This is a genomic window from Porphyromonas sp. C0041D3, assembly GCF_056590575.1.
In genome coordinates, this window is sequence record NZ_JBWPWJ010000010.1 from 1 (window position 1) to 48,883 (window position 48,883).

Consider the following 48,883-nt stretch of genomic DNA (forward strand, 5'->3'; position numbering starts at 1 on the left):
AGCCCAATAGCGCCGATGGTACTTGTACGCAGGGAGAGTAGGTAGCCGCCGTCTTTTTGAGAGGAGAGATCAGACACACTCGTGTCCGGTCTCTCCTCTCTTTTTTTGCTCTGCGGTAGGCCTCAGTCGCCTAGTCGGATCAGTTTGTAGGTGTAGGATGTATGGCGCTGTTCCGCGTGAGCCCATGCTTAATGAGGGCGGCATAATGTGCCGCGCGCCGAAGCCGACCGTTAGCTCCTGGTGGTATTCTAAGTACTCTTTGGGGGAACTTTTTGTATGAGAGCTGCTGACCGTATAGTACAGCGTAATGCTCTCCAATTTCTCTCTGAGCGCCGACAGCCCCCTCCACACCTCATTTTCAACTCATCTTCAAATCTATGGATTGATTAAAATAAAATTAGAACCGTCTGATAACCAGATTTGTGATCACTCGCCTTAATGAGTGAGCATCTGAAATAGAGCGCAGAAAGTAAACTCTGCAACACGTTTTTCCCTATATTACTTATAATAATTATAAGTAGCCTTATTTATCCAGTCTTGATTAAATATATATGGGCATCGCTGGTATTTTATTCGATTTGTCGAGGAAATAGTTGGTGGAGATAAAATAATTAGTAGATTTGCGATGAGACTGATCGAGCTTTTGATAAGAATCGACAAAGTCCGTCACAAGCAATCACTACATAAGCCGCCAGCTGTTATGAGAATGAAAGAATGTTACGCACGACGCATCTCGCTAATGCTTCTGTTTATGCTACCGCTGTTGGGGCTTATAGGTCCCCTTTCTGCGCAGCAATACAGAGCTTTGACGCTACGTAGTGACGAGGTGTCTCTTTCTTTCAGCTCAGGAGACGGGTATGGTTTTAGTGTTTTGTCTCCTACTACCTCTGCCTCTTCAGAGGTTGATAGGACTCTCCCGTGGAGTCTGCAGTTACCGGATGGTGAGCTCTCTGACAGCCAAGTAGAGTATGTAGGTGGTCGTCAGGTGCGTGACGACCTCGTCGAGCTGACCTGGCGAGTGAGACAGGATGTCGGTACCTCTACTGTTACAGTGGAGATCTCTAACGTGGATGGTGATCCACTCCCCGAGTGGAGCCTTCGTATCACCGGCCCGATCGTCCGACAAGTAGACCAGATTACCTTTCCGAGGTTCAAGGTTCCCCGTGAGGATAGTATGGAGTTGATTATGCCCGTGGGGTATGGCATCTCGAAGACGATCGAGTTGGGGACTGAGGCCTGTCTCCCTTATCCATCCGGAAGTGGGACGATGCAATTTCTTATGGCATCCTCCTCGAGCGGAACCGCTTTTATCTCAACACGTGACACGGAGGGACACTTCAAGCACTTCAGGAGTGTTGCAGATGAGCAGTCAGTATCGATGTACGTTACTGTCCCTGTCTCAGAGGACTGGAGGCGTAATGATGATCTGCGATTACCATGGTCAAGTGTTATTGGCTATCGCAAGTCCGGGTGGGAGAGTACGGTAATTGACTGGTATCGACCCTTTACTTATCAGACAGAGTGGGGGGCAAAGACAGTCACTGAGCGCCAGATCCCGCGCTGGCTGATGGAGAATGACCTTTGGATCCAGAAGCAGAAGGAAGATAGCTATAGTGAATTGCTTCGTGCTATGGCGCTGTATGGTAATAACGTCGGCGTACACTGGTATCACTGGCATCATTACCCATTTGATACGCGATACCCTGACTATTTCCCTCCGAAGCCTCTGATCAAGGAAAAATTTCGTGAGCTATCCCATATGGGCGCTCACGTAGTACCCTATATTAATGGGCGTCTCTGGGATCCACTGTCGGAGGCTTTCCGCACCTATCATGGTGATAAGGCGCTCTGTGTGAAGAAGGACGGGTCCTTCTACGAAGAAGTGTATCGCTCTAAGGTCCCTCATAATGTGGCTTGTCCATCCTCTGAGATCTGGCAGAGAGTTCAGGGTGATGTGATCGATAGCATCAGTAAGAGACTCTCTACATCAGGAGTGTATATAGATCAAGTGGCTTGTGCGGCACCTGATCTCTGCTATAATCCCGACCATAACCACTCTCTCGGTGGTGGCAACTGGTGGGCTAAGGGGTATCGTGATATGTATCAGGCTGCTCGTGCGAGGTCTATAAACGATGGACAGATCCTTGCGACAGAGGAGTGTGCTGAGTGTTACATCGACCTTTTTGACCTGATGCTCATAGTGAATACCGACAGGCGTGGAGATAATAAGCCTATTCCTCTCTTCCCCATAGTCTACTCTGATAGAGCTCTCTACACAGGATTTTGCTATATCGCATCGCCCATTAATAATGGATCCTTCAAGTTTATCACTGCCAAGAGTCTCCTCTGGGGAAGTCAGCTTGGCTGGATACAGCCGGGAAGGATTGTGGCTGCAGATGCACAGCGGGAAGCCCTTTTCCTGAAGCGTATGCAGCAATTCCGTGCCAAGGTCAGGTCGATCCTCGTCGGCGGGCAGCTTCTCTGTGAGTGGTTTCCCGGCGAAGTCCCCCTGATGGATGTCCCCGGTCATGGTCAGTATCCAGCTGTATTGGGTGCTAAGTGGCGCTCCGCCGAGGGGAAGCCTTATCTGCTACTTGTCAATTGGGATGATCAGTCTCACAAGCTGACGCTACCCACCGGGAAGAGGATAACCCTCGCTCCACTCTCCGCCCGGGTAGATGAAGTCCCCTGTCAGGAAAAATGAAATAATCGATCAACTCATACTATATCTACCTTATGAAACCCTTATCTATCCACGTCTATTCTCTGCTGCTCCTGCTTGCGGTGGCGGGATGCAGTAAGTCAGCTGACTCGCAGCCTGAAAATGTAATCATGCCGGAGAATCTCTCCATCACACAGTCGATGGAGACCGGTAGGGTGATACTCTCCTGGAGTGATCCCAATGGCTCGGTTGATGGCTTTGAGGTCAGCTACAAGCCTGTCGGCACGGAGCAGTATGTGGCACTTGCTAAGCTGCCCGCCGATGCTCGCTCTTACGTGGTGGATCAGGAGATAGCTCCTGATGCATCGTACTACTTTGCTGTCGCTGCTCTGCGCGGTGATAGTCGCTCATATCCTGCCACCTCGCTCTACAAGGTGATCAAGGCAGATGCAATCAAGGGCGTCAGGATCTTACGTACCTATGCCTCCCATGCCGGGGTAGGGGTAGAGTATGAGCCTGCCAATCTGTTTGTAGGGGAGCGCAAAAACTTCGGGCTGATAGTCACACGTACTCCTGAGGAGTCAGCTGAGCCTATACTGGATATCCCTGCTCCTGCTGACTTGAGAGGTAAGTCGGGCTGTATGCAGATGATACCCATCACTCGCCTACCTAAGGATGCGACAGAGATTTATGTCAGAGCCTACGCTCTCGGTGATAAGTCTCGGTACGTAAGTGAGCCGTCTAAGGTTGTTCTCCCGGAGCAACCTGCAGCCATCAAGCTGGACTGGAAAGAGATCACCCCTGACGGACTTAAGGGCAAGGTGGAGGTGTATAGCACTACCTCTACTCTCAATGGACGACCCTTCAATGCCTGGTATGCTGTAGGTAATCCGGAGAAGAGCCGCATCAAGCGCAATGACCCCAGTACCAATACCTCGCTGACGGAGCAGGCCAAGCAGCTCTCAAAGGCTCTTGTCCTTGTGAATGGCTCCTACTTCTACATGAATACTACGCTCGGTATTTATGGACACAATGGGCTGAAGGGTGTCAATCATCCCCTTCGCGGTTCCTTGAGGACCAAGCATCCGGAGTACAACGTCATGTACCATGCGATGAGAGGATTCTTTGGCGTGACGAAGGAGGGAGACGCCAGGGTCTACTGGGGAGGATCAGAGGCCGGCGAGCCACACCTCTATGAGCACCCGATGCCTATCCTCCTGGGAGAGGCAAGATACGACTCTTATCTTCCTGAAATTGTAGGCAAGCCTGTAGAGTGGGTCCCCTACTATGGACTGTCCGGTGGACCGGTAGTACTTAAGGATGGGAGAGTGCCTGTAGACTTCACACCATTCCGTGAGGGTGATGAGTACTACTTGGCCAATTTTGAGCTTATGCCCTACGATATTTTCGGATCAGATATTCGTCCGGATAGGACAGCGGTAGGCATACGAGAGGATGGTCGCATTGTCCTCTTCGTCTGCGATGGACGTATTCCTGAGAGCAAGGGAGCTGACTTAGTGGAGCTCGCTCAGATCATGAAGGGACTGGGATGTAAGGATGCCCTCAACCTCGATGGCGGAGGCTCTACCAACATGTGGGTCAGTGGCGAGATCGTTAATCATAAGGACGTAGTAGCTGCAACCGGTGACACCCGTGCGATCAAGTCGATCATCGGATTTTTTGAGAAATAACTCGGCTGCCATTTGTTGTCTCTGATATGAAACAGAAGATCACTTTAGTACTTATCCTCCTTCTCCTTCCTCTTATCCCTGCCTGCGGAAATGGCTCTGAGGAGACGGATGAAGCGATTGCTCCCCTAATCGGGCTGTGTGATCGTCTTTTCCCGGAAAGGAGCGGAGCCTTTCAGTTCGTGCTTGATAGAGACACCACTTCATTGGACTCTCCGTCTCGGTACAGCGTTGTTGCCGAGAGAGGTAAGGTGACTATCAAGGGAAGTGATCCCCTTGCCCTCTCTGTGGGTCTCAATAGGTACCTCAGCGAGTACTGTCATACCTATGTAAGCCCGTACACTTATGATAAGGTGGAGCTGCCCGGTCGTCTCCCCGATACCAAGGGACCCCTTGAGGGATCGGCTGTTGTACCGGAGCGGTTCTTCCTCAACTACTGCACCTTCGGCTACAGCATGCCTTACTGGAAGTGGGCTGACTGGGAGCGCCTAATCGACTGGATGGCTCTTCAGGGTGTCACCATGCCTCTGGCTATTACTGGTCAGGAGAAGGTGTGGCTTGACGTCTGGACGGAGCTCGGTCTCGATCCGGAGTCCGTGAAGAGCTACTTCACCGGTCCGGCCCATCTCCCCTGGCATCGTATGAATAATATCGATCGATGGGAAGGTCCGCTACCTGACTCCTGGCTTGATGAGCAGGTGGAGCTACAGAAGAAGATCCTCGAGCGTGAGCGGTCCTTTGGGATGACACCTGTCTTGCCGGCATTTGCTGGTCATGTCCCCCAGGAGCTTGCCCAGCACTACCCCGATGCAGAGGTGCTCCGGCTTGGTAAGTGGGGCGGATTTGAGGAGAAGTACGGGACTTACTACCTCTCACCGGCTTCGCCACTATTCCGCAAGATCCAGACCCTCTATCTGGAGAGGCAGACTGAGCTCTTCGGCACCGATCATATCTATGGCATAGATGCGTTTAATGAGGTGGACTCTCCCGACTGGTCACCGGAGTTCCTTGCCGAAGTCTCACGGGCAATCCACACCTCACTAACCGATGTCGATAGTGAGGCCAAGTGGCTCATGATGACTTGGCTTTTTTATTACGATAAGGAGCACTGGACTCCTGAGCGGATACGGGCATTCTTAGAGGCAGTCCCCCAGGGGAGCATCTACCTGCTGGACTATTACTGCGATAAGGCTGAGGTCTGGAGGGAGACGGAGGCTTTCTATGGCCAGCCATACTTGTGGTGCTACCTCGGTAACTTTGGCGGCAACAGCTGGCTCTGTGGTAATATGCGTGATGTGCAGGAGAAACTAACTGCTGCGCAGGCCACACCCTCATCAGCACCTATGGGTATAGGCTGTACTCTGGAGGGTCTGGATGCCAATCCGATCATGTATGAGTATGTGCTCTCTCAAGCATGGACGAGCGCACCTACAGCGGATGAGTGGATCAGAATCTGGGCGGATAAGCGCGGTAATAACCCTGCGAATAATTACGTGTACGAGGCTTGGAAGATCCTCGAGAGCTCAGTCTACCGCGACTTCAGCAGAGGAGGTCAGGCGGTGCTGATCCACGCACGTCCCTGTCTGCATGGCTATCAGGGCTGGTGCACAGTGCCCGACTATGAGTATGACAACGATGATCTGCTACGAGCGTGGCAGCTGCTCTTGCAGGGCTACACCTTTGCCGAGACTCACCACAGGGAGCTTACCTATGATCTCGTAAATGTTGGTCGCCAACTCTTGGGGAATCGGTTTATGGAGCTCAGAGATGCCCTTACTAAGGCATACGAGGATAAGGATCTCGACCGAGTATCAGCTGTAGGACAGCAGATGGAGGAGCTTATGGACGACTACGCCGCGCTCCTCACGTATGAGCCCTACTTTACGCTCGGTAAGTGGCTCCGAGATGCGAGAGACTATGGCTCTCACAGTGAGGCAGAGGCTGACTACTACGAGCGAAATGCACGCAGCATCCTCACTGTATGGGGGCAGCCGGGGCGTCAGCTCACAGACTATGCCAATAGAGCCTACGCCGGTCTGGTCACAGACTATTATGCTCCCCGATGGAAGCGATTTATCGAGTCAGTGGAGAGCTCTCTCAGGGAGGGTGTCCCGCTTGACGAGGAGCAGTTTAGGGCAGAGATGATCGCCTTTGAGGATCAGTGGAGACACTCTACGGGGGAGATCGCAGAGGTCAGGCCATCTATGCCCATAGATCGTTATGTGTCACTTCTTATAAGTAAATACTTTCCCTCCGATGAGTCCCGATAGGGGATCATCCGGAGCTCAAATTATCAATAGGCTTATGAATTACTTACCACTACTATTTCTGCCAAGGGTCGGTATGGGCGAGCTGTTAGTTATCTTAGTCGTTGTCCTGATCCTCTTCGGCGCAAAGAGGATTCCGGAGCTGATGCACTCCTTCGGGAAGGGGATCAAGAGCTTCAAGGATGGGCTCAATGAGGATCTGACGGACCCCAAGGACGATGACTCATCCAAGGAGGAGAAGTGAGGAGCCCGATTTCTGGGATAATGCAGAGGTCCTGAGAGGCGTACTTATCAGGGTGTTTATCTACTTCCTGGTCGCTTTTTCAGTTGCCTTTGTCCTTGTCCCCAGGATATTTGACTCAGTGATCCTTGGCCCCTGTAGGGCGGACTTTGTTACCTATCGCTGTATTGAGCGGCTCAGTCCCGTGGAGAGTTTCGAGACCGGTAGCTTCCCGATAGAGCTTGTCAATATCAGGCTAGGGACGCAGTTCTTCCTCCATATCAGGGTTGCCATTGCCATTGCTCTGATCGTCCTCGTACCTCCTGTCTTGATAGAGGTCTGGTATTTTGTACGTCCCGGACTCTATCGAGGAGAGGCCATTGCCCTGAGGCATGTCCTCTTGGGGATGCCGATCCTATTTTACCTGGGTGTCTTAGTGGGTTACTTCTTGGTATTTCCACTGACATTGCACTTTCTTGTGTTTTACAATCTGAGTGACCTCATTGCTAATCAATTGTCTTTGGAGTCCTATATGAGCAACTTCTTTACCCTCATCTCAGCGATGGGCATCATCTTCCTGCTCCCTCTGGTGGTGAAGTTGCTGGCTACTATAGGTGTCCTCAATGTCGACACTCTCAAGCGAGGTAGGCAGTACGCTGTAGTTGTCCTGCTTATCCTTGCTGCCGTCATCACCCCCAGTGGCGATCCACTCACGATGACGGTCGTTTTTGTCCCGCTCTATCTGCTCTACGAGCTGTCTCTCCTGATGGTTAGGGTGGAGAAACCCGGAGTCGCAAAGACGATCCCCTCTGACTGATAGACTTAATGGCACAACTGCTGATAAAATCAAATCAATCACTATATATGAACTATCGAAAGCTTACTCTCTGCCTCCTTCTGGCATTTCTTGCACACCTCCCGCTTATGTCGCAGACAGCCATAATTGCCCATCGTGGGCTATGGAATGTCCGTGGAAGTGCCCAAAACTCTATCGAGTCACTCCATCGAGCCTACGACATCAGGGGCATCTATGGCTTAGAGATCGATGTGCAGCTGACGAAGGACAGCGTCCTTATACTCTCACATGACCCTGATATCGGTGGCTATCGTATCGACAAGACAGACTGGTCTCAGCTCAGAGATAACGTACGTCTCCGCAGCAAGGAGCAGATCCCTACGCTGGATGAGTTCCTGGAGGCCTTGAGCTCGTACCCCGACCTAAAGCTTTTCTTAGAGCTCAAGACTCAGGAAGACCCAGGCTCAGAGCGCTATCTCGCAGATCAAGCTCTTGCTATGGTCAAGGCGCACGGGCTACTGGAGCGGACAGCCTTTATCTCCTTCAGTATCGAGATCTGTAAGCAGCTCGTCAAGTCCTCTCCCGAGTCACTCGTCATGCACCTGAGAGCTGACTATAGTCCCAAGGAGCTGTATGCTATGGGGATGAGGGGAGTAGACTACAATTACTCCGTCTTCTGGAAGCATCCGGAGTGGTTTGATGAGGCCCGATCGCTCGGCATGTCCATAGGCGCTTGGACGGTCAATGAGCCTGCCACGATGCAGTACTTCATCATTCCCAGAGGGTTTGACTTCATGACGACAGACAACGTCATACCCGCTATGGATGTCTTCGACCTCCTGAAGATAGTCCCGAGAGACATCAGCAAGCCGATCAAGTAAGGTCGATTATAACTATTCCCAACAAAGCCCAATAGATAATTATGGAAGATAAGAGTAGAAGAAACTTCCTTAAGAAGAGCGCAGCCATAGGCGCTGCAGCCCTCTCCTCCACGCTACTCTCCAGAGCAGAGTCCATCACGGATGTGTACGGAGAGCCCCTCACCACAGAGTCCCGACTCCGGACGGCTCCTGTCGGTAATGCACTACCGATCACAGGGACCTTCCTTGATGAGATCACCCATGATATCCCCTGCCAAAACTGGGGCGAGGAGGAGTGGGATCGGGACTTCGGGTATATGCGTGCTATCGGCATAGATACTGTCATAATGATCCGCTGCGGGTATCGTAAGTTTATCACTTATCCGTCGCCCTACCTGATCAGCAAGGGCTGCTATCGCCCCGGGCGAGACCTGCTCGACCTCTTCCTGCGGCTGGCACAAAAGCATGGTATGAAGTTTTACCTCGGTCTCTACGACTCGGGAGTCTACTGGGATACCGGTGATATGTCTCACGAGATCGAGGATAATAAGTATGTCATCGATGAGGTGTGGGAGCGCTACGGTAAGCGGTATAGCAGCTTTGGCGGATGGTATATCAGTGGGGAGATCAGTCGTGCTACCAAGGGGGCCATTGGTGCCTTCCACGCGATGGGCAAGCAGTGCAAGGATGTGTCGGGAGGACTCCCCACCTTCATCTCTCCCTGGATAGATGGGAAGAAGGCTGTGATGGCCTCCGGCAGTGCGCTGACCAAGGCTGATGCTGTCTCCGTGCAGCAGCATGAGAAGGAGTGGGACGAGATCTTCTCCGGGATTCATGATGTGGTGGATGCCGTAGCCTTCCAGGATGGCCAGATCGACTACGATGAGCTGGATGCGTTCTTTGAGGTGAATAAGAGGCTCGCCGACAAGTACGGTATGCAGTGCTGGACCAATGCTGAGACCTTTGATAGAGACATGCCGATACGCTTTTTCCCGATTAATTTTGAGAAACTTCGTCTCAAGCTCGAGGCTGCTAAGCGTGCCGGGTACGATAAGGCGATCACCTTTGAGTTCTCCCACTTCCTCTCGCCTCAGTCTGCTTACCTGCAGGCAGGTCATCTATACGACAGATACCGTGAGTACTTTGGCATAAGATGAGGACCATCTCTCTCCATAGTTTCGTCCGGGCTTTCCTTGTCGCACTGTCCTGCCTACTGATGGGTCAGACCCTCTCAGGTCAGGAGAGAGCGTACGATGTGGTCGTTGTGGGTGGTGGTGTCGCCGGTACCGCGGCAGCACTACAGTCGGCCCGCATGGGATGCTCTACCTTGCTCCTCTCTGAGTGTGAGTGGCTCGGCGGGATGCTCACCTCGGCCGGAGTGAGTGCCGTGGATGGTAATTACCGGCTGCAGAGTGGCATCTACGGCGAGTTTCGTCGTGCCTTGGTCGATCACTATGGAGACGACAAGGCGCTGGCGACCGGCTGGGTGAGTCGGACACTCTTTGAGCCTTCTGTAGGGAATGCGATCCTACTACGTATGGTCCGCCGGGAGTCTCACTTGACGCTCTACCCCTCGACCACAGTCTCCTCTATAGTGACAGCCCCCGGAGAGGGGTATCGTCTGCGGATAAGTAGGCCGGAGGGCTCAGAGCAGGTGCTGGCGCGTCGACTGATCGATGCGACAGAGCTTGGTGACATCGCGGGAGAGCTGGGAGTGCCGTACGATGTGGGTATGGAGTCAAGGGCTATCTCAGGGGAGGATGTCGCTCCGGAGGAGTCTAATCACATCATACAGGATCTCACCTATGTAGCCATACTCAAGGAGTACGATCACCCCATACCGCTCCACCGACCGGAGGGCTATGACCCGAGGGAGTTTGCTTGCTCTTGCAAGACGGATCTCTGTCATACCCCTGTCAATCCGAACCGCACCCTCTGGTCGCCGGAGGATATGCTCCGGTATGGCAAGTTGCCCAATGGTAAGTATATGATCAATTGGCCGATAGAGGGCAATGATTACTACGCCAATGTGATAGAGTCATCCGAGGAGGAGCGTCAGGAGGCTTATCAGCAAGCTAAGGAGAAGACCAAGCGCTTCCTCTACTTCATACATAATGAGCTGGGCTTTGATCACCTCGGTATTGCGGATGATGAGTACCCCACTGCAGATGGCTGGCCCTTTATCCCCTACCACAGAGAGTCACGGCGGATCAGGGGGATAGTCCGCTTTGATCTCAATCATCTGGAGCACCCATACGATCAGCCACTCCCTCTCTATCGTACCTCTGTGGCGGTGGGAGACTATCCGGTGGATCATCACCACGAGGCCTATACCGGTGAGGAGGCGTTACCCGACCTCCACTTCCATCCGGTACCCTCCTTTGCTGTCCCGCTGGGCGTAGTGATCCCTCAGGATCAGGGAGACCTCCTCGTCGCGGAGAAGTCTATCTCCGTGTCTAATGTCGTCAATGGTACTACTCGGCTCCAGCCGGTGGTCATGCAGCTGGGACAGGCCGCCGGTCTGCTTGCCGCACTCTCCGTCAGGGATGAGATCTCTGCGGCAGAGGTCTCTGTGAGAGCTGTACAGCGTGAGCTGCTGAGGCGAGGTGGGTATCTGATGCCCTTCCTTGATGTCCCTCAGGGCGACCCTCTCTTCCTCCCCCTACAGCGCATAGGCGTCACCGGGATCCTGAGGGGTGAGGGCAAGACTATTAATTGGTCCAATGAGACGTGGATGCGTGTCGATGCTCCGCTCCACTACGGGGAGATCTTCTGCCTGGAGGAGTACTACCCCGATGCGGTGGAGCAGATCCGCCGGTGGAGAGGAGCCGATCAAGAGGAGGTATCGGTATCCCAGGCACTCCGGCTGATGAGCCTGCTCTCCCAGAGAGAGGTGACAGAGGCTGAGCTCCCGGGGCAAGACCTAGGAGGGACGATCTCGAGGGGAGACTTTATCCTCCTCCTGGATCGCATACTCAATCCCTTTAGTCAAGAAGTGGATCTCTACGGAAATAAGGTGTGCCGACCTGGTGGCTCACTAATACCGGTAAAAGAAAAGTCTAATATCGGTATTAGTGATCTCTAATATCGGTATTAGATCAAGCCCTTGTCCGCTGTAAAGAATCGATGTGATAATCACGGCATTATAATCAAGAAATAAAGACATGAATAGGTATCTGCTTCCGATCCTGCTGCTCCTCCTCGGAGCACAGTCGCTTTACGCTCAGCGCGAGCTACCTCCCTTTGAGCCCTTTGTCCACTATACTATGAGGGAGTCGATGTTTGAGGAGGCTCCCACCCATAATGGTGCGATCATCTTCCTCGGCAATAGCATCACTGATCACTGGCAGTGGCACGAGTACTTTACGCCACCCACCGGTGTCGCGATCCTCAATAGAGGTATCGGGGGTGACATCACAGCCGGAGTGCTCCACCGTATGCCTGAGATCATCCGGCATCAGCCATCCAAGCTCTTCCTGATGATTGGTATCAACGACCTCATCGGCTCTAAGCCCAATGCTCAGATCATTGCTAACATCGAGCATATCCTGAGTATCCTGAAGAGTCAGTGCCCCGACACGAAGATCTACCTCGAGAGTATACTTCCGATCAATCGGGAGATCTTCAAGACTGACACGCCCTCAGTAAGCACCGATAATATCCGTCAGGTCAATGCCGAGCTCTCAGCCCTGGCTAAGAGGATGGACTGTACTTACCTGGATATTTTCTCTCTCCTGATAGACCCGGAGACAGATATGCTGCGCGCCTCCTATACCCGTGACGGCATCCATCTGACTGCTCAGGGCTATCGTCTATGGATCAATGAGATAACCCCCTTGGTGGAGAAGTAAGGCAACAAGATGGAGAAGAAAGAGACCAACTACGGCTACCTGCTCTTCCTGGCGATAATTGCTGCTCTCGGAGGCTTCCTCTTTGGCTACGATACGGCAGTTATCTCGGGGACCATCCCTCTCGTGGTGGGGCAGTATGGCTTAGATACCATGTCGCAGGGCTGGTACGTGGGCTGCGCTTTGGTAGGATCGATTATCGGGGTGCTATGCGCCGGGATCCTGAGTGATGGGATAGGGCGCAAGTGGAGTATGCTGCTCTCTGCGGTCCTCTTCACTACCTCTGCGGTAGGCTGTGCAGTCTGCCACTCATTTGATCAGCTGGTAGTCTATCGTATCATAGGAGGGATGGGGATCGGCGTCGTGTCGATCGTCTCGCCACTCTATATCTCTGAGATCTCTATCCCTAAGTATCGCGGACGGATGGTGGCACTCTACCAGCTTGCTGTCACCATTGGTTTCCTCGGAGCATACCTCATCAATTTTGCACTCCTCCGATGGTCCTCCTCTGAGCCGAATCTCTCCGGAGACTGGATGCAACTCATCTTCTCCGCAGAGGTATGGCGTGGGATGCTGGGCATGGAGACGATCCCTGCTCTGCTCTTCCTTGTGGCTATACTATTTATCCCCGAGAGTCCCCGATGGCTCATCCTGAGACATAAGGACGACCAGGCAAGGGCGATCCTACGCACTATGCATAGGGACCCTGAGGTGGTCGAGAGTCAGATGAGTGAGACGAGAGCAGCTATCGCAGCAACATCCGCTGAGCAGAGCTCTCTCCGGCTCCTGAGGGAACCGGCTGTCCTCCGCCCGGTCTTGATCGGGGTGGCGATCGCTATGCTCGGACAATTTATGGGAGTCAATGCTGTGCTCTACTATGGTCCCTCTATCTTTGAGGGTGCCGGGCTGGCAGCGCAGGACTCTCTATGGTATCAGGTGTGGATCGGTATAGTCAATGTACTTACCACCATGCTGGCGATCTTCCTCATCGATAAGGTGGGGCGGAAGACTCTGGTCTACTATGGCGTGTCAGGTATGATCGTGTCGCTGGTGCTGATAGGGCTATACTTCCTGTATGGTGAGACGATCGGCATCTCGTCCACCTGGTTGCTGGTCTTCTTCCTGGCATACATATTCTTCTGCGCGGGGTCTATCAGCGCGGTGATCTTTGTCTTCCTCTCAGAGATGTATCCGACCCGCATCCGAGGTCTGGCGATGTCCTTGGCGGGTCTCTCGCTATGGATCGGGACCTACCTGATTGGTCAGCTTACGCCCTGGATGCTGGAGACGCTGACGCCGTCGGGGACCTTTTTCCTCTTTGCACTCATGTGCCTGCCCTACCTCTATATCGTATGGAGGCTGATGCCGGAGACTACCGGTAAGAGTCTGGAGGAGATCGAGCGCTTCTGGTTCCGCTCTACTCCATCTCGATGATGACTTAGTCGCCATGAGCTCCACCTCGTACATACTCCGACTCCTCCTCTCCTGCGCTGCCCTCGTAGGAGGTCTCTCCGCCTATTCTCAAGAGGAGGACTACACCCTGATCCCCATGCCTCAGCATGTGGAGTCTCTATCCGAGGGGTATTATGAGTGGTCCGATGGAGTGAGGCTGTCGCTGCCCGAGACTCTTAGTGATCTCTTGCCTATTGCCAGAGAGTTGGTCGGTGAGATCAAGGAGGCGGGGGAGGTCTCGGGTCTGAGCGTCTCGTGTGAGGAGTCGACGGATCGCTCGATGATCCACTTCGAGTATGATCCGGGGATGACGCCGGACGGGTACACACTCAGGATAACTCCTGACGCAGGTGTCCTCCTCCGCTATAAGGAGATCGAGGGAGCGCGCTACGCCCTACAGACGCTTAGGCAGCTGATCACTCCGAGAGGGCTTCCCTCACTGGAGATCGAGGATCGACCGCGGCTTCCCTACAGGGGACTGATGCTGGACGTGTCACGCCACTATATGCCCCTCCCCTTTATCCTCCGACTTCTCGATGAGATGGCTCGGTATAAGCTCAATAAGCTCCACTGGCATCTCACGGATGGTGGTGGATGGCGCCTGGAGATCAAGAGCATCCCTGAGCTGGTAGGCAAGACTGCTTACCGTAGCGAGCCTCACTTTATGACCTGGTGGGACTCCGGTGACAGACGGCATATTCCCTCTGACTCTATCGGCGGCTATGGTGGGTACTACACGCAGGAGGAGGTCCGCGAAGTGGTCCGCTTCGCTCAGGAGAGAGGCATAGAGGTGATCCCTGAGATCGAGATGCCGAGCCACAGCAGTGAGGTGCTCTATGCCCTTCCGCAGCTCTCTTGTAGTGGTAGTCCGGCAAGGTACGAGAGAGATCTCTGTCTCGGTAATCCTGAGACCTACACCTTTATACACCGGGTCCTGGATGAGGTGATGGATCTCTTCCCCTCTCAGTATATCCATATAGGGGGCGATGAGGCAGACAAGAGAGGATGGGAGACCTGCTCACGATGCAAGGCTCTGTGTGACAGGGAGGGGCTGGAGAGTACAGACGCCCTGCAGGGTTACTTCATGACCTCCATCTCAGAGTACGTCACCTCCAGGGGACGCACAGCCATAGGCTGGGATGATGTCCTCGGTGGAGGAGCACCTCACGAGATGACTATTATGTCCTGGCGTGGTGAGGAGGGAGGCATCACGGCAGCCAAGTCCGGTCACGATGCCATAATGTGTCCTGTGGGGATCCTGTATCTGGACTACTATCAGTCGGATAGACGCTATGAGCCGGAGGCCAATGGCTGGACCACTACCTTTATGAGGACTTACGGGTATGATCCTATACCCCCCTCACTCACATCGGATGAGAAGAGGCACATCGTAGGTGTACAGGGAAATCTTTGGACGGAGTATGTGCCTACACCGGAGCATGCAGAGTATATGATCTTTCCTCGCCTCCTGTCTCTCGCCGAGATAGGCTGGACTGAGGTGTCGCGGAAGGATCCGGAGTGCTTTAAGTGGCGTCTCAATCGCGAGGTGGAGAGACTGCGGGGTAGGGGCGTCAATAGCTATAGTCCCTCCTCCATCTTGGATGAGAGTATGACTGTCGACAATGCTCATCGGAGGATACTGGTAACACTGGAGAGTGAGCGACGTCCCCTCGAGGTACATTATACACTGGACGGGACGATCCCGACACTCTCCTCGCCGAGATACAGCCTCGGTGACACCATCGTGGTGAGCGACTCTGCACGGATCATGGCGGCGCACTTCGTGGCCGGCAGGATAGATGGTCGGGTGACGGAGGTGGATGCTGACTATCACTTGGGGGTGGGTAAGAGACTTACCTGGCTGACCCCCACCAGCAGGGAGTATGCCTCTGTGGGTCTTGAGACGGCGCTGCTGGACGGCGTGCGGGGGACGGCAAACTTCTCTGATGGTAAGTGGCTGGGGACTCGTGCCTCTCGCGACAATGTGGCGCTTATCGATCTCGGAGTGGTGCAGCCCATACACAAGGTATCGACCCGATGCATGCAGCAGGCGGGTCCCGGTCTCTATATGCCTCGCTGGGTCGAGGTCTCTCTCTCCGAGGACGGACAGACCTTTACCTCCTGTGGCAGGATCTTATCTGCCACCTCCCCCGACGATCGGAGGCAACGCATAGAGACATTCACTACCAGGACAGATCGTAAGGCGCGCTACATCAAGGTGCACTATCATATGCCTACGGACGATAAATACCTGATGACGGATGAGATCGTGATCTGGTAAGAGTTGATAATGAGATTAATAATAATAGTTTTATAGATTCACAAACCCTAATAAGTCAAAACCGCAGATTATGAAGATCCCAACTGCCTCTATCTGCTGGAGATTGGCCCTTGTGGTTGGAGTGCTAATGATGGCACTACAAGTCACAGCGCAGGGGCAACAACTCCAAGTCACCGGTCAAGTGACTGACAATACCGGACTGCCTCTTACCGGCGTCATGGTAAAGGTCAAGAATACCGGTAACGGCACTGCAACCGATCAGGAAGGTCGGTACTCTATCCGTGCTGCCAAGACCGATGTGCTAGTCTTTAGCTTCATCGGTATGGTACCGCAGGAGATAACCGTCGGAAGTAAGACGGTGATCAACGTCAAGCTACTGGACAATGTAGAGCAGCTCAGTGAGCTGGTCGTCGTCGGCTATGGTACTCAGAAGAAGGAGCACCTTACCGGTGCCGTCTCTACGATCTCCAAGTCCGACCTCACTAAGGTCCCGACAAGTAATGTCTCTCAGCTGCTCGTCGGAAGAGCTCCCGGTCTCTCCGGTGTCCAGTCCGGAGGTGCACCAGGAGCTGATGGCACAGAGATCCTGCTCCGTGGCCTCAATACCTATAACGGTAGCTCCTCTCCGCTGATCTTAGTCGATGGTGTGGAGAGAAGGATGAATGAGGTCAATCCTCAGGATATCGAGAGCATCTCCGTGCTTAGGGACGCAGCTGCGGCTGCAGTCTATGGTATGCGTGCAGGTAATGGTGTCATCCTCATCACCACCAAGCGTGGTGCTGAGGGACGACACAATATCAGCTACTCCGGCTCTTACTCTTGGTCACGCCCGACGACTCTTCCTGAGTTTGTCAACGGTCTGGAGTATATGCAGTGGTACAATAAAGCGCTCGAGCTGGATGGCAAGGCTCCCAAGTTCACTGAGGAAGAGATGGCCCTGGTCACCAATGGTGATCCTACCGATGGGTATGAGAATACCGACTGGATCGCTCCTGCACTAAAGGCCACCTCTATGCAGAAGCACACCGTGTCTCTGACGGGAGGCTCCGAGCGCATCAAGTACTACACCAGTGGTGAATTCATGAATCAGAATGGTATCCTCAACACCAACCACTATAGTCAGTACGGTATACGTGCCAATATTGATGCTGTTCCGGTAAAGAATATCACAGTGTCCATCAATCTCGCAGGTAGATACCGCAATAACTTCATCGATGGTATCCTCTCCTGGGGCAATCAGGAGGCGGGCAACGTCTGGGGCTTACTCATGTACGCGAGGCCATTTGTTCCCCGAGAGTATGACGGCCATCCCACGGCTCCTGCTCGACTTCCGATCAATCCCTACTACAGTATCGGGAACTCCGGATCTGCAGAGAATAAAAATTATGCCTTCGAGGGTTCTGGTAAGATCCGCTGGGACATCCCTTACGTAGAGGGTCTCAATGTCTCGATGTTTGCCTCTTGGGATTATAAGGCACTTAATGGCAAGAGCTTTAATTACGCATATGAGGTGATGTGGTACGACTTCGGGAAAAAAGCGTATACCCTTAGAGACGCTACGAATCTGCAGAAGGACGGTAGCCTCTATATGAGCAACACTCAGAATATCGGCTATACCCTCCGACCCGCTATCGAGTACAGCAATACGTTTGATAAGCACCATATTGGTGCCCTCTTCCTCTACGAGCTTAATGGTCTCTACACCAGTAATTTCCAGGCCCGTCGTCGGAGCTACGACCTCTTCGATATCAGAGAGCTAGATTTCGGTAAGATCATTCCCGAGGCAGGTGAGCGCTGGCCTGGAAACGGAGGAAAGAGTGGCAGTATTGCCAATGCCGGGTACGTGGGGCGTGTCAATTATGCCTATGACAAGAAGTACCTCGCAGAGTTTTCATTCCGCTACGATGGGACCTATCTCTTTGCTAAGGACTACCGCTGGGGCTTCTTCCCCTCCGGCTCCCTCGCTTGGGTGATGTCTGAGGAGAGTTTCATCAAGGACCGCACCAATATCGTCGATATGCTTAAGCTTCGTGGAAGTATCGGTCAGCTGGGACGTAATACGGTGGCTCCCTATCTCTTCCTCAAGAGCTACAGTCTCCAGAATAAGAATGTAGCCTTCGGTAAGGACCCGCAGGCACAGAACACCTTGGTCACCTCCTCTGCCGGTATGCCTATCCCCGACCTGACCTGGGAGAAGACGCGGACCTACAACCTCGGCCTTGACCTTACTCTCTGGAGGGGACTCCTGGGTCTTGAGATGGATGTCTTCTATAAGTATACCTATGATATTCTCCAGCCTCTCGGGGGTAATTATCCACCCTCTCTGGGAGGAAACTATCCCACGATCGAGAACTCAGGTACCTTTGACAACCGAGGCTTCGAGCTGGTGCTCTCACATCGCAATACCGTAGGAGATCTGCACTACAATCTCAGTAGTACCATTTCGTACACTCACAACCGCATCCTCAAGAGAGCAGAGCCGGACAATATCCTACCCTGGCAGAGTCAGATAGGGCGCTCGGTAGGTCGAGTGCTTGGACTCAAGGCAGTGGGTCTCTTCCAGACACAGGAGGAGATTGACAACGCACCCAGACATCCCAGCAAGGTCCGGCTGGGAGATATAAGGTACGAGGATATCAATGGTGATGGACGTATCACTGTCGATGATAAGGTGGAGATAGCCTCCTCCAGATTCCCGGAGCTGGTCTATGCAATCAACGGCTCACTCGACTGGAGAGGGATAGACTTCTCTGTAATGTTTCAGGGAGCGGCTCTCTATAGTCAGATGCTTCAGGGTGCCTGGAATAATGGCGTCGAGGATATGACCCCTCTGACGAAACCCTTCTATGGCGGAGGAGATACCCCGCCAAGGTATCTTGTAGAGGGAAGCTGGAGGCCCGATAACACAGGCGGGAAATATCCTCGTCTCTCTATCGTGGGAAATATCAATAACGCTTGGACCTCAGACTACTGGCTGATCAATGGATCCTATCTGAGGCTCAAGAATGTTACCCTTGGCTACACGCTCCCGGAGACACTGACGAGAAAGATGAGTCTGCAGAGCCTCCGAGTCTATGTGGCCGGAGTCAATCTCCTCACCTTCTCCGGCTTTAAGTACGTAGACCCCGAGGCACCCAGTGTCCTCCAGGCCTACTATCCTCAGCAGAAAACAGTCAGCCTGGGACTTGATGTCTCCTTCTGATGAAATCATTTACTAAGAAATACTCAAGGATATGAGACAGATAATAGCTAAGATAGCGGTACTCTGCTTCTCGCTGGGCGCGCTGTCGGCTGCGATGACGGGGTGTAGCGATCCTCTGGAGATAGACCCCAATGATCGGTATAGTGAGCGTACCGCATATGCCAATATGAAGAATCTTGACCTCCACGTCAAGAGTTTCTACGGAGTACTGATGTCACCGCACACGGCTGAGATCAGGAGCAATGGGCGCATGAGTGAGCTCTACACGGATCTGATGAAGCCCACCTTCTATAATCAGACTTTCTCCGAGAATGATAAGATCTTCTATCAACCTCAGAGCTATACACAAGCCTTTGTCCTCGACAACTGGGCTGATATGTATAGTCGGATCAAGAGGATCAACGAATTCCTTGTCGACTGCAATAAGGGTAAGCTCTCTGAGCTTCCCCAAGATGAGGTGGCCATCCGCATAGCTGAGGCACGATTCTGGAGAGCATTTGCTTATCAGGAGTTGATCCAGCGATATGGAGGTGTTGTCCTCCGGATCAGCGAGGAGAAGGTCGATGATCAAAATGACCGCTCTAAGGCCCGCTCATCAGAGAAGGAGTGCTGGGACTTTGTCCTTAGTGAGTACGCCAAGGCAGCGGAGAAGCTACCCGAGGAGTGGCCTGCACTGGACCTGGGTCGAGTTACTAAGGGTGCCGCATGGGCACTCATGTCCCGCGCGGCTCTCTACGCCGGCAGGTGGCAGGAAGCGCTGGATGCGGTGTCTCAGGTAGAGCGCTTGGGTAAGTATGCTCTTCTGGACGACTACAGCAAGGTCTTTACCACGGAGCACAATAAGGAGCTCATCCTTGCCGCCTACTTCGATAAGCCGAGCCTGCAGCACAATTTTGATAATTATTACGGAGCGTCTGCCGACTTCCTCGGTCATGAGACCGGCGTGGTGGCTACCCCGACGGAGGAGTTTGCCGGGAGCTACGAGATCAAGGTGGGCGATGTGTGGAAGCCCTTCAGCTGGGACGAGGTGAGGTCTACCGGGATTGACCCCTGGAAGGATCGAGACCCTCGCTTCTATGCCACTATTCTCTATAATGGAGCCCCATGGAAGCGCCTTGTCGATGTTGCCAATAAGCGATGGGAGCCACGCAATCTAGAGCTTTTTGTAGGTGGTGTAGATGGCTTCCATGAGTATGATACTGCCGATAATACTCGAAGCACGACCACCGGGTATGTGGTGCGCAAGTATCTTCAGTATGACCCCGAGTCAGATCTCGTAAATATCAAGAGTGATCAGTACTGGATCGAGATGCGATTTGCAGAGGTATTGCTCATCAAGTCTGAGGCTCTGGCGCGACTGGGGAAGTACACCGAGGCCTACCAGGAGCTCAATAAGCTGCGCACCACTCGTGCGTCGGTACAGCTGCCGGCGCTTGCTCTCAAGGCCTCCTGGGAGGAGTACCTGGGTGACTTGCAGCTGGAGCGCATCAGGGAGCTTGGTCTGGAGGGACACCGCTTCTGGGACCTCCGTCGATGGGGTATCGCTCAGAGGGTTATGGATGGCATGCAGCGCCATGGAGTCAAGATCACCAAGAGTGACGACCACTTCGTGTACCAGTATATTGCCGTGGATCCTCAACCGCTCATCTTCCCGGAGAGGTATCTGATCAACCCGATCCCGCTTAATGAGTTTAAGAACAACGCGGCTCTTGAGCAGAATGAACAGTGGAAATAACTTCGAAACACGTACAGCTATGAAAGTAAGATATATACTACCTCTCATGGGTGCGCTCCTCGGACTTCTGACGGGCTGTCAGAGTCCGGTCGAGCCCGGCTACACCAAGGAGGCGGACTTGCATACATTGTCGGTAGAGGGGGCTTTTTGCTCCAATAAAGATAAGACCTTCAAGGCTACTATCGATGATGAGGAGGGGCTCATTACTCTTAAGATCCCCTACTATCTCTCCGATATCGACCCGATACAGGGTGACCTGACCCAGATGGTCCTCACTGCGGTGATGCCTGTGGGTGCTACATTTGAGCCCAAACTGGAGGGCGTCCATGACCTCACTAAGGACTTTAGGTCTACCATACACTACGTAGATGGAAGTAGCAAGGAGTATACTTTCCGCGCAGAGTATGTACTGTCCGACCGTTCTGACGTCACCTCGATGAAGCTACTCAACGGAGGTGACAATGCAAAGTTCATCTATATCCTACAGCCGGCGAGTGAGGATGGTACACGCGTCATTAAGGTTGTACAGCTTGGGTATAAGCACCTCCAGATGCTTAAGCATGCCAAGCTGGAGATCGAGACCTCGCCATGGTCGACGCTGAAGCTCCCTGCTGAGGGGGCAGAGATGGACTTGACAGACGAGAATACCTCTTTCACAGTAGTTTCCCAGAGTGGGAAAGAGACTAAGTATAGCTTTAAGATCGTAGATCCCAACTACGCACCGCTTGGTAAGCCGGGCGTGATCTCCCCACTCTTCGGAGTCAAGGTGATTAAGGATGGTGATCACGGCTGGGTCGATGCTCAAAATCGCTCTATGGCTGTGATCGGAGACGAGCTGATCATCGCCAATCTTAAGGGTTCACTCCTTCGCCACAATCGCTTCACAGGCAAGGCTACCGGTAAGACCGTCAATCGTGATCCCATCGTTGGTGATATCCATGGTATCGCTCACGATGAGGCAGGTCACCTGGTGGCTACCACGATCTCCTCGATCGAGAATAAGTGGGTTCCCAATCACACGCTCGAAGTATGGGTCTGGAAGGATGGGATCGATGGTGCTCCGACCAAGATCTTCACGCAGGATCTTCAGCACGATCCGATGTTTATGGGCAAGAATAAGAATGCCAATACCGGCCGTACTATGGGCATTGCCGGCAATGTCCTTAGTGGCAAGGCACGCATTGGATTTGTCTTCAATGGCCTCAATGAGTTCTTCGTACTTTCTCTTAAGGATGGTGAGGTCGTTAAGCACAGCGGACTTATTGCTCCCAAGAGTGTGATAGCCCTTACCAATGCCTCCAAGTGTGTCCCCACCGGTGTAGAGGACAGCGATCCTGTCGTGATCGGTGCTCTCGTGGACCGTGGTATGGTCAAGGTGGGTATGGATGGTGAGACCCATTACTTCGGCCCCGGTAAGAATTGGTTTACGGTCAATGGGAATACCAAGGGCTTCGGCTATACTCACTTCAATGGTATGGAGCTGGTCGCTATCGGCAATGGTGAAGTACCCACCTGGAGCGCTGCTATCGACTGGAGGAATCGTCTCATCGTGGCTGATATCAAGAGTGGTGCCCCGGCATCTCTCACTGATGGTGAGATCCTCGACTCGTACAATAAGAAGTACGATCCCTCCGCCAGCGGAGACCTCTCAAAGCCTAATGAAGTAGACTATGGTCGACTCTACGGTTGGCTCAATGAGCGCGTGGGGACAAATCCCAATAAGGTGGGGGATGCCTGCTTCTACGTCAGCCCCGATGGGACTACGGTCCATGTCTATCTTATGGTGACTGATATGGGATTCATGGGCTGGGAGATCACGAAGTACTCCATCTAAGGCAGATCTCCCCTCAAGCAACTATTACCACTCAATTATCGAACCCTAACAATGAATTCTTCAACACAAGAATATCTACACAACTTAATCACTCAGTGCAGAGAGGAGTTGCAGGAGAGTATCCTCCCCTTCTGGCTCGAGCATGGTCTCGACCGGAAGTATGGTGGTATGCTCACTTGTGTCGATCGTGACGGGACGCTGATGGACGGGACCAAGTCGGTCTGGTTTCAGGGCCGTGCAGCCTACATCCTCTCCTACGTCTACAATCACGTCGACCCACGTCCTGAGTACCTTGCGGCAGCAAAGAGCATCCTTGACTTCGCAGAGCAACACTGCGTTGACCCGGAGGATGGTCGTTGGTACTTCGAGGTGACTCGGGAGGGACTCCCTCTCCGTAAGCGTCGCTACGTCTTCTCTGAGACCTTCGGCATCATCGCTATGGCGGAGTACGCGCTGGCATCGGGGGATAGGAGCTATGCCGACAAGGCTCTCCGGCTCTTCCGCCAGGTGCAGGAGTGGCTGGAGACACCCGGTGCACTGCCACCGAAGTACCTCCCCACTCAGCCCGCCATAGGGCACAGCATCCTGATGATCCTGATGAATACCGCTGCGGTGCTTCGTCAGGTGGTCGATGATCCGATCCTGGAGCGACAGGTGGAGAAATCGTATGAGGCGATCCGCCACAAGCTATGGCACCCGGAGTACCACATCATCCTCGAGAGTGTCACCCCTGAGGGCGACCTTATCGACACCCTTGGGGGGCGGACGATCAACCCGGGGCACTGCATAGAGACCTCTTGGTTCCTTATGGAGGTGGGGCACGCCTTCCCCTCCCTCCCGATCTCGGATGAGATGCGCACCTTTGGCCTTGACGTGCTGGATGGCGCCTGGGAGTGGGGCTGGGACGAGCCCTATGGCGGTGTAATCAACTTCCGCGACTGCAAGGGCTTCCCGAGCCAGGACTACAGCCAGGATATGAAGTTTTGGTGGCCCCAGACTGAGGCAGCCATTGCGCACCTCTACGCCTACAAAGAGACCGGTCGGGAGGAGTACCTCGAGAGTCATAAGAAGGCACTCGACTGGGCATGGACCCACCTCCGTGACGCTGAGTACCCCGAGTGGTATGGCTACCTCCACAGAGATGGCACGGTGGCTCAGCCGGCTAAGGGTAACCTCTTTAAGGGTCCTTTCCACATCCCCCGTATGCTGACTAAGCTGATCATTCTCTCCCAGGAACTCCTCGGAGAGTAGGCACCTGAATTTATTTCAGAGGGCTGCATTACTGATATCACAGTGATGCAGCCCTCTGTATTTGTCATCTACTGTACTGAAAGGTAGGTCCCTTCTGATCCTCACCTGAGATAACTACATAGGTATCGAAGCGTTGCTCTCCCTCGTAGAGGACAATGATCCTGCCGCCACGGGAGAGCCCTTCATAGGCATCAATGCCACTGACTCTTCCGTATCCAAGAGCAAGCCCCTTGTAGAGCCCGATCGCATCATTGGAGTGATCGTGCCCGCAGAAGGCTCCCATAACCCCTCTCATCTCCAGCATGGTGCTGAAGAGTCCGCTATTGATCGCCGGAGAGTTGACTCGCCACCGCATCTCACCGACTACCTCCTTATTGTCTGAGAGCGCGCTATACTCCGGTATGGGGATGTGGAAGAAGAGTAGGGTGGGAAGGGTATCATCTCCTATCTCCTTCTGTGTTTCTGTATGTACCCTCCTTAGCCATTCTATCTGGTCAAAGTGAATGATGTCGTAGTGGCTCAGAGACTGATCGTGGTGGTACTGATTGGAGTCGATGAGGTAGAGGAGTGCTTTAGTAGTGCTTTCTTTGGACCCTATGAGCCTAAGCTGCTGATTGCCTCTCCCGCTGATCTCTACAGGACCTCTCTGACTCAGGCAGTAGGGCGTCCCCTCCAGAAGCGTATAAATGGAGTCCTTGGCAATCGTCTCTGCATCGTGATTGCCGAGCAAGACGACATAGGGCTGTCGCTCCTCTGTGAAAAATCGTATGATACTCCGCCACCCCTCTGCTGCCGGTGCCCGAGTCACCACATCACCTGTCAATACGACTAAGTCAGGCTGCTCTCTCGTGATAATCTCTCGGAGTATTGTCAGAGTCTGATCCTTACCCGGTGAGCCGGGATCTAAGTGCAAGTCGGTAAATTGTGCAATCTTGAAGGTCCCGTCCTCGTGAAAGCGGAGCGTGTCAGTCTGTGCATAAAGGTAGGGTGGCCGGAGGGCTATAAGTAGGAGCAGTGTGAGCAGTAATCTACGCATGTCTGAGGGTATTGATTGTGAATAGTGGATGGCTGTATCTCCGCCCGCCAAGATAGCTAATGATACGCTTATCATACACCTCTTTGATACTCTCGGGAAGAGGGGGATCAGGTGTCGAAGAGTGTGGGGCGGCAGGGGGCGAAGGTGCGTCGGTGGTGTGGCGTGAGGCCGTGCGATTGGATGGCGGCGAGATGGGCTGCCGTGCCATAGCCGGCGTTTCGCTCCCAGTGGTACTCGGGGTACTTCTCGGCAAGATGAGCCATCAGATGGTCGCGGTAGACCTTTGCCACAATGGAGGCGGCAGCTATGGAGGCGACCCTGCCGTCACCCCCTACGATCGTCTCGTAGGGGATCTCGAGGTGGCTACGGAAGCGGTTGCCATCGATGAGGAGGTACTCCGGGCGGGGCTCCAGCCCCTCGATGGCTCGCTCCATGGCGAGGAAGGTGGCTCCGAGGATATTCAGCCGGTCTATCTCCTCGACGGTGGCGCTGCCGACGGAGACGGCGATCGCTTTCTCCCTTATGGTGAGGTCGTAGTCCTCGCGACGATGGGTTGTGAGTTGCTTGGAGTCGGTCAGTCCGGGGAGGTCAAAGTCCTCCGGGAGGATCACAGCAGCGGCCACTACAGGTCCGGCAAGGCAGCCGCGACCTACCTCGTCGATGCCCGCTTCAAGGCGGACGGACTGCAGTCGGGCGGGGAGGTGGAGGGGACCCTTTGTCATCTATCCGGGAGTGGTTCGCCCGAGTCGGGATCGCAGAGCTCCGGTCGGCGCTGCATGAAGTCCCTCGTGTGGCGGTAGGGGTGGGCGGGCTCCATGTGGACTACCACGTGTGTCCGTACACCGAAGTGGTCCAGGAGCACCTGCTCAGTCTCGCTTGCGATGTCGTGTGCCTCGTAGAGGGTGAGGAGTCCGTCGGCTCGTATGTCCAGTTCGATAGAAAGCGTCTCAGACCCGATCATACGCGCCATGATGTGGTGGGGCGAGGTGGCACCCGGGACGGTGCTGACGACGCTTCGGATCTCCTCCACTGTCTCAGCGTCTACGGTGCTGTCGGTGAGCTTGAGGATGGCAGGGCGGTAGACGCATATACCGGAGCGGATGATGAGTCCACCGACGATGATGGCGGCGAGTGGCTCAAAGAGTGTCCCCTCCCCCGGGATCAGCCGAGCGCCCAGCACGCCTATCACCACGGCTGAGGCGGAGAAGACGTCCGAGATGTGGTCCATCGCCTGAGCGTGGAGTGCGTCGGAGTGGGTCTCCTTTGCCTTTTGCTCAGTGTAGTAGTAGGTCATGAGCTTCATCACGACCGTGCCGACGGCCACCCACAGGGCGATCACCTCAGGCTCCTTGGGGAGCACTCCTTCGCGGAAGAAGGCATAGAAGGTGCGGCAGGAGCCAAAGACGATCAGCACTCCCGTCACCAGCATCGACAGGGCGATCAGGAGCGAGCCGACGATCTCGTACTTGCCGTGGCCGTAGATGTGCTCGTCATCCTCCTTAGGCTTCGCTGAGATGTGGAGGAAGATGTAGGTGATGATATTGGCACAGATGTCGAGGAGCGAATTGATCGCATCGGCAATCAGTGCAGCCGAGTGACCGGTGATACCGGCGAAGAGCTTTATCGGTGGCAGGAGAAAATTGACGAGTGAGGAGAAGGCGTAGGCTCGCTTTTTCTCCCGTTCGTTGGCCTCGATCTCTTGCTCGGTCACCGCTCGATCGTGGGGAGGGACTACTTCTCTCTCTTCACGCATACGATCTGATTTTCATAGGAGAGCTTGACGAGGGCGTACTTATTGGTCCCCACTTGTGGCTCAATGTCCTTGTAATAGATGGGTATCTTGGCGAGGTCCTGCTCGAGCGTCTCCAGCCCATGGAGCTCAAAGACCACGGTCCCGACTCTTGGGTAGAGGTGTATCTTGCTCTCTGAGATGATCTCGATGTAGCTGAAGAAGTGACTCCACTCGCTGTGGTCGTAGAGGTACTGCGCCAGCGGGTAGAGGACGTAGTGGATCGTGCCGTCGGTCATCGTGCCCTCTGCAAGGGGGACGTAGGCAGCGGAGCCTTGTCTCTGAGGGACGGAGATCCCCTCATCATCGAGGTACCAGGAGGTACCGTTGCGGAAGTACCGGATGATCGGCGTGCGCTCGTGGACGACGACGTGGAGCCGCTTTGTCGAGGGGGAGATGAAGGCGGTGGCGCTGCGGATGTAGGTGGAGGCGTCCACCAGATCTCTCTCGATGCGGTCGGGGTCCACACCGCGTGAGACGCTGTCCTTGAGGTCGATCGGGAGTACCGCTGCCACCTCTCGCTCCCTGAGGAAGCGCCCCTTCCCTGTGTCCACGATACGGATCACCGTGCGGGAGGGGTGGATCGCGTAGGAGACGTGGCGCCGCGCAATGACAAAAGAGCAGCCGAGCAGCACCACCAATAGTGCCATCAGCGTGCAGCCGAGGATCCGGCGGACTTTCTCTTTCCTTGTGCGGCGTATCATAGGCGTGTGGCTTACTGCTCTGATCTCCTGAGGTGGTCGATCACCTTTGGGATCTCAAACTCTATGTCCCCTGCACCCATCATCACCAGCACGTCGAAGGTGTGGTGCTCCAGCTCCTCCGGCAGTGCCTCGAGGGGTACTACCCTCTTGTGCGAGGAGGTGATCCGCTCAAGGAGTGCCTCCGAGGTGACGCCGGGGATCGGCTCCTCGCGGGCGGGATAGATCGGGGCCAGGATGACATCGTCCACCGTGGAGAGCGCCTTGCCAAAGTCCTCCATAAAGTCCCTTGTGCGGCTGTATAGGTGGGGCTGGAAGACGAGCGTGATGCGCTTCCCCGGGTAGAGCTCTCGTATCGAGAGGAGTGACCGGCGGACCTCACCCGGGTGGTGCGCGTACTCATCGATCACCACGGGACCATCGGTACATATGCGGGTCCGCTCAAAGCGGCGGTGGATCCCGCGGTAGTCGGCAAGGGCGGGGCGGATCTCCTCCTCCGTCAGCCCCACGCGGAGCGCCATGGCGATGGCAGCGGTAGCGTTGAGGACATTGATCCGTATCGGTGTGCCCAGCTCGAGATGGCGGAGGACACCATCAGGGGTGTGTAGGTCAAAAAAGAGGTGCTCCCCCTCGTAGCTCACCCGGTCGTAGTGGTAGTCGCACTGCTCCGAGGCGCCATAGCGGTAGAGCCGGGTCCCCTTGGGAAGCGACTCCGGGTGGATCTCAGCAGACTCCTCAGCGATCACGAAGCCTCCGGGGCGCAGTAGCCCGACAAAGGTGCCAAAGGCTGCCACATACTCTGCCGCAGTGCCGTAGATATCGAGGTGGTCCGCCTCCGTCGCGGTGACGATCGCCGCATAGGGGGTCAGGCGGTGGAAGGAGCGGTCAAACTCGTCCGCCTCCACCACCACGTAGTCACTCTCCTCATCGAGAAGGAGATTATTTGAGTCGTAATTGAGCATCAGACCACCGATAAAGGCATTGACACCCAAGTGGGAGCGTCGCATCAGGTGGGCGAGGAGGGAGGAGGTGGTGGTCTTGCCGTGCGACCCGGCGACGCAGAGGGCCTTGTGCCTCCGAGTCACCTGCCCGAGGAGCTCAGCCCGCTTGATCTGCGGTACGTCGTGCTCCCGGTAGTAGGTCCGCAGTCCATTGTCCTCATGGATGGCGGGCGTGTAGACGACTGTCAGGCCTGGCTGATCCGCGCGGAAGGGCTCAGGCAGCAGCGTCGGATCGTCATCGTAGAGGATCTCCGCCCCGAGCTCCTCCAAGCGATCGGAGACCGGCTTCCGCACGTGATCGTACCCCCCTACGGTGTAGCCGTAGTAGAGGAAGTACTCGGCGAGGGCACTCATGCCGATGCCACCGATACCGATGAAGAAGATGGCTCTTGATGAGGGATTAGGGTCGGGCATAGCGCTGGATCTCATCGACAATTCGTTGTGTGGCATCGGGTAGCCCGAGCTCCTTGGCAGCCGTCGCCATACGCTCGCACTGCTCCGGATGGCTCAGCATATCGAGTGCCGTCGGGACCAGGTCGGTACCGGCCTTGCTGTCAGGCACCATCAGGGCAGCCCCGCGGTCGACGAGGGACTGCGCATTGTGCGTCTGGTGGTCCTCGGCGACGTTGGGTGACGGGACGAGTATCGCCGGCAGTCCGAGGGCAGTCAGCTCAGAGATCGTGCCGGCACCGGCTCGTGAGATGACGAGGTCAGCGATGGCGTAGGCGTGGTCCATCTCGCTGATGAAGGGCATCAGGTGGATCGAGTCGAAGTCTCTCACCTGACGCTCCAGCCCACCGTAGTAGCTCTCGCCACACTGCCAGATCACCTGCAGGTCCTCCCGGTAGGCAAGCTGAGAGATCGACTCAAGGATGCTCTTATTGATCGTCCCGGCACCGAGGCTCCCACCGAGGATCAGGAGGGTCCTCTTGTCGGGCGAGAGGTCAAAGGTGGCATATGCAGCTCGGCTCTTCCGCTCCGTCTCCAGCAGGCTGTGGCGGATCGGATTGCCTGTCAGGACGAGCTCGGGGGTGTCGGGGAAGAAACGGCGCATATGGGGGTAGGCGGTGCAGACGCACTTCGCTTTTTTTGCCACCAGCTTATTGGCCTTGCCGGCATAAGAATTTTGCTCCTGCACCACTACCGGTATCCCGAAGTGATTGGCAGCGATCAGCGTCGGCGCACTGGCGTACCCGCCCACACCGACGACGACCTGGGGGTCAAAGTGGTGGACAAAGTCCTGCGCCTGCTTCGTGCTCTTGTAGAGCTGGGTGGTGAAGGGGATCAGCGAGAAAAGTCTCTTGAGCCCTCCTCCGCTGGAGAGACCGCGGACTGGTAGGAGGTGGATCGGGTAACCTGCTGCCGGCACCCGCTTCGCCTCTGCGCGCCCCTCCGCACCGACAAACTGGATGTCGCACTTCGGGAAGCGGCGGCGGATCTCATCCGCTATGGAGAGCGCCGGGAAGATATGCCCACCGGTGCCACCGCCACTGATGATGACCCGATACAATTCTGTAGATGCTGTTTCTTTATCCATAAAAGCAAGACTATTCTGCCCCTCCGGACTTGGACTCCTCGTGGAGCTGCTCCTTCTGGTGCTTGGTTAGTTCGTCAGTGAGCTGTATCTCCTCCTCCAGCTCCGGCACCTCCTCCAGGTCGATGATCCGGTCGGGATGTCCCGATACCGCAGCGTCCTGGTAGAGTCGTCGCTTATTGATGTCGTGTGCGATGCTCTGCACGATGGCGAAGTAGATCGCCGTGATGATATACGAGGAGCCACCCTTGGAGATAAAGGGCAGCGTCTGTCCCGTCACCGGTAGCAGGTTGGCCGCCACCGCCATATTCATCATCGCCTGTGTGGTGACGAGTATCCCCACGCCCATCAGGACGAGGGTCCGGTACATGCTTCGGGAGCGACTGGCGAGCATCCCGCAGCGGAAGAAGAATACGAGGTAGAGGATCAGCAGCCCGGCAGAGCCAATGATGCCGTACTCCTCCACCACCACATTGTACACATAGTCGGAGAAGGCCTGTGGGAGGAACTGCCGCAGCTCGCTCTGCCCCGGACCCTTGCCGATGACGTTGCTATTGGCGATCGCCTTCTGGGCCGCCACCACCTGGTAGTCGCTGCCCATGATGTCGTCGTAGGTCTCCTCATTGATCGGCTTTCCCCACTTCTCAAAGAATCCTGTGAGGCGACTGTACCCGGTCGAGGTACGACCGATGTCGACGACCGACCCCTTGGGCGCCACCATCACGACCAGCACCACCAGGGCGATGACTGAGCCGGCTCCGAGGGTGAGCCAGCGCATACTCTTCCGGTGCGCCCCGCCAACCCACATCATCAGGTAGACGATCAGTGCGAGGAAGACCGCCGTCGAGATATTCTCCATAAAGATCAGGAGGCAGGTGATCCCGGTGGCGATGATGATGGTCCAGAATACCCGCAGCGACGAGTGGGTGTCATCGCTCCCGCGGAGGAGGCTGGCGGTGAAGTTGATCAGCGTCAGTCGTGTCAGCTCCGAGGGCTGGAAGGTGAGGAAGAAGATCTTCAGCCACCGCTTCCCGCCATTGATCTCTATGCCGATGAAGGGCACCAGCATCAGCAAGATGAGGGAGAAGACGAAGGCTATCGTCGATGATCGCAGGTAGTATGAGCTCGGGACGTGCGACCCGAGGACGATGATGCCGAGGGCGCAGACCACCAGGATCAGGTGCTTCAGGATCTGCCCAAAGAAGTTTTGCCCGCTATTCTCAGCCCGAAACGCCTCCTGGCTCACGGCGGAGAAGACGACGATGATGCTGATCAGCATCAGGGCAAAGGTCACGATCCAGATCCCCTTGTCGCCGACAAAGAGGTTGGACAGCCTGTCCCACCGAGCCCAGCGGACTCTCTTGGCGGCCACCGGCTCGTCGCTCTCAGGTACGATGAATGGTCTCTCCTCAGCCATAGCTCACTTGCTTTTCTCCTGATCCTCGAGGCTCTCCTCAAGGGACTTACGCCGGTGTGCCCGGTACATCATCACCCCGAGTACGATCACCACCACGGCGATGATGATACGCCCGATCTCCGTGCTATAGCGGGAGACCATAGGGCTGAGCTGATCCATCGGCACGACGTGCTCGAGATACCACCCGATGGCGATCAGCACAGTATTCCAGAGACCCGCCGCTAGCGCGGTGTAGAGGTAAAAGGGTGCCAGCGGCATCCGCGACAGCCCTGCCGGTAGCGAGATCAGCTGCCGGATCCCCGGGATCAGCCGACCGGTGAAGGTCGCCACCTTGCCGTGCCGGACGAAATACTCCTCCGCGTGGCGTACCCCCTCCGTGCTGAGGAGGAAGAATGCCCCCACGCGGCTCCCGGCAAAAGCATAGACGACCGGGCGCCCGAGCCAGCGAGCGAGGAAGTAATTCACCGACGCCCCGATGAGCGCTCCGAGGGTCCCGAAGAAGAAGATCCCCACCACGCTCATCTCCCCCGTGCTCGCCGCCAGATAGGCTGCCGGTGGGATCACGATCTCACTCGGGAAGGGGATGAAGGAGCTCTCTATCGCCATCAGAAGTGTGATGGTGAGGTAATTGAGATGCTCCAGGCACCAAGCTATGAAGGGGATGCTCTCCATCTGTTGCTATCCGAGCTGATCTGTCGGCAGAGGCTCCACCGACAAGGTGACAAAGTATGATCGCTGCTCACCGGTGAAGCGGTCACGCTTCCGGAAGACAAAGCCCCGGAGAGTGCAGCTGTCGCCCTCCGACAGCTCGATGGGCGCTAAGCTCTGGGAGAAAGTCCCCGTGACCCCTTCGTCCGTCTCTATCGTCACGCGGGACTCCTCCGTAGAGATCACCCGTGCGGGGACGAGGGGGAAGTCCGCCAGCGCCTCTTCCGGGTCGATGCGATGCGGAGCGAGCAGGAGCGCCCGCTGCTGGGCGGGACGCTTAGGTGTAGGCTTACGGATCGTGTCGTAGAGGAGGATAAAATTGACGAAGTCCCCGATCATAAAGTCCTCCTCCTCTCCCGGCAGATAGTGGTGCTTGCTCTCCGAGTCGATGAGGTGGAAGGCGTGCATCCCCTGGCTGTAGCCGGTGATGTAGGCGACCCTGAGGGGGAAGAGATCGCGAGGGTCCGCCTCCGAGGGCTCCATATGTACCACGATAGCGTGGCTGTCCTCCGGCTCGATAAACTTCACGTCGAAGAGCTTCCCTCTCAGGTCTCCCTCAGGCAGCCCCATCTCTGTGGGGTTGGTGAGCAGGACTCGTCCCTCGGGGCTGCTGAGCTTCAGCATCGGCACCACCTGCCGCATCGGCTCCTTGAGGCGCAGGGCGATCACGTCCATCACGATCATCGGGGTGGCAGCGAGAGACCGGTACACATACGCCTCAGCCGGCTGTGCATCGAGGATGTAGTGTGCCTTATTCTCCTTATCCTCCTCCGTCCCCTCAGGGATCATCTCCTGCATCTTCTCGTAGCTCTGCGGTAGCTTCCGTCCCCTCTCTCCGGCGATCTGTGCGATGATCCGCAGCTCCCGGAGGGCCTTGCCGTAGTCGCCACGGTCGATCAGTAGCTTAGCGTAGTGGAGCCGCACGGTGAGGAGATAGGGCTCGTAGTCGTCTGTCTCCTCTTTCAGTGCCTTGGCGAGGGCTGCCGACTCCAGCGCCGGGTCATCAGAGAGGAGCGAGGCGAGCTCGCCCCAGATGCGAGGCTCGGAGTAGATCATAAGCACCCGCTGATACTCCTCGAGTGCGGTCGCCCGCTCCCCCTCGAGGAGGTGCAGTCTCGCCTGAGTCAGCTTGACGAGACGGTCGTCCGGGTAGAGGCTCTCCAGTCCTGTGAAGAGCTCGTAGATCATCTCCGGCACCTTGGTTTCCCGCCGGTCCATCAGCTCCTCTATAGCAACCGTGAGGGCGCGGTCTACGAGGGAGGGCGTCTCCGGTCCGCGATCCTTACGCCCCTTGCCACTGCCACGCTGCCAGTCCTCCGGGCGGAGAGACTTGGCGGGATCCCACTTGGTGAGGAAGTCGGTAAAGTCGAGGCGCTCCCTGAAGAGGCTCTTCACGCGCAATACTTGGTCGAGCACACGGGAGTTGAGCGCTGACGGACGCTCTATCTCGAGGCTGAGATAGATCCGCAGCGCTTGGCGTACCTCCTCGATCGTGATAAACTTATTACGTGACTCAAAGAAGTCGCTCACCACCTGGGCAACCCGTGGATGGAGTGCCTTGTGTAGCCCCTCCTTGGAGTTGTGCCAGCTAAGGACTTTGTCAAAGGTCTGCCTGACCTGATCCCGCCTGTGGTAGGGGTTTTTCTCCGTCTGATAGCCGGTAAGTAGCTCATTCAGCTCCCCGAAGTGTGGCACCACGCTCTGACGTAGCGAGGCGAGGGACTCCTCTGCCATCGGCGCGGTAGCCCCCATGCCCTCGATAAGCGTCTCCATCTCCGCCACCATCTCAGCAGCGGTATCTATCTCACCACCCTCAATGACACCGGTGGCGACGTCCTTCAGCACCCAGAAGAGTGCCGACGAGGACCACTGATTGGGGGACTCCTTGTAGTCTTCCCGGGCAAGCTTCACAGCGCTCTCCAGATCGCCCTCTTGGCGGAGGGCCATTACCTCTTTATATCCCATACTCTCATACTCTATCACTCTTACTCTCATCCCCACGGGCGGGGGCTCGATGCTGTATCATAGCTCAGCCATAGGGTCTCCCTCACACGGCCACATCATGAGACCGATGGGGGGCATGGCACACGCTCTCTCCCACTTGCGGGAGCTGGTGCGTCGAGCCTCAGATCATCACCGAAGCGAGGGAGAGCCACTTTTCCCAAAGGGGCTCCCTCCGCTACTTCTCTCAGGGTCCGACAGGTGGCTCTCAGTCGCTCACCGGACCTCCGGATCGATGGCTCTCTCTCAGAAGGGCAGGTCGTCTACGCCGCCACCATTGCCACCATCGCCCTGCTGGGGACCATAGGGCTGCTGCTGGCTACCATAGCCGGGCATACCCTGAGGAGCAGCCTGACCGCCGTAGCCGGGCATCCCCTGGGGGGCCTGAGGCTGGGGACCGAAGTTGCCCATCGGCTGACCGTAGGGGGTACCCGTCTGAGCACCGGCCATCTGTCCGGCGTCGATCTTCACGATGTTGCGGACGCGGATGTCGGTGTACCACCGGTCGTTAAACTCGCGACTGTTGACGTAGAAGAAGACCTGCACGGTATCGCCCTGCTTCAGATTGTACCCCTTCACTCTGTCCTCACCGAAGACGGAGAAGTGGACCTTTGTCGGATACTCCTCCTGAGTCTCCACGATATACTCTTGGACAAAGAAGTCCTTGCCTGTGTTTCTGCTTGTTCCCTTGCGAGGTTCCAGGATCTTGATGATGGTTCCGGTCAGTTGTCCTTCGTTCATTTTCTTGCTTGTTATATACGGTTGTATTGTATGTTGGTATCTATTACTTGTGTGGCTCAGCCTCTGTAGGGAGGGAAGCCGACGATGCTGCGGACCTCCCTCAGCGTCGCCTCCGCACTCTCGCGGGCGCGCTCGGCGCCTGCGGTAGCCACCTTCTCGAGGTAGGTGCGGTTGCTGCTGTACTCCTCGATCCGCTCGCGGATCGGTGCGATGAAGGCATTGAGATCCTCGGCGATCTGCTTCTTTAGGTCGCCATAGCGGATTGAGCAGTCGTCCCACGCCGCGCGGTAGAAGTCATTTGTCTCCTTGTCCGACACGATCTCGAGGAAGGTAAAGAGGTTTTGGATCACCTCCGGCTTCTCGCTATGAGGCGCCTGGGGACCGGCGTCGGTCACCGCTTTCATCACCTTCTTGCGGATCGTCTTCTCGTCATCGCGGAGGTAGAGGGCGTTGCCCTCGCTCTTGCCCATCTTGCCCGAGCCATCGAGACCGGGGATCTTCACCGCGTTGTCCCCATTGCTGGAGAGTGACTTGGGGAGGGGGAAGAAGTCTACCCCGTAGGTGCTATTGAAGCGCTTGGCATAGATGCGCGCCATCTCCATATTCTGCTCCTGGTCCTTGCCCACCGGCACGCCCCACGCCCGGTGCTGCAGGATGTCTGCAGCCATCAGCGTCGGGTAGGTGAGCAGTCCGGCATTGACATTATCGGGCTGCAGGCGGACCTTGTCCTTAAAGGTCGTCGTCCGCTCCAGCTCGCCCATATAGGCGATCATATTTAGGTAGAGGTAGAGCTCCAGCGTCTGATGGACGTCGCTCTGCATGTAGATGGTGCACTTCTCCGGGTCGAGGCCGCAAGCGAGATACTCCGCCAGGATGGTATAGTCATTGGCGATGATGTCCTTAGGGTGGGGTGCTGTCGTGAGAGAGTGCCAGTCAGCGATAAAGAAGTAGCACTTCTCCTCATTCTGTAGCTTGAGAAAATTGATGACAGCCCCGAAGTAATTCCCCACATGGAGGTTTCCGGTAGGACGTATGCCGCTTACGATGGTATGCATAGATCTTATTATTAGAGTATTAATCAGTCGTCGTCAGGTCGTTGTGCTACCGGGATGATCCAGACCCGACCGATGTGGGACAAAGGTACTAAAAAAGAGATACAGATCTCACCCCTCCTCGCCCCACTTCCCTGACCCCATGACCCGTCCTAAATAGCCCTTGACCGCTTGTATTTAACACTTAGGGCGTGTAACATTAACGCTCGTTATGTTAATGGGGTGAGGAAATTCGCTACCTTTGGAGCGATATGAAGAAGTCTACCCTTTGGCTCATCGTGGTGGTGATGGTCGTCGCCTTTGTTGGCCTGCTGTTTATGCAGGTCAAGTACATCGATGCGACCTATCAGGCGAGGAGGTTTCAGTTTGACAGCTCAGTCAGGCAGGCGCTCTTTGAGACCAATCACGACCTGGAGCGGGATGAGATGATCGACATCATCCGGGTCGATCTCGGTCTGCCGGGCTATGTGGTCCGGGACTTCCTGATCCGCCCGACGGAGGGGAGCAAGTCGCCCTTTGACCTCGGCACAGCGGGGCAGGGGCTACCGGACTACAAGCTGGAGCAGCTCCCGCAGCCACCCAAGAAGTCGTACGACTTCGTCACGCCCAGTGATCGCTTCCGTGAGGCGGAGCGGATGCTGCGGAGCCACTTTGCGGAGCCGGATAGCGTCACGCAGAGGATCCTCCTGCAGGTGGCGCTGGAGGGGCTGCGTAAGGCGCAGTACCGACCGATCTACGACCGCATCGATGGACAGCACCTCGAGGAGTACCTCCTGGAGTCGCTCGACAAGTATGGGATCACCATCCCCTTCCGCTACGAGGTGGTGGACAGCCGGGGCACGATCTCTTTCTCCAATGGCAGCCTCCCTGTCGATCAGCCCGATAAGATCTACACCCAGGCGCTGCTGACCAATGACCCGCCCTCGCGCCTCCACTACCTGAGGGTATACTTCCCCGGGCAGGCGCGCTTCATCTCATCGACCATCGGCTTCCTGATCCCGTCCGTGATCTTCAGCATCCTGGTGCTCGCCACATTCATCTACACCATCATCACCCTCTTTAGGCAAAAGAAGATCGATGAGATGCGGATCGACTTTGTCAATAATATGACCCACGAGCTCAAGACGCCGGTCAGCACGATACGTCTCGGCGTCGAGATGCTCTCCGACCCCGACATTGGGTCGCAGTCCGATCGCCGGGCGCGCATACTGGAGTCGATCAATGCCGAGGCCTACCGCCTCACGCTGCTGATCGAGCAGGTGCTGCAGATGTCCTTCTTCGACAGCCACGACTCCCGCCTCCGGCTGCGGATGACAGAGCTCGATATGGAGGAGATCATCATCGACGCCACCTCGACCTACTCGCTCAAGGTGGAGGAGGCGGGTGGCAGCCTCGACCTCGACCTCGAGGCGACCCGCACCGAGGTGCTGGGCGACAAGCTGCAGCTGACGAATATCATCTTTAATCTCCTCGACAATGCCATGAAATATCGCCGTCCCGATGTGCCACCGCACATCACGGTACATACGGCGAGCAACGACCGCAACCTGACCATCCGCGTGGAGGACAATGGCTGCGGCATCAAGCGCGAGTATCTCAAGAAGATATTCGACCGGTTTTTCCGTGTCCCGTCGGGCAATAGGCACGACGTCAAGGGCTTTGGCCTCGGCCTCCCTTACGTCGCGCTGACGGTGAAGTCGCACGGCGGACACATACATGCAGAGAGCGATCTCGGGGTGGGCACCACCTTCATCATCACTCTGCCGCTGCTGACCGGTAAGAGTAAGAGTAATAATGTAAGAGTAAATAAGTAAGAAACGATCATGGAAAACTCAGTAAAAGTATTCCTCTGTGAGGATGATGAGAGCCTCGGTCCACTGCTGGCCGACTACCTGACAGAGAAGGGTTACGATACCGACCTCTTCAAGGATGGAGAGGCAGGGCTACAGGGATTTGAGGAGCGCCCGCGCTACTGGGACATCTGCGTCCTGGACGTGATGATGCCCAAGAAGGACGGCTTCGAGCTGGCCAAGGACATCCGCGCACTCAATCCTGAGACCCCGATCATCTTCCTCACCGCCAAGACGCTGAGCGAAGATGTGCAGGAGGGCTTCAGCCTCGGGGCAGATGACTACCTCAAGAAGCCCTTCAACACCTCTGAGCTGACGATGCGCATTGATGCGGTGCTGCGTCGCGTGCAGGGGAAGAAGCCCGATGACGTCGCCTTCTACCGCATCGGAGACTATGTCTTCGACACGCAGCACCAGTCCCTCCAGTACAAGGACGAGGAGCCGGTGAGCCTGACGACCAAGGAGACGGAGCTGCTGGCGCTCTTCTGCGCCAATGCCAATAGCACCGTCGACCGCTCCTTTGCCCTCAAGACGATCTGGGGCGAGGACACTTACTTCAACGCCCGCTCCATGGACGTCTACATCACCAAGCTGCGGAAGCACCTCGCCCAGGATCCCGGCATCGAGATCCAGAATAAGCACGGCAAGGGCCACCGCCTCATCACTCCGGGAGCCAACTCGGAGCCCGATGAGTCCAATACTAAAGTGATCTGATCCCTACCGATGGCCAAGACATCCACATCCAAGAAGGGGCAGGGAAAGACCCCCTTCCGCAAGAGCGTCAATATCCGCAATAAGCGGGCGACGTATGACTACGAAGTGCTGGAGAGACTTACCGCGGGCATCGTCCTTACCGGTAATGAGATCAAGTCGATCCGCATGGGTCGCGCCTCTCTCGGTCAGAGCTTCTGCTATGTCGATCGCGGAGAGGTGTGGGTCAAGAATATGTACATCGGCACCTATGCCTTTGGCTCCTGGACCCAGGAGGGCTCGCGACGTGACCGGAAGCTGCTGCTCAATAAGCGGGAGATCCGTCACCTCACCGAGGCACAGCACGACCCCGGCTTCACGATCGTGCCGCTCCGGCTCTTCATCAATGGCAAGGGACTGGCGAAGCTGGAGATCGCCATCGCTAAGGGTAAGAAGGAGTACGATAAGCGCAATGCCATCCGCGACCGCGAGATGAAGCGGGAGCTGGACCGCGCCCGCCGGACGCCCTATTGACTTAGGCGTCTCCGGAGAGGGGGCTACAGCTTTTGTCGGGGTATTGGTCGCACGCCACGGTGACCGGTACCCCGACACTGCCAAGTAGCGTGATACCCCCGGGAGTGCCGGGAAACTTGTAGAAGACCTTTGCAAAATGGTCTTTCGCCGAAAAAGCACCGCTTTTTCGGCAGGGACTTTGCAGAACACTCCAGATGCAAGGAACTGAGAGTGAGGGCGAAGGGAGTGTGCTTACGCACATGACCAAGCCCGAATCTCGAAAGTGACGCCGCAGATGGGGTATTATGCAAAGGTCTCTGTAGATTTGTGGAGCCGATGGGAGCTGGTCCCATCGGAGCATAAGAGAGACTTACATACAGATGAGCAAGTATATACGATATATTCTCTTTGCCGTCGCGCTACTTACCGGCGGGGCTATGGTCTGCGCCCAGGAGCCGGTGGCGGAGCAGATCTCCCTCGAGGAGGTTCGCTCGGCGGCGGAGAGCCACTTCCCTCTCCTCCGACAGCGGGAGGTGATGGATAGGGTGGTCCGGGAGAGCAGCCGGGCGATGAAGTACGTCTACATCCCCCAGATCAGCCTCACCGGCGGTGTCAATTACATCTCCGATATGCCCAACCCCACGAAGCAAGACCTGATCAAGGGCGAGAAGCTCCAGGTGGCTGTCCCCTCCTTCCTCAAGGAGATGGGCATTCCCCAGGAGACGTGGGACGGGATGATGGACGAGACAATGGCGAGCATCGCCTCGCAGATCAAGATCCCCACGATCCCCAAGATGCAGTGGGGCATCGGTGTCTCCATTGCTCAGCTCCTCTGGGATGGTGGCAATGCCGCTGCCTCGGGGCGGGTGCTGAGAGCCACGCAGGCTCAGCGTGATGCCCGGACGGAGGAGGCGCTGAGGGAGGTGCGTAAGTCGGTGACAGAGATCTACTTCGGTCTCCTCAAGGTGGACGGACAGGCCGCCCTCCAGTCGACGCTCATCGAGGAGCTGCGCCGTCAGGCGGAGCGGGTGGATGCGGCGATAGCGAGCGATGTGGCTACCCGCGCCGATGCGGAGGAGATCCGTGTGGAGCTGCTACGGGCGGCTCAGGATCGTGCTGCGCTGCAGGAGAGTCGTCGGGCGCTGATGGAGGCGCTGACGATCTACACCGGTCTCTCCCTCGGTGAGGAGACGGTGGTGACACTGCCCCCGACACCGGTCGAGCCGGTGACTAACGCCGGCGGTCGGGTCGCTCCGCTACGTCCTGAGCACCGGTACTACGATGCGCTGACGGCGGAGGCAGAGGCGACTTACGACAGCTACCTCGCCGGGCTGGTGCCGCAGGTGATGCTGACCGCCACGGCGATGTACTCCAATCCGTACCCCAATATCTTTAAGCCCGGGGCACACCCCTTCGGCATGGTGGGGCTGAGCTTCCAGTGGACCTTTGGTCAGCTCTATGGTCTCGGTGCGCAGCGCACCCGACTCCGGGGGATGACGGAGATGGCGGAGATGCAGCGGCAGACCTTTGAGCAAAAGACCTCTGCCGAGCTGGCACAGGCGCGCCACAGCGTGCAGCAGAGTGCCGAGCAGATGCGGCTCGATGAGGAGATCGTCGCGCTCCGCAAGAGTATCAGCGACCGCTCCACCGTGCAGGTGGAGGAGGGCGTGATGACCCGGCGGGATGCGCTCCAGCTCCTGACGAAGTATAGTGCTGCCAAGCAGACGGCCGACCTCCACCGCATAGAGTACCTCGAGGCACTCTACCGGCTGGCGGAGATCGAGAGATAAGTAGATAAGATAGTGATGATGATGAAAAAAGAGATACGATACAGCTCCCTCACGCTCACGCTCCTCCTGCTCCTCTGTGTGAGCTGCGGTCGAGAGGATAAGAGCGTCCTCGGGACCGGGAGCTTTGAGGCGACGGAGGTCCTCGTCTCCGGCGAGGTGAGCGGTAAGCTGATCCGCTGGGACGTAGCCGAGGGCGACCGGCTCGAGGAGGGTGCCGAGGTGGGGCTCGTGGACACCATCCAGCTGGCGCTGAAGCGTGAGGCTCTCCGCCACTCCGGTGCGGGTGTGGCGGTCTCCTCGCCCGATGTGGCGACCCAGATCGCCCCCCTGGAGGCCAAGCTGAGTGATCTGCGTTCTCAGCGGGAGCGCGTCAAGCGGCTCCTCGATGCCGATGTGGCGACGAAGAAGCAGCTCGATGACCTCGATGCCGGCATAGCCCAGCTCGAGGGGCAGATCGAGGCGACCAAGGCGACGCTCTCCAATAGTCGCGGACAGGTGTCGGCTCAGCGGTCTGCCATCGACGTGCAGGTGGAGCAGGTGAGCGACATGATCCGCCGTTCGGTGATCACAGCGCCCATCACCGGCACCGTGATAGCCAATTACGTCCACCGGGGCGAGCTCGCTGCAGCGGGACATCCGCTCTTCCGCATCGCCAATATGGACGAGATGATCCTCCGGGCCTACATCACCGGTGAGGACCTCGGACTGATCCGTGTGGGGGACAGCGTCCAGGTGCGTGTGGATGGTGCCACGGGAGAGGGCGGCAGCCGCATGTACGACGGCACGATCAGCTGGATCTCGCCTAAGGCAGAGTTTACCCCCAAGTCGGTGCAGACACGAGACGACCGTGCGGGGCTGGTCTACGCTGTCAAGGTACGTGTGCCCAATGAGGACGGGTACCTCAAGATCAGTATGTACGGCGAGCTGCTCCGACCCACAGCAGAGTGAGGATGACGGAGGTGAAGGACGATATCATCCGTGCGGAGGGGCTCAAGCTTGTCTTCCGCAGTCCGGCGGGCGAGGCGGTCGGTGTCGGCACGGCACCGGCGGGTCTCTCCTTCACCGTCCGCCGCGGAGAGATCTTCGGCATCATCGGCCCCGACGGAGCGGGCAAGAGTACCCTCTTCCGGATCCTCTGCTCGCTCCTCGAGCCTCAGGAGGGCAGCGCCATCGTAGATGGCTACGATGTGGTGCGGGACTACCGCGAGCTGAGGCAGCACATCGGCTACATGCCCGGCACCTTCTCCCTCTATGGAGACCTCACCGTGCGGGAAAACCTTGACTTCTACGCCACCCTCTACGGCACCACCGTGGAGGAGAATTATCCCCTCATCGCCGACATCTACTCCCACATAGAGCCCTTTGAGGACCGCCTTGCTGCCCATCTCTCCGGAGGGATGAAGCAGAAGCTCGCCCTCTCCTGCGCCCTGATCCACAAGCCTCACGTCCTCTTCCTCGACGAGCCCACCACCGGCATCGACCCGATCAGCCGTGCCGACCTCTGGCAGATGCTGCGCAAGCTGGCGAGAGAGGGCGTCACCGTTGTCTCCTCCACAGCCTATATGGATGAGGCGACTCGCTGCGATCGTGTCGCCTTCATGCGGCAGGGCGACTTCATCGCCCTCGACACGCCTGAGCAGCTGGTCTCGCACTTTCCCCTCCCCCTCTACCGCCTGGAGGCGACCGATCGGATGGCTGCTCTCGAGACGCTGGAGGCCTGTCCGCAGGTGCTGCACGTCTACGCCTTTGGCGACTCCTTCCACATCACCCTCCGTGATCCGGCAGATGAGGCGGCGCTGATGAGCTATGTCGCCTCCTCCCCGCTGCTCTCCGGCAGCCGACCGGTCGCCACGGAGCCCACTCTGGAGGATGCCTTCCTCCTCCTCTCCACAGACGACAGCGATGAGTGATCCGGTGATAGAGGTAGAGGGGCTGACGAAGGTCTTCGGCGACTTCACCGCTGTGGACCACATCTCCTTCCACGTCGATAGGGGCGAGATATTTGGCTTCCTCGGTGCCAATGGTGCCGGCAAGTCCACCGCCATCAGTATGCTCTGCGGCATCCTCAAGCCGACTGCCGGGCGCGGCACCGTCGCCGGGTACGACATCCTCCACGAGGGGGAGCGGATCAAGAGGCACATCGGCGTGATGAGCCAGCGCTTCTCCCTCTACCCCGACCTGACGGTGGAGGAGAATCTCCGGCTCTACGCCGCTATCTATGGGATGAAAAAGAGGGCGATCAGGGAGCGCACGGATGAGCTACTCGGACAGCTTGACTTCGAGGAGTACCGCCACACCCGCGCCGGGCACCTGCCGCTCGGGTGGAAGCAGAAGCTCGCCTTTGCCTCTGCGATCTTTCACCGCCCCGAGGTGGTCTTCCTCGATGAGCCTACCGGCGGCGTCGACCCGCTGACGCGGCGGCTCTTCTGGGAGCTGATCTACCGCGTTGCCTACGTTGACGGGATCACCGTCTTCGTCACCACACACTATATGGATGAGGCGGAGTACTGCGACCGGGTCTCGATCATGGTCGATGGCGAGATCCGTGTCCTCGGCACACCGGCGGAGCTTAAGGCTGCCGAGGGAGTCCCCGATATGGGTAGCCTCTTTACCGCCATCACAAGGCAAGGGAAGCGATGAGACGAGGAGAGAAGAGAGGGAGAGTCCCACGGCGCGGAGGCTCACAGATGCGCGCCTTTATCATCAAGGAGTGGAAGCAGATCTTCCGCGACCCGCTGACGCTCCTGATCCTCATCGCCATGCCGATCACGGAGATGCTCCTCTTTGGCTTCGCGATGAATATGGACGTCACCGACATACGCACCGTCATCATCGACCACTCGACCGATGAGACCGGTGAGCAGCTGGCGGAGGCGCTCGAGGGCAATGCCACCTTCCTCTACCGAGGGATGCTCGCCGACAGCGGGGAGGCGGAGGAGATGATGAAGGCGGGCGAGATTGACCTCGCCATCGTGGTGCCGGAGCACTTCGAGCGGGACCTCCTCACCGGGCTACCGACCAGCCTGCAGGTGATCGCCGATGTGTCGGACCCCGCTATGGGGAGCATCCGGGGCGCCTATGCTCAGCAATTCATCGCTGACCAGCTGAGCCGCCACACCGGCGGCGAGGGGATCCCCTACAGCATCGAGATCACCCCTCAGATGCTCTACAATCCCGGGCTCGTCTCAGCCTACAACTTCGTCCCCGGACTGATGGGGCTGGTGCTCCTCGTCATCTGTACGCTGATGACCAGTATCAGCATCGCGCGGGAGAAGGAGCAGGGCTCCATGGAGCTCCTCCTCACCACCCCGGCTCGACCGACGACGATCGTCCTCTCCAAGACCGTCCCCTACCTCGCCGTCTCCCTCATCATCATTGCGATCATCCTCGTCATCTCCCGCTTCGTCCTCGGGGTGCCGATCCGCGGATCCCTCGCCCTGATCCTCCTCGTGACGCTGGTCTTCACCTTCTTCAGTCTCGCCTTTGGTCTCCTCCTCTCCAGCCTCGTCAAGTCGCAGAAGGAGTCGACGATCCTCACCGGCTTCAGCGTGATGATGCCGACGATGCTCCTCTCAGGGATGATCTTCCCGGTGGAGAATATGCCTCTCGTCCTTCGATGGATCTCCCGCTTCATCCCCGCCACCTACTACATCACCTCGATGCGCAAGCTGATGATCCAGGGCACCGGACTCTCCGCCATATGGGTCGAGCTGCTGGTGCTCGTCCTCTTCGCCATCCTCACGATAGCCCTTGCCATCCGTAACGTTAAGCCCCGCCTGAGATGAGTAGTGCCTTTGGATACCTCTTGGAGAAAGAGTTTAAGCAGATCGCTCGCGACAGGATCCTCCTGACGATGATCTTCCTCTTCCCGACGATCATGATCGGACTGACGCCCTGGGTGATCAATTTCAACCTCCGCCACCTCGACCTGGCGGTCGTCAACCACGACCCCGCCGGAGCGCACGCCCGGCTCATACTGCAGAAGGTGGAGGCCTCCCCTGACATCGACCTCGTTGGGGTCTACTCCTCCGAGGAGCCGGCCTACGAGGCGGTGGACCGGAGTAAGGCGGATGCGATCCTCGTGATCCCGCCCGACTTCTCCCGCGATATGGAGCTGTCGCACCACGCCTCTGTGCGACTGATCGCCAATGCCGTCAATAGCACCAACGCCGTCATGGCGATGAATCGCATGAGCGGACTCATCGCTGACACCTCCGAGGAGATCCTGACGGAGAGGGCGGGGCTCGCGGCAGGCAGCGGCAGACCGGTGGAGATCCGGATGCTCGACCGATACAATCCGACGCTCAACTACAAGTACTATATGCTGCCGGCGATCCTCGTGATGGTCCTGACGATGCTCTGCGGCATCTACCCCGCCATCGGACTGGCGCACGAGAAGGAGGTGGGCACCATCACCCAGATCAATCTCTCCCCCCTCCGGAGCAGCACCTATATCGTCGCCAAGGTGCTCCCCTACTGGCTCATCGGGGTCAGCACCACGCTCCTCGGCACGCTGCTGATCTACCTCATCTACGGGCTCGCTCCGGTGGGGAGCTACCTCCTGATCCTCCTCGGGGCGCTACTCTTCTCGGGGGTGATCGCCTTCCAGGGTGTAGCGGTAGCCAATCTTGCTAAGTCGGTCCAGCAGGCGATGTTTATGGAGCTCTTCTCGGTGATGATCTTCTTCATCATCAGTGGACTCTTCACCCCCATCAGCACGATGCCGTGGTGGAGCAAGGTGATCGCCTACATCAATCCCCTCACCTACCTCAATATCATCATGCGGATGGTCTACCTCAAGGGGAGCACCCTCACCGACCTCTGGCCCTACTTCGCCGCCCTCACGGCGATCGGCCTCCTCAATGCCCTCCTCGCCGTCCTCACCCACCGCAAGCGCCAGTAGCCCCCTCTCTTTTACCCCTCCCATCTGAGAAATCTCTAATACCGATATTAGTGATCTCTAATACCGGTATTAGTGAACTCTAATATCGGTATTAGAAAAGCCCCACATCCGGCAGCTCATACACAGTCTATTGTGCGTCACCCCTACTCATCTCACAGGGGTGACGCATTTGAGCATTAGGTTAATCATGTACCGAAGGGGCTTATCCCTGAGGCACCCGAAGGGTGCTCGCTCCATAGGCATCGGTCATCCGCGAAGCGGTGACCGATGTGCCAAAACCCGCCTTAATCCCCTCGACCCCTTGCGGGTCGCCGAGCAGAAATTCCCTTTCCCGGCGCCCCCCTCCGGTCATCGCATTCCCCGGGCAAGCTTGATAGTGCGACGCCCTAGCGGGGTCGCAGGATTGCTTGCGATACCTGATCCACGGATCGTCGGGGCTACGCCCCTCGACCTGAGGCTAGGAAGCGTGCACCCCTGTCGGGGTGCTTCGCCTGCCTCCCAACCCTGCTGACCTCTTGGAGGATAGCCACGGAGGGATCGTTGCCTTTTACTGCAGGGAGACCTTAAGCAAATCCAAAAACGTCAGCCCTGATGACACAGCCTATTGGCTGAGTGCCACCCTAATGGACTGCCTGACGATGCGTCCCTATGCCGAGTAGGGCGGCGGGGACCTGAGGGCGTATGCGGCTCCGGAGATGCCGGCTCATCCACGCTCATCGCCCAATTATATGGATACGTGAGGATCCCCCACCCGGGAGCAGGTCACTCGGGATGCCCCGTTAGGTATTGCTCCACCACGGGGAGTGGCTGATCCTTGATCAGGACGGTCCCCTCACCGGTGAGGAGGTAAAAGGTGGGCATGGCACGGAAGTCATACAGCTCGATCCCCTCGAAGTCACGCACGTTGCGACCCTGGAGCCAGCGGGGATCGAAGTGGCTCCTCTTCTCCTCCCACTCCTCGACCGTACCGCCGGTCGCGAGTGCCAGGATCCTCAGCCGCCCCTCCTCCAGTGCTCTATCGAGCACCGCTGAGCGTCTCATCTGCTGTGCGGTCACATCACAGCCACTGCAGTCGGGTCGGAAGAAAAAGATCAGGATCGGCTCCGTGTCGTAGAGTCCACGGAGATGGTGTGCTCGCCCCTCCACATCCCTGTAGCTAAAGTCTGTCGCAGCTGTGCCGGGGTAGTTTTTCCGTATCTGCTCGCAAGCAAAGGCCAGTCTATCCCGCTCCGCTACCGGGAGGGAGTCCGATCCCATCGCCGCCTCTACGAAGGGTAGGTAGAGCGTCTCATCGTACCGGGGTGAGGTGGGGTCGTAGAGTAGGGCGGAGAGGCTACTCATCAGCAGGCTCAGCGCTGCGGGGTTGCGCTCCGCCTGCCCTACGAGCTGTCGGGCAGCCGTGCGGCGGCGTGCCTCATCCACCCCCTTGGACAGCCCGAGATAGTCGACGAGCGATCGGGTAATGAATAGGGTGTCCCGCTCTATCCCCGGCTCGCTGAAGTCCACCCTATCCCAGTAGTGATCCAGCAGGTAGAGTCGCCTCTCGGCATCCGACCGGACCATCACCGGTATCTCCGGCAGCACCAGCTGACGCTCGCGAATGGTGGTCTGCCTGCTCTCCTCCGACCTCTTTTTGCCACCACATCCTCCGATCAGGATCAGAAGGAGCAGCGCTATGATTAGTTGCATTTCTTTCATACTGCAATGATACACATTTTCGATCACCAGAGGCTACGCCCGACCGGATTCTGCAGGGGTGACGCATTTGAGCGGTACAGAAGCCTATCCACTCATTGTGAAGAGTGGCGAACGATGCACCCCGACAGGGGTGCTCGCTCCATAGGCATCGGTCATCCGCGAAGCGGTGACCGATGTACAGAGCACCAGCCTACCACCTCGACCCCTTGTGGGTCGCCGAGCACACATCTCCAATGCCGGCGACCCACAAGGGGTCGAGGGATGATGTGTACGTTTATACATCGGTCATCGGCACTTCGTGCCTCGACCGATGCCTATGGAGCGAGCATCCTTCGGATGCGGGAGAGTCGCCTATGTAGCGGTCTTCACATGCGCTCCTGTCCGATGACCCTAAGGAGGTCGGCAGGGAGAGCACCCCGACAGGCGTGCTCGTCTTTTTACCCGGGAGACCTCGGGCAAATCCAAAAACGTCACCCCGACCGGATTCTGTAATTGGAGCCTTTTTTATACAATCTTGGCATTATATCGGCCCTTTCGGCGATGAGTTTTATATTCTACACACTCTCTCTGAAAGCTTGATCCCATCAGTATTTCACGACAAAAAAACCATTGCGTGAAAATAATTTATCTAAAAATGATTTGTTCAATATAAGTAATTAGAGGTACATTTGTAGCGTCAAGGGAGTAGCCTACAGCGTGTAGTCACTTTGTAATCCTATCGAGAAGCTTTGTTAAGTCTTGTGTGGTCGTAGAGCGACCACAGGTAGGGAATATGCAAAAATCCTTTGTCGCGCATCTGATCCGATGGGTCGGGCATGACAGATAATAGTTGTTTAATCCAGTCATATATGAATCGTTACGCTAAAATACTTCTGATCCTCCTGCTCTCAGGGCTCGCTCTTCAGGGCGTGCAGGCGCAGAAAGTAGCACTTAAGACCAACGCCCTCCACTGGGCTGTCATGGGCTCCCCCAATGCATCCCTCGAGTTTGCCATGGGCCCGAAGGTGACCCTCGACCTCTATGGCGGGGGCAACCTTTGGAAGTTTGAGAAGCCCCTTGAGGTCCGTCACTGGCTCGTCCAGCCGGAGCTCCGCTACTGGTTCTGCGAGGTCTTCAATGGTACCTTCATCGGTCTCCACGGCCACTATGGCCAGTACAACGTCGGTGGCATCAACGTCCCGATCGGTCGGCTGAAGAAGCTGAAGGACCACCGCTATGAGGGCTACTTCTATGGTGCCGGCCTTAGTCTCGGGCACCAGTGGATCCTCTCCAGGCACCTCAATCTCGAGGCCTCCCTCGGTGGCGGCTGGGCACGCACTCCTTACAAGAAGTACGACTGTCTGGTCTGCAGCCCGCTCCTCAA

General features: G+C 56.7%; 37 protein-coding genes. 25 read left to right on the top strand and 12 right to left on the bottom strand.

The window, feature by feature from the left end; genetic code table 11:
* Nucleotides 1–871 precede the first annotated feature (871 nt).
* From AC1EKE_RS07215 to AC1EKE_RS07285, 15 genes are all read left to right on the top strand, one after another.
* The gene (locus AC1EKE_RS07215; RefSeq protein ID WP_297128679.1) at nt 872–2,704 is read left to right on the top strand and encodes a DUF6259 domain-containing protein; all 1,833 of its coding nucleotides are present in this window, start codon (nt 872–874) and stop codon (nt 2,702–2,704) included.
* A 32-nt stretch (nt 2,705–2,736) separates the two neighbouring features.
* Nucleotides 2,737–4,353, top strand: a complete 1,617-nt coding sequence (locus AC1EKE_RS07220; RefSeq protein WP_480308858.1) for a phosphodiester glycosidase family protein — start codon at nt 2,737–2,739, stop codon at nt 4,351–4,353.
* Between the two features lie 26 nt (nt 4,354–4,379).
* On the top strand, nt 4,380–6,620 hold the full coding sequence (locus tag AC1EKE_RS07225; RefSeq protein ID WP_297128683.1) for an alpha-N-acetylglucosaminidase: 2,241 nt from the start codon (nt 4,380–4,382) through the stop codon (nt 6,618–6,620).
* 34 nt (nt 6,621–6,654) lie between these two features.
* Nucleotides 6,655–6,861: a twin-arginine translocase TatA/TatE family subunit gene (gene tatA, locus AC1EKE_RS07230; protein WP_297128686.1), complete on the top strand. Its 207-nt coding sequence runs from the start codon at nt 6,655–6,657 to the stop codon at nt 6,859–6,861.
* On the top strand, nt 6,836–7,654 hold the full coding sequence (gene tatC / locus AC1EKE_RS07235) for a twin-arginine translocase subunit TatC (protein ID WP_297128689.1): 819 nt from the start codon (nt 6,836–6,838) through the stop codon (nt 7,652–7,654). Before tatA ends, tatC begins: the two co-directional genes overlap by 26 nt.
* 47 nt (nt 7,655–7,701) lie before the next feature.
* Complete coding sequence (locus tag AC1EKE_RS07240) at nt 7,702–8,514, top strand: glycerophosphodiester phosphodiesterase (protein WP_296159935.1); 813 nt, start codon at nt 7,702–7,704, stop codon at nt 8,512–8,514.
* A gap of 41 nt (nt 8,515–8,555) precedes the next feature.
* The gene (locus AC1EKE_RS07245) at nt 8,556–9,650 is read left to right on the top strand and encodes a DUF4434 domain-containing protein (RefSeq protein WP_296159941.1); all 1,095 of its coding nucleotides are present in this window, start codon (nt 8,556–8,558) and stop codon (nt 9,648–9,650) included.
* On the top strand, nt 9,647–11,578 hold the full coding sequence (locus AC1EKE_RS07250) for an FAD-dependent oxidoreductase (protein WP_297128691.1): 1,932 nt from the start codon (nt 9,647–9,649) through the stop codon (nt 11,576–11,578). Before AC1EKE_RS07245 ends, AC1EKE_RS07250 begins: the two co-directional genes overlap by 4 nt.
* A gap of 79 nt (nt 11,579–11,657) precedes the next feature.
* The gene (locus tag AC1EKE_RS07255) at nt 11,658–12,344 is read left to right on the top strand and encodes a GDSL-type esterase/lipase family protein (RefSeq protein ID WP_480308859.1); all 687 of its coding nucleotides are present in this window, start codon (nt 11,658–11,660) and stop codon (nt 12,342–12,344) included.
* 9 nt (nt 12,345–12,353) lie between these two features.
* Nucleotides 12,354–13,775 (top strand): sugar porter family MFS transporter, encoded by a 1,422-nt coding sequence (locus AC1EKE_RS07260; protein ID WP_297128697.1) that lies wholly within the window; start codon nt 12,354–12,356, stop codon nt 13,773–13,775.
* A gap of 13 nt (nt 13,776–13,788) precedes the next feature.
* A complete protein-coding gene (locus tag AC1EKE_RS07265; RefSeq protein ID WP_297128699.1) occupies nt 13,789–16,074 on the top strand; it encodes a glycoside hydrolase family 20 protein in 2,286 nt (761 codons plus the stop codon).
* Nucleotides 16,075–16,201: 127 nt separating this feature from the next.
* Nucleotides 16,202–19,276, top strand: a complete 3,075-nt coding sequence (locus tag AC1EKE_RS07270; protein WP_480308860.1) for a SusC/RagA family TonB-linked outer membrane protein — start codon at nt 16,202–16,204, stop codon at nt 19,274–19,276.
* Nucleotides 19,277–19,307: 31 nt separating this feature from the next.
* Complete coding sequence (locus AC1EKE_RS07275; protein ID WP_297128705.1) at nt 19,308–21,011, top strand: RagB/SusD family nutrient uptake outer membrane protein; 1,704 nt, start codon at nt 19,308–19,310, stop codon at nt 21,009–21,011.
* Nucleotides 21,012–21,030: 19 nt separating this feature from the next.
* On the top strand, nt 21,031–22,845 hold the full coding sequence (locus tag AC1EKE_RS07280) for a DUF5018 domain-containing protein (protein ID WP_297128708.1): 1,815 nt from the start codon (nt 21,031–21,033) through the stop codon (nt 22,843–22,845).
* A gap of 51 nt (nt 22,846–22,896) precedes the next feature.
* On the top strand, nt 22,897–24,096 hold the full coding sequence (locus AC1EKE_RS07285) for an AGE family epimerase/isomerase (RefSeq protein ID WP_297128711.1): 1,200 nt from the start codon (nt 22,897–22,899) through the stop codon (nt 24,094–24,096).
* Between the two features lie 64 nt (nt 24,097–24,160).
* On the opposite strand, the gene AC1EKE_RS07290 is transcribed toward AC1EKE_RS07285, so the two are convergent.
* From AC1EKE_RS07290 to trpS, 11 genes are all read right to left on the bottom strand, one after another.
* Complete coding sequence (locus AC1EKE_RS07290; protein WP_297128714.1) at nt 24,161–25,132, bottom strand: metallophosphoesterase family protein; 972 nt, start codon at nt 25,130–25,132, stop codon at nt 24,161–24,163.
* 107 nt (nt 25,133–25,239) lie between these two features.
* Nucleotides 25,240–25,854, bottom strand: a complete 615-nt coding sequence (locus tag AC1EKE_RS07295; RefSeq protein ID WP_297128717.1) for a ribonuclease HII — start codon at nt 25,852–25,854, stop codon at nt 25,240–25,242.
* Nucleotides 25,851–26,885: a cation diffusion facilitator family transporter gene (locus AC1EKE_RS07300; protein ID WP_297128720.1), complete on the bottom strand. Its 1,035-nt coding sequence runs from the start codon at nt 26,883–26,885 to the stop codon at nt 25,851–25,853. The genes AC1EKE_RS07295 and AC1EKE_RS07300 overlap by 4 nt, the downstream gene beginning before the upstream one ends.
* The gene (locus tag AC1EKE_RS07305; protein ID WP_297128723.1) at nt 26,864–27,625 is read right to left on the bottom strand and encodes a cell division protein FtsQ/DivIB; all 762 of its coding nucleotides are present in this window, start codon (nt 27,623–27,625) and stop codon (nt 26,864–26,866) included. The genes AC1EKE_RS07300 and AC1EKE_RS07305 overlap by 22 nt, the downstream gene beginning before the upstream one ends.
* 11 nt (nt 27,626–27,636) lie before the next feature.
* Nucleotides 27,637–29,052, bottom strand: coding sequence for a UDP-N-acetylmuramate--L-alanine ligase (gene murC, locus AC1EKE_RS07310; RefSeq protein ID WP_480308861.1), 1,416 nt, complete (start codon nt 29,050–29,052; stop codon nt 27,637–27,639).
* On the bottom strand, nt 29,024–30,160 hold the full coding sequence (gene murG, locus AC1EKE_RS07315; protein ID WP_296158554.1) for an undecaprenyldiphospho-muramoylpentapeptide beta-N-acetylglucosaminyltransferase: 1,137 nt from the start codon (nt 30,158–30,160) through the stop codon (nt 29,024–29,026). Before murG ends, murC begins: the two co-directional genes overlap by 29 nt.
* Nucleotides 30,161–30,170: 10 nt before the next feature.
* Nucleotides 30,171–31,574, bottom strand: coding sequence for an FtsW/RodA/SpoVE family cell cycle protein (locus tag AC1EKE_RS07320; protein ID WP_480308862.1), 1,404 nt, complete (start codon nt 31,572–31,574; stop codon nt 30,171–30,173).
* Between the two features lie 3 nt (nt 31,575–31,577).
* Nucleotides 31,578–32,246 (bottom strand): DedA family protein, encoded by a 669-nt coding sequence (locus tag AC1EKE_RS07325; protein ID WP_480308863.1) that lies wholly within the window; start codon nt 32,244–32,246, stop codon nt 31,578–31,580.
* Between the two features lie 6 nt (nt 32,247–32,252).
* Entirely contained in the window at nt 32,253–34,247 is a 1,995-nt protein-coding gene (locus tag AC1EKE_RS07330) for a tetratricopeptide repeat protein (protein WP_480308864.1), read from the bottom strand.
* A gap of 282 nt (nt 34,248–34,529) precedes the next feature.
* Nucleotides 34,530–35,024, bottom strand: coding sequence for a DUF3127 domain-containing protein (locus tag AC1EKE_RS07335; RefSeq protein WP_480308865.1), 495 nt, complete (start codon nt 35,022–35,024; stop codon nt 34,530–34,532).
* 56 nt (nt 35,025–35,080) lie between these two features.
* Nucleotides 35,081–36,079 carry a tryptophan--tRNA ligase gene (trpS, locus tag AC1EKE_RS07340; protein WP_480308866.1) on the bottom strand — a complete coding sequence of 333 codons (999 nt, stop codon included), beginning with the start codon at nt 36,077–36,079 and terminating at the stop codon, nt 35,081–35,083.
* 248 nt (nt 36,080–36,327) lie between these two features.
* On the opposite strand from trpS, the gene AC1EKE_RS07345 reads away from it, so the two are divergent.
* The 9 genes from AC1EKE_RS07345 to AC1EKE_RS07385 all read left to right on the top strand — a co-directional run bounded on the left by AC1EKE_RS07345 (nt 36,328) and on the right by AC1EKE_RS07385 (nt 45,822).
* On the top strand, nt 36,328–37,890 hold the full coding sequence (locus AC1EKE_RS07345) for a sensor histidine kinase (RefSeq protein ID WP_480308867.1): 1,563 nt from the start codon (nt 36,328–36,330) through the stop codon (nt 37,888–37,890).
* Nucleotides 37,891–37,899: 9 nt separating this feature from the next.
* Nucleotides 37,900–38,640 (top strand): response regulator transcription factor RprY, encoded by a 741-nt coding sequence (rprY, locus tag AC1EKE_RS07350; protein ID WP_070464831.1) that lies wholly within the window; start codon nt 37,900–37,902, stop codon nt 38,638–38,640.
* 9 nt (nt 38,641–38,649) lie between these two features.
* Nucleotides 38,650–39,150: an SsrA-binding protein SmpB gene (smpB, locus tag AC1EKE_RS07355; RefSeq protein ID WP_018106577.1), complete on the top strand. Its 501-nt coding sequence runs from the start codon at nt 38,650–38,652 to the stop codon at nt 39,148–39,150.
* Nucleotides 39,151–39,509: 359 nt separating this feature from the next.
* A complete protein-coding gene (locus AC1EKE_RS07360) occupies nt 39,510–40,919 on the top strand; it encodes a TolC family protein (protein WP_480308868.1) in 1,410 nt (469 codons plus the stop codon).
* A 21-nt stretch (nt 40,920–40,940) separates the two neighbouring features.
* The gene (locus AC1EKE_RS07365) at nt 40,941–41,867 is read left to right on the top strand and encodes an HlyD family secretion protein (RefSeq protein WP_480308869.1); all 927 of its coding nucleotides are present in this window, start codon (nt 40,941–40,943) and stop codon (nt 41,865–41,867) included.
* Between the two features lie 2 nt (nt 41,868–41,869).
* Complete coding sequence (locus AC1EKE_RS07370; protein WP_480308870.1) at nt 41,870–42,829, top strand: ABC transporter ATP-binding protein; 960 nt, start codon at nt 41,870–41,872, stop codon at nt 42,827–42,829.
* On the top strand, nt 42,789–43,559 hold the full coding sequence (locus tag AC1EKE_RS07375; protein ID WP_480308871.1) for an ABC transporter ATP-binding protein: 771 nt from the start codon (nt 42,789–42,791) through the stop codon (nt 43,557–43,559). Before AC1EKE_RS07370 ends, AC1EKE_RS07375 begins: the two co-directional genes overlap by 41 nt.
* Nucleotides 43,556–44,704 carry an ABC transporter permease gene (locus AC1EKE_RS07380; protein ID WP_480308872.1) on the top strand — a complete coding sequence of 383 codons (1,149 nt, stop codon included), beginning with the start codon at nt 43,556–43,558 and terminating at the stop codon, nt 44,702–44,704. Before AC1EKE_RS07375 ends, AC1EKE_RS07380 begins: the two co-directional genes overlap by 4 nt.
* The gene (locus tag AC1EKE_RS07385; protein ID WP_480308873.1) at nt 44,701–45,822 is read left to right on the top strand and encodes an ABC transporter permease; all 1,122 of its coding nucleotides are present in this window, start codon (nt 44,701–44,703) and stop codon (nt 45,820–45,822) included. The genes AC1EKE_RS07380 and AC1EKE_RS07385 overlap by 4 nt, the downstream gene beginning before the upstream one ends.
* Nucleotides 45,823–46,584: 762 nt before the next feature.
* Here AC1EKE_RS07385 and AC1EKE_RS07390 read toward each other — a convergent pair.
* On the bottom strand, nt 46,585–47,511 hold the full coding sequence (locus AC1EKE_RS07390) for a DUF5106 domain-containing protein (protein WP_480308874.1): 927 nt from the start codon (nt 47,509–47,511) through the stop codon (nt 46,585–46,587).
* 857 nt (nt 47,512–48,368) lie between these two features.
* Here AC1EKE_RS07390 and AC1EKE_RS07395 point away from each other — a divergent pair.
* On the top strand, nt 48,369–48,883 hold a 515-nt coding region (locus AC1EKE_RS07395; protein ID WP_480308875.1), incomplete at its 3' end, for a DUF3575 domain-containing protein.

What these genes read in the sequence shown, in the direction of transcription:
- AC1EKE_RS07220 (WP_480308858.1), top strand. Translation starts at nt 2,737, where the DNA reads ATGAAACCCTTATCTATCCACGTCTATTCTCTGCTGCTCCTGCTTGCG.
- AC1EKE_RS07225 (WP_297128683.1), top strand. Translation starts at nt 4,380, where the DNA reads ATGAAACAGAAGATCACTTTAGTACTTATCCTCCTTCTCCTTCCTCTT.
- tatA (WP_297128686.1), top strand. Translation starts at nt 6,655, where the DNA reads ATGAATTACTTACCACTACTATTTCTGCCAAGGGTCGGTATGGGCGAG.
- tatC (WP_297128689.1), top strand. Translation starts at nt 6,836, where the DNA reads ATGACTCATCCAAGGAGGAGAAGTGAGGAGCCCGATTTCTGGGATAAT.
- AC1EKE_RS07240 (WP_296159935.1), top strand. Translation starts at nt 7,702, where the DNA reads ATGAACTATCGAAAGCTTACTCTCTGCCTCCTTCTGGCATTTCTTGCA.
- AC1EKE_RS07245 (WP_296159941.1), top strand. Translation starts at nt 8,556, where the DNA reads ATGGAAGATAAGAGTAGAAGAAACTTCCTTAAGAAGAGCGCAGCCATA.
- AC1EKE_RS07250 (WP_297128691.1), top strand. Translation starts at nt 9,647, where the DNA reads ATGAGGACCATCTCTCTCCATAGTTTCGTCCGGGCTTTCCTTGTCGCA.
- AC1EKE_RS07255 (WP_480308859.1), top strand. Translation starts at nt 11,658, where the DNA reads ATGAATAGGTATCTGCTTCCGATCCTGCTGCTCCTCCTCGGAGCACAG.
- AC1EKE_RS07260 (WP_297128697.1), top strand. Translation starts at nt 12,354, where the DNA reads ATGGAGAAGAAAGAGACCAACTACGGCTACCTGCTCTTCCTGGCGATA.
- AC1EKE_RS07265 (WP_297128699.1), top strand. Translation starts at nt 13,789, where the DNA reads ATGAGCTCCACCTCGTACATACTCCGACTCCTCCTCTCCTGCGCTGCC.
- AC1EKE_RS07270 (WP_480308860.1), top strand. Translation starts at nt 16,202, where the DNA reads ATGATGGCACTACAAGTCACAGCGCAGGGGCAACAACTCCAAGTCACC.
- AC1EKE_RS07275 (WP_297128705.1), top strand. Translation starts at nt 19,308, where the DNA reads ATGAGACAGATAATAGCTAAGATAGCGGTACTCTGCTTCTCGCTGGGC.
- AC1EKE_RS07280 (WP_297128708.1), top strand. Translation starts at nt 21,031, where the DNA reads ATGAAAGTAAGATATATACTACCTCTCATGGGTGCGCTCCTCGGACTT.
- AC1EKE_RS07285 (WP_297128711.1), top strand. Translation starts at nt 22,897, where the DNA reads ATGAATTCTTCAACACAAGAATATCTACACAACTTAATCACTCAGTGC.
- AC1EKE_RS07290 (WP_297128714.1), bottom strand. Translation starts at nt 25,132, where the DNA reads ATGCGTAGATTACTGCTCACACTGCTCCTACTTATAGCCCTCCGGCCA.
- AC1EKE_RS07295 (WP_297128717.1), bottom strand. Translation starts at nt 25,854, where the DNA reads ATGACAAAGGGTCCCCTCCACCTCCCCGCCCGACTGCAGTCCGTCCGC.
- AC1EKE_RS07300 (WP_297128720.1), bottom strand. Translation starts at nt 26,885, where the DNA reads ATGCGTGAAGAGAGAGAAGTAGTCCCTCCCCACGATCGAGCGGTGACC.
- AC1EKE_RS07305 (WP_297128723.1), bottom strand. Translation starts at nt 27,625, where the DNA reads ATGATACGCCGCACAAGGAAAGAGAAAGTCCGCCGGATCCTCGGCTGC.
- murC (WP_480308861.1), bottom strand. Translation starts at nt 29,052, where the DNA reads ATGAGATCCAGCGCTATGCCCGACCCTAATCCCTCATCAAGAGCCATC.
- murG (WP_296158554.1), bottom strand. Translation starts at nt 30,160, where the DNA reads ATGGATAAAGAAACAGCATCTACAGAATTGTATCGGGTCATCATCAGT.
- AC1EKE_RS07320 (WP_480308862.1), bottom strand. Translation starts at nt 31,574, where the DNA reads ATGGCTGAGGAGAGACCATTCATCGTACCTGAGAGCGACGAGCCGGTG.
- AC1EKE_RS07325 (WP_480308863.1), bottom strand. Translation starts at nt 32,246, where the DNA reads ATGGAGAGCATCCCCTTCATAGCTTGGTGCCTGGAGCATCTCAATTAC.
- AC1EKE_RS07330 (WP_480308864.1), bottom strand. Translation starts at nt 34,247, where the DNA reads ATGGGATATAAAGAGGTAATGGCCCTCCGCCAAGAGGGCGATCTGGAG.
- AC1EKE_RS07335 (WP_480308865.1), bottom strand. Translation starts at nt 35,024, where the DNA reads ATGAACGAAGGACAACTGACCGGAACCATCATCAAGATCCTGGAACCT.
- trpS (WP_480308866.1), bottom strand. Translation starts at nt 36,079, where the DNA reads ATGCATACCATCGTAAGCGGCATACGTCCTACCGGAAACCTCCATGTG.
- AC1EKE_RS07345 (WP_480308867.1), top strand. Translation starts at nt 36,328, where the DNA reads ATGAAGAAGTCTACCCTTTGGCTCATCGTGGTGGTGATGGTCGTCGCC.
- rprY (WP_070464831.1), top strand. Translation starts at nt 37,900, where the DNA reads ATGGAAAACTCAGTAAAAGTATTCCTCTGTGAGGATGATGAGAGCCTC.
- smpB (WP_018106577.1), top strand. Translation starts at nt 38,650, where the DNA reads ATGGCCAAGACATCCACATCCAAGAAGGGGCAGGGAAAGACCCCCTTC.
- AC1EKE_RS07360 (WP_480308868.1), top strand. Translation starts at nt 39,510, where the DNA reads ATGAGCAAGTATATACGATATATTCTCTTTGCCGTCGCGCTACTTACC.
- AC1EKE_RS07365 (WP_480308869.1), top strand. Translation starts at nt 40,941, where the DNA reads ATGAAAAAAGAGATACGATACAGCTCCCTCACGCTCACGCTCCTCCTG.
- AC1EKE_RS07370 (WP_480308870.1), top strand. Translation starts at nt 41,870, where the DNA reads ATGACGGAGGTGAAGGACGATATCATCCGTGCGGAGGGGCTCAAGCTT.
- AC1EKE_RS07375 (WP_480308871.1), top strand. Translation starts at nt 42,789, where the DNA reads ATGCCTTCCTCCTCCTCTCCACAGACGACAGCGATGAGTGATCCGGTG.
- AC1EKE_RS07380 (WP_480308872.1), top strand. Translation starts at nt 43,556, where the DNA reads ATGAGACGAGGAGAGAAGAGAGGGAGAGTCCCACGGCGCGGAGGCTCA.
- AC1EKE_RS07385 (WP_480308873.1), top strand. Translation starts at nt 44,701, where the DNA reads ATGAGTAGTGCCTTTGGATACCTCTTGGAGAAAGAGTTTAAGCAGATC.
- AC1EKE_RS07390 (WP_480308874.1), bottom strand. Translation starts at nt 47,511, where the DNA reads ATGCAACTAATCATAGCGCTGCTCCTTCTGATCCTGATCGGAGGATGT.